The following is a 56,868-nucleotide window of genomic DNA, read 5'->3' as shown; positions in this document are numbered from 1 at the left end:
GAGCGCCATGGCCGCAAGCGCCAGCGCTACGCCAACACCCAGCGCATGCGGCCCATGCAGCCGCGCCGGCTGCGCGGTCCCGCCGCGGCGCTGGCGGCGGTGCTGGGCTGGATCCCGGTGATCGTCGGCTTCGTCGCGCCGGCGCTGTACCTGGTCGTCGAGACCTACAAGCGCCTGCATATGGTGGGCGGCGTCTCCAGCCAGCTGCTCAACGGGCTGGGCAACACGCTGATCGTGGCATTCAGCGCCACCATCGTGACGCTGGTCTGCGGCCTGATCGTGGCCTGGGCCGGCCGCACGCTGCGCGAAAGCGCCGGCTTCAATCCGGGCCGCGCCTGCGCCCGCGTCGCCAGCCTGGGCTACGCCGTGCCGGGTACCGTGCTGGCCATCGGCCTGCTGACGCCGTTCGTCTGGATCGACACCGCCGTGGCCAAGGTCTTCGGCGGCAGCGGCCTGTTCCTGATGGGTTCGATGGCGGCGCTGGTGTGCGCCTACGCCATCCGCTTCCTGGCCATCTCCACCGGCGCGCTCGAAGCCGGCCTGGCCCGCATCCCGCCGTCGCTGGAACAGGCCTCGCGCCTGCTGGGCGAGAGCTCGGCCGGCACCTTGCGCCGCGTCCACCTGCCGCTGCTGCGCCCCGCCCTGGCGGCCAGCGCGCTGCTGGTGTTCGTGGACGCCATGAAGGAACTGCCGGCCACGCTGCTGCTGCGGCCCATGAATTTCGACACGCTCGCCACCTGGCTCTATGCCGAAGCGGCCCGCGGCACCTACGAGGAAGGCGCGGTCGCCGCGCTCGCGATCGTGCTGGCCGGCCTGCTGCCCGTCATCCTGCTGGCCCGCACCAATCTGAAAATGGGACATTGAACATCGTGCCCGATCTGCTTGAACTCGATCACCTCTCGCTGGCGTACGACACGCCCAAGGGCCTGCGCCCCGTGGTGCAGGACCTGACGCTGGGCCTGCCGGCCGGCCATATCGGCTGCCTGCTGGGCGAATCCGGCTGCGGCAAGACCACCGTGCTGCGCGCCATCGCCGGCTTCGAGCCGGTGCGCGCCGGCCGCATCCTGCTGGACGGCACGGTCATCTCCTCGCCCGCCGAACAGGTCGCGCCGGAAAAGCGCCGCGTCGGCATGATGTTCCAGGACTACGCGCTGTTCCCGCACCTGTCGGTGGCGCAGAACGTGGCCTTCGGCCTGCGCCGGCTGGAACGCGCCGAGCGCGCCCGCCGGGTCGAGGAAATGCTGACGCTGGTCGGCCTGGCGCACGTCGCCAACAGCTATCCGCACGAGATCTCCGGCGGCCAGCAACAGCGCGTGGCCCTGGCCCGGGCCCTGGCGCCCTCGCCCGACCTGCTGCTGCTGGACGAGCCGTTTTCCAACCTGGACGTGGACACCCGCGAGCGCCTCGCCTTCGAGGTGCGGGAGATCCTGAAAACCACCGGCCACACGGCCATCCTGGTGACGCACAACCAGGCCGAGGCCTTCGCCATCGCCGACCGCATCGGCGTGATGGCGGCCGGGCGCATCGCGCAGTGGGACACGCCCTACAACCTGCACCACCACCCGGCCGACGACTTCGTGCGCGACTTCATCCGGCGCGAAGCGCTGGCCGAGCAGCGCGAACAGGTCTTCGCCCGCGGCCGCTAGGCGCCGCCCGTACTCAGTCCGCCGACAGCTTGACCTTTTGCGACAGCGCCTTGAACGACTCGTACTGGCTGCGGGTCAGGCGCTCGACTTCGGCGGGCGTCGAGCCATAGGGCATGAAACCGGCCTGTTCCAGCTTGTCCTTGACGTCCGGCATCGCCAGCGCCGCCTGGAAGGCTTCGCTCAACGCGGCCGTGATTTCTGGCGGCATCCTGGCCGGACCATAGACCGCGAACCACGGATCCACCACCGCCCCGCCATAACCCAGCTCGGCCAGCGTCGGCACGTCCGGCAGGGCCGGCGCGCGCTTGCTACCGGTGACCGCCAGCGCGTGGACCTTGCCCGACTTGATGTGCGGCAGCGAGGCCGGCAGGTTGTCGAACATGATCGGCAGATGGCCGCCCAGCAGGTCGTTCAGCGCCTGCGCGCTGCCCTTGTAGGGAATGTGCTGCATGCCGACGCCGGTGAGCTGGTCGAACATCACGCCGGCCAGGTGCATCGAGGTGCCGGTGCCCGGCGTGCCGAAGGCCGTGCCCGGGTGCTGCTTGGCGTAGGCCACCAGGTCCTTGACGCTGTCGACCTTGAGCGACGGGCCGGTCTCCAGCACCACCGAGGACGCGCCCAGCATGCTGATGCCGGTGAAGTCCTTGGTCGGGTCGAACGGCATCGACGGATAGACGAAGGGATTGAGCGCGTTGGTGGAAATGGCGCCGAAGCCGATGGTGTAGCCGTCCGGCGCGGCCTTGGCCACGGCATCCATGCCGATGTTGCCGCCGGCGCCCGGACGGTTCTCGACGATGACGGGCTGGCCCAGTTTCTCGGCGACCTTCGCACCGGCGGTGCGCGCCACCAGGTCGGTGGTGCCGCCCGCGGTGTAGGGCACGATGAACACGATGGGCTTGGCCGGATAGCCGGCGGCCTGCGCGGCGGCGGCGCCATGGACCAGCGCCAGCGCGGCCAGGCCGCGCAGCGCGTTCAGGGTAAAGCGTTGCATGATGTCTCCATCCCGATTGTTATCACGTTAGGGATGCGCATCATACTTTGTGGCGCAATTCAGACGCCATGACGAACGAAATCTCGGTTCTTCGCGTGCAACCCGATCAACCTGCCGCGATCGATGATAGAGTGCGGACTTCCCGGCAAGCGACGCCTTGATTGCGTCCCGGCTTCGCCGGCCCCGAGGCGCCGCGCCCGATGCGCGGCCCCGCCCACACCCCACCGTACTGCACAGGAGGAAAGCACCATGCAACAACAGACTTCTCCCGTTGCAGGCCGCGTCTAGCACGTTCGAATTTCCTTGCCGCATCCATAGCGGCAGACCATTCGCATTGCCTTGGCCCGGACCTGCCTGACAGGGTCTCTCATTCGTACCGCATCCACACGGCTGCGGCCGCTGTGAACGCCTCGCCATTGATCGCCTGCGCGCGCCGCGCTTTCGCGGCGGGCCTTGGCGCGACCCGGCGCGTGCGACCGCACTGAGAGCCAGCCCTCCTCATGACCTGATCTGGAATTTCCATGGGCAATTGCATTCAAGCATTGTCCGAGCGCGTGACATTGATCGCCTCGGACGACACCTGGATCGAAGGCAACGCGATCCAACAACTACACACCACCGCCAGGCTCGCCGGCATGCGCCGCGTCGCGGGCATGCCGGACCTGCATCCCGGACGCGGCTACCCGGTGGGCGCCGCATTCTTCTCTTGCGCACGCCTGTATCCGGCCCTGATCGGCGGCGACATCGGCTGCGGCATGGCGCTCTGGTCGACCAATCTGAAAAGCCGCAGAGTCGCGCCGGACAAACTCGACAAGCGGCTGCGCAACATCGACGAACCGCTGGACGACACGTGGCAGGCGCTGGTATCGGAGCTGGCGCCCGCCGGCGTGGGCCATCGGCAGGCGCTGGGCACCATCGGTGGCGGCAACCACTTCGCCGAGCTGCAGTGCATCGATGAAATCCACGATCCGCAGGCATTGATGGCCTTGCGCATCGACGAGAAAAAACTGCTGCTGCTGGTTCACAGCGGTTCGCGCGGCCTGGGCCGCTCAATACTGGAGGAACATGTCCGTCGCCATGGCCATGACGGCCTCGAGCAGGACAGCCCCGCATGCCGGGACTACCTGGCGCAACACGGCGGCGCGTTGCAATTCGCGCGGGCCAACCGCCACCTCATTGCGCGCCGCATGCTGGCACGGTGGGGCGTGGAAGGCGAACAGGTACTGGACGTCGACCACAACCTGGTGACCCCCGCCACCATCGCCGGAGAAGCGGGCTGGCTGCATCGCAAGGGCGCGACCCCGTCCGACGGCGGGCCGGTCATCATCCCCGGTTCGCGCGGTGACTTCAGCTATCTGGTGGCGCCGATCGCCAGCGAGGCCAGCCTGTTCTCGCTGGCGCACGGCGCGGGTCGCAAATGGATGCGCAGCGAATGCAAGGATCGGCTGTTCAAACGCTACAGCGCCGCGCAACTGAGCAAGACCCGGCTGGGCAGCCACGTGATATGCCAGGACAAGCATCTGATCTACGAGGAGGCGCCGGAAGCCTACAAGCCCGTGGACAGCATCATCGCCAGCCTGCAACAAGCGGGCCTGCTGACGGTGCTGGCCCGGCTGCGACCAGTGTTGACCTACAAGACCCGGGGGGACTGCTGCTGATGATGCTGCTACAGTTATCCGCGGCCCAGGGGCCCGACGAGTGCTGCCTGGCGGTCGCCAAGGCCCTCGCCTACCTGTTGCGCGAGGCCGAGGCCCGCGGCGTTGGCGTCGATATCCTCGAACGGGAGACCGGCGACAAGGCCGGCACGTACCGTTCGGTGCTGCTGGCCCTCGACGGCCCCGGCGCAGCCGACCTGGCCGCGTGCTGGGAGGGATCGATCCAGTGGATCTGCCCCAGCCCCTATCGCCCTGGCCATCAACGCAAGAACTGGTTCATCGGCGCCTTGCGTTGCGACCCGCCCGCCATCCGTCTCGACGCGGAAATACGCTTCGAAACGACGCGCTCATCCGGGCCGGGCGGCCAGCACGTCAACAAGACGGAATCCGCGGTGCGCGCGACGCACGTGGCGACGGGCATCAGCGTGAAGGTACAGTCCGAACGCAGCCAGCATGCCAACAAGCGCATCGCCGCGCTGCTGATCGCGCATCGGCTGGCCCAACATGAGCAGGCCGCGCACGCCACGGAACGCGCCAGGCGGCGCCAATTCCACCACGAGGTGGCACGGGGCGGCCCCGCGCGCGTGTTCAAGGGCGAGGCGTTCGAGCTGCTGAACGCCCGATAGACGACGAATCGACCGGAGCCGCCGGGCGCATGCCGCCCCGACGCTCCGGCCGGCGCCGGTTCAGGCGCGCGGCGGCGGCAGCGGGATGAACTCGGTCTCGTCGCCCGGCACGGTCTGGCCGAAGCGGTTGCGCTGCCAGTCTTCCTTGGCCTGCTCGATGCGGTCCTTGCTGCTGGAGACGAAGTTCCACCAGATGAAGCGCGGGCCTTCCAGCGGCTCGCCGCCGAGCACCGCGAAACGCGCGTCGGTACAGGCGCGGATCTGCACCGGGCGGCCGGGCGCGAACACGATCAGGCGGCCGCTCTCGAACACCTGGCCGTCGATCTCGACGGAGCCGATCGCCAGGTAGGCGGCGCGCTCTTCGTGTTCGGCGGGCAGCACGGTGACGGCGCCGGCGCGCAACTGCATGTCGCCGTAGAACAACGACGAATGGGTCTTGACGGCCGAGGTCTTGCCGAACAGCGATCCGGCCACGACCTGCGCGCGCACGCCCTCGCCTTCGACCACGGGCTGCGCATCCAGGCCGTAGTGGGTGAAGCCGGGATCGGTTTCCTCGTGCGCCTTGGGCAGGCCGACCCAGATCTGCAGGCCGGCCAGGCGTTGCGCGGCCTGGCGGCTTTCTGGCGACGAGCGTTCGGAGTGGACGATGCCGCGGCCGGCCGTCATCCAGTTCACCTCGCCGGGCAGGATGGTCTGGGTGTTGCCGGCGCCATCGCGGTGCACCATCGAGCCTTCGTACAGATAGGTCACGGTGGACAGGCCGATGTGCGGATGCGGGCGCACGTCGATGCCCGAGCCCGCCGAGAACTCGACCGGACCCATGTGGTCCAGGAACACGAACGGGCCGACGGTGCGGCGCTGCGCCGAGGGCAGCGCGCGGCGGACTTCGAAGCCGCCCAGGTCGCTGCTGCGCGGGACCACCACGGTTTCGATCTGACTGTCGCCGGGTTGGGACAAGGTGGACATGGGAATGCTCCTGTAGGTTGGCCTGCTTGGGGCCATGTTAAGGCCGGGCGGATCGGCGATCCACCCGGCTGCCGGCGTCAGGCCAGATCGAACACCAGCACTTCGGCGTTGTCGCCGCCGGACAGCGCCACCCGCGTTTCATCGCTGATGGCGACCGCGTCGCCGGCCGCCAGCGCGACGCCGTTGACCGTCAGGCTGCCGCGGGCCACGTGCACCCAGGCGCGGCGGCCGGGGGCCAGTTCCAGCGTGGCCGACTCGTCGCCATCGAACAGGCCGGCGTAGAGCCGCACGTCCTGATGGATCGTCATCGAGCCATCGACGCCGTCGCCCGAGACCACGGCTTGCAGGCGGCCGCGCTTTTGCGCATCGCTGAAGGCCTTTTCTTCATACTCCGGCGCGATGCCGGTGACGTTCGGCTCGATCCAGATCTGCAGCATGTGCGTTTCCTTGTCGGCGCGCGGGTTGAACTCGGAGTGCATCACGCCGCGGCCGGCGCTCATCCGTTGCACGTTGCCGGGCTGGATGGTGGAGCCGCTGCCCATGCTGTCCTTGTGCGCGATGGCGCCGTCCAGCACGTAGGTGATGATCTCCATGTCGCGGTGGCCGTGGGTGCCGAAGCCGCGGCCGGCGGCGATACGGTCGTCATTGATGACGCGCAGCGCGCCAAAGCCCATGTGGGTGGGATCGTAGTAGTTGGCGAACGAGAAGGTGTGGAACGAATCGAGCCACCCGTGGTTGGCGTGACCGCGTTCGGCGCTACGGCGAAGGGTAAGCATAGTGGACTCCCTGTTTCAAATAAGTGAATGATTTCGCGGTGGCTGGCTTCCTTGCCTTGTGGCTGGAAGCCGCGCCGCTCAACCGGCATGAATGACATTGTGCGCGCACTCGCAAGTCGGTTTGACGCTATGATTTGAAGAAACCATTCAAATTATTTGAACGATATTTGCCGGAGCCGCCCCATGCAGCCGATCACCCCCGAATTGCTCGTCCTGGTGGACGCGATCGCGCGCCACGGCAGCTTCGCCAAGGCGGCGCGCGAGCTGGACAAGGTGCCCTCCGCCGTGACCTACGCGATCCGCAAGCTCGAGGACGGGCTGGACGTGCTGCTGTTCGACCGCTCGGGCCACCGGGCCGTGCTGACGCCGGCCGGCGAGGCCTTGCTCAAGGACGGCCGCCACGTGCTGCAGTCGCTCGACGACCTGGCCTGCCGGGTCAAGCGCATCGCGACGGGCTGGGAGGTGGAGCTGCGCATCGCGGTAAGCGCGGTGCTGCCGTGGCGGCCGCTGTACGACCTGGTCGAGGAATTCCAGGCGCTGGGCAGCGCGACCACGCTGCGTTTTTCGACCGAGGTGCTCAGCGGCAACTGGGATGCGCTGACCTCGAACCGCGCCGACCTGGTGATCGGCGCGGGCGCGGCGGGCGAGCCGACCGGGCCCTACCGGTCGCAGACCATGGGACAGGCGCAGTTCGGCTTCTGCGTGGCGGCGCACCACCCGCTGGCGTCGCTGCCGCAACCGTTGAGCCGGGCCGACATCACGCGCTATTGCGCGGTGGTGGTGGCGGATACGTCGCGCAACCTGCCGCCGCAGTCACGCGGCATCCTGGCGGAGCAGCCGACGCTGGTGATGCCGACGATGCAGGCCAAGATCGAGGCGCAGATCCGCGGGTTGGGATGCGGCTATCTGCCGTTGACCCTGGCGGCGCCCTATCTGGCGCAGGGCGTGCTGGTGATCTGCGAGACCGACGAGGGGATGTCGCTGACCGAGCATGTGGCGTATGCGTGGCGGGCGGAGGCGCCGGGGGAGGCGCTCAAGTGGTGGCTGCAGAAGTTGAAGTCGCCTCGGCTTTGTGAGGGGTTGCTGGGGATGGCTTGATGGAGGTTGCTCGCTGCCGGAGGGGGGCTTGGCTGGGGCGTGCAGGCGGGTTTGCTGCGCTGCTGGAGCTGTGTATTCGCGGAGAGCTTGCATTGCCCGTCAGGTAGGGCCGCGCGGGCGGCCGCTACCTGACTTACGCGGTGGTGGATGGTGGCGCAGTGGGCGCTGCGCGCGGGGGGAGACTGAGGTTTACTCGTCTTCGATGCCTAGTTCCCGCAGTTTGCGGGTGATGGTGTTGCGGCCGATGCCTAGTCTTGAGGCGGCTTCGACGCGGCGGCCGCGGCTGGCGTCCAGGGCGCTTTGGAGCAGGATCTTCTCGAACTGGCGCGTCAGGGTGGCCATGACGGCGGGTTCGCCGCGTTCGAGGCGGTACTGGGCGTCGCGCAGCAGGGAGTCCTGCCAGTTGCGGGGGGTGGCTTCGTCGGCGACGGCGGGCGCGGCGTGCTGGACCACGGTGCCGATGGCGGCGACGCTGGCGCCGGCTGGCGGGCGCGGCGATACCGTGCCGGCGGCCGGCGCGTGCTCCATGGCGCGGATTTCGGGCGGCAGGTCGGCGCGTTCGACGGTCTGGCCGGGGGCCATGACGGTGAGCCAGTGGCAGAAGTTCTCCAACTGGCGCACGTTGCCGGGGAAGTCGAACTTGGTCAGGACGGCCAGCGCTTCCGGGGTCAGGCGCTTGACCGGCACGCCGAGCGCGCGGGCGCTGGCGGTGAGGAAGTGGTTGGCGAGCGCGGGGATGTCCTCGACCCGTTCGCGCAGCGGCGGCAGGCGCAGGCGGATGACGTTCAGGCGGTGGAACAGGTCTTCGCGGAACAGGCCCTGCTCGACGCGCTGTTCCAGCGGCTGGTGGGTGGCGGCGACGATGCGCACGTCGACCCGCACCGGCTGGGCGCCGCCGACGCGGTAGAAGCTGCCTTCGGCCAGCACGCGCAGCAGGCGGGTCTGCAATTCGATCGGCATGTCGCCGATTTCGTCCAGGAACAGCGTGCCGCCGTGGGCTTCCTCGAAGCGGCCGCGGCGCAGCGTGTTGGCGCCGGTGAAAGCGCCGCGTTCATGGCCGAACAGTTCCGCTTCGAGCAAGTCGCGCGGGATGGCGGCGGCGTTCAGCGCCACGAACGGGCCGCCGGCGCGCATGCCGTGGCCGTGCAGCGCGCGCGCCACCAGTTCCTTGCCGGTGCCGGACTCGCCGGTGATCAGCACGGTGACCTTGGACTGCGCCAGCCGGCCGATGGCGCGGAACACTTCCTGCATGGCGGTGGACGACGACTGCGTCATCATCCAGCGCTCGTTGTTCTGGGCCTCGCCCTGCCCTTCGGGGGTTTCGGGCTGGGTCGATTCCTGCATGGCGCGCTGGATCAGCGCCACCGCTTCGTTGACGTCGAAGGGCTTGGCCAGGTAGTCGAAGGCGCCGCCCTGGAAGGCCGACACCGTGCTATCCAGATCCGCGAAGGCGGTCATGACGATGACCGGCAGGCCGGGATGGCGTTCCTTGAGCTGGCGCAGCAGCTCGAGGCCGTTGCCGCCAGGCATGCGGATATCGGACACCAGGGCGACGGGCGTGTCGTGCGCCAGCGCGTCGAGCACGTCGGCCGCCTGGGAGAAACTGCGGGTGGGGACGCCGGCGCGGGCCAGGGCCTTTTCGAGGACCCAGCGGATGGCCTGGTCGTCATCGACGATCCATACGGGTTTCATCAGAGTGCGGGCTCCATCGGTAGGACCAGGCGGAACTCGGTGCGCCCGGGTCGGGATTCAAATTCGATGATGCCTCCGTGCTGCTGCACGAAATCCTGGGCCAGGCTCAGGCCCAGGCCGGTCCCGCCCGCGCGGGCGGTGACCAGGGGATGGAAGATGCGGTCGCGGATGTGGTCCGGCACGCCGGGGCCGTTGTCGATGATGGACAGCTCCAGCGCCAGGCGGTGCTGGCGGTGCGCCAGCATGACCTGCCGCGCGACGCGGGTGCGCAGCGTGACGACGCCGGGCTCGAGCCCGGGCGCCTGCGGCCGCGCCACCAGTTCCTGCGCGGCGTTGCGGGCCACGTTCAGCACCGCCTGCATCAGGCGGGCGGCGTCGCCCTTCAGGTCGGGCATGGAGGCGTCGTAGTCGCGCACCAGCGTGACGTCGTTGCGGAATTCGGCCTGGATCAGGGCGCAGACGCGCTCGCAGATCTCGTGGATGTTCACCGGCCGCGCGTTCAGCGGCACACGTTGCGGGCCGCTCAGGCGGTCCACCAGCGCCTGCAGGCGGTCGGCTTCGGAAATGATGACCTGGGTGTACTCGGCCAGCGCCGCGCTCGGCAGCTCGGCTTCCAGCAGTTGCGCCGCGCCGCGCAAGCCGCCCAGGGGATTCTTGACTTCATGCGCCAGGTTGCGCAGCAATTCGCGATGCGCCTCGATCTCGTCGACCAGGCGATGGTTGCGGTCGGCCAGCACGCGCTGCTCGATCTCGCGGGTCTCGATCAGGACCGGCCAGGCCTGGCCGCTCAATCCTACCGTGGTCACGGCCACTTCCACCGATTCGGCGGCGCGGCGCAATGAGGCCAGTTGCCTGACGTCGGCATACCTGCCGGCCGCGGCGCGGTCGATGGACGATTGGATGTTTTCCGGATTGTCGAACAGCGTGGCGGCGGAGTGGCCGCACAGCTGCTTGCGGGAACGGCCGAACAGATCCTCGGCGGCCGCATTGGCGTATTCGATATGCCCGCGTGCGTTGACCAGGAAAACGGACGTGGCAAGCAGATCGAGAGCTTCTACATTCATTTTTCAACGTACCCGAATGACTACAGGGGGAAATCGGAACACCGGCCCGGCGGCGCCCGGGTGGGGCGCCCTGCCCGCCGGCACGGGGCCGGACGGGCGGGTCTTGGGTCGGCGACCTGGCGGTGCGCGTGGTGTCGGCCCTGGTTTCTGCCTACATCATCGCGCTCCCCCAGCCACAGCCTCTGGAAATCAGAGGCTGTAGTACATGTCGAATTCGACCGGGTGCGTGGTCATGCGCAGACGATTCACATCGGCCATCTTCAGGTCGATGTAGGCGTTGAGCATGTCGTTGCTGAACACGCCGCCGCGGGTCAGGAACTCGCGGTCGTTGTCCAGCGCTTCCAGCGCCTGTTCCAGCGAGGAGCACACGGTCGGGATCTTCGCGTCTTCTTCCGGCGGCAGGTCATACAGGTTCTTGTCGGCCGGATCGCCGGGGTGGATCTTGTTCTGCACCCCGTCCAGGCCGGCCATCATCAGGGCCGAGAACGCCAGGTACGGGTTGGCCAGAGGGTCCGGGAAGCGCGCTTCGACGCGGCGGCCCTTCGGGTTGCCGACGTACGGAATGCGGATCGAGGCCGAACGGTTGCGGGCCGAGTAGGCCAGCTTGACCGGGGCTTCGTAGTGCGGAACCAGGCGCTTGTACGAGTTGGTGCCGGGGTTGGTGATGGCGTTCAGCGCGCGGGCGTGCTTGATGATGCCGCCGATGTAGTACAGCGCGAATTCCGACAGGCCGGCGTAGCCGTTGCCCGCGAACAGGTTCTGGCCATCCTTCCAGATGGATTGGTGCACGTGCATGCCGGAACCGTTGTCGCCAACGATGGGCTTGGGCATGAAGGTGGCGGTCTTGCCGTAGGCATGGGCCACGTTGTGCACGATGTACTTGACGATCTGGGTCCAGTCGGCGCGTTGCACCAGGGTGCTGAACTTGGTGCCGATTTCCAGCTGGCCGGCGCCGGCGACTTCATGGTGGTGCACTTCGACCGGCACGCCCATTTGTTCCATCAGCAGGCACATTTCCGAACGCATGTCCAGGAACGAATCGACCGGGGGAACGGGGAAGTAGCCGCCCTTGACCGCGGGACGATGGCCGGTGTTGCCGCCGTCGAAATCCAGGCCGGTGGACCAGGAGGCCTCTTCCGACTTGATCTTGACGAAGGTGCCCGACATGTCGGTGTTCCAGGTCACGCCGTCGAACACGAAGAATTCGGGTTCCGGACCGAAGTAGGCGGTGTCGCCCAGGCCCGAGGCCTTCAGGTAGGCTTCGGCGCGCTTGGCCAGCGAGCGCGGGTCGCGGTCGTAGCCCTTCAGGTCGGACGGCTCAACCACGTCGCACGACAGGATCATGGTCGGCTCTTCGCGGAACGGATCCAGGTTGGCGGTCGACAGGTCGGGGATGAGCAGCATGTCGGAGGCTTCGATGCCCTTCCAGCCCGGGATCGACGAACCGTCGAAGGCCTGCCCGCTTTCCAGCTTGTCTTCATCGATCGCGGTCGTGGGCACCGACACGTGGTGCTCGCGGCCGACCGTATCGGTAAAGCGGAAATCCACGAATTTGACTTCGTTGTCGGCGATCTGTTTCAGGACGTCTTTCGGGCTTGCCATGTCATCTCCATTAGATAAAAGGGTCGAGGGCTGTGCCGCTCGACTGGCATAAAAGAGGGAAGCAATAAGCGTGCCAGGTCTTACCCCCGGGATTGCCCGGGGAAGGCTGCCAGTTCATGGGGCAATGTAGCACCATAATGGTGCAAAGAATGGGGCATGATTGCCCCATCTTGGTGCCTGATTACTACAGGAACATTTCCTGCAGGTCATTCAGGAAGCGCCAACCCAGGGGCGTGGCCCGCAGGCGGGTGGGATCGGCGTCCAGCAGGCCCTTGCTGGAGGCTGCCTCCAATTGGTGCGCGATGGCGGCCAGCGACAGGCCGGTGCGCTCATTGAACAGGGTGGCGGCCACCCCATCCTTCAGGCGCAGCGCGTTCAGCATGAACTCGAACGGCAGCTCGTCGGGACCGACCTGGCGGCTTTCGGCCAGGTGGCTGCCGTCGCGGGCGGCGGCGGCCTGCATCCAGGATTCCGGGCTGCGCAGGCGCGCCTCGCGCACGATGCGGTCGTGGAACGACAGCTTGCCGTGCGCGCCCGGCCCCAGGCCCAGGTAGTCGCCGAATTCCCAGTAATTCAGGTTGTGGCGGCAGCGGGCGCCGGGCCTGGCATAGGCCGAGACCTCGTAGCGCGCCAGGCCGGCCGCGGCCAGCTCGGCCTCGACGGCGTCCTGCATGGCGGCGCTGGTGTCGTCGTCCGGCAGGTCCTCGGGCGGGAACTTGGCGAACACCGTGTTCGGCTCCATCGTCAGGTGATAGAGCGACAGATGCTCGGTGCCGAAGCCGATGGCCTGGCGCAGGTCGCCCACGCAGGCCTCCAGGGTCTGACCCGGCAGCGCGAACATCATGTCCAGGTTGACGCGCGGCGCGGCGCGCTGGGCCATCTCGATGGCGGCGCGGGCCTGCGCCGAATCATGGATGCGGCCCAGCTTCTTCAGCTGGGCGTCGTCGAAGCTCTGGATGCCGAGCGAGAAACGGGTCACGCCGCTGGCGGCGTAGTCGCGGAAACGGTCGGCCTCGGCGGTGCCGGGGTTGGCCTCCATGGTGATTTCCGCATCGGGCCACACGTTCAGACAGGCGCGCAGCATGGCCAGCAGCTCGTCCAGGCCGGCGGCCGACAGCAGGCTGGGCGTGCCGCCGCCGATGAACACCGAGACCACCTGGCGGCCCCAGATCGACGGCAGCGCCTGTTCCAGGTCGCTGCGCAGCGCGTCCAGGTAGGCGCGTTCGGGAATCCCGCCGCCCGGCGCGGCGTGCGAATTGAAATCACAGTACGGGCACTTGCGCACGCACCAGGGCACGTGCACGTAGACCGACAGCGGCGGCAGGCTGGTCAGGGTGGCGCCGGCCGGGGTGACCAGGCGCGAGCGGGCCGCGCCCATTTCGGAGCGGATGGGGATGGTGATGGACATTCGTATTCCTGGCGGCGGCGCGCACGCGCCGCCGGGGTCAAGCCTGGTTCAGCTTGCTCAGCAGTTCGCGCAGGGCGCGGGCGCGATGGCTGATGCGGTTCTTTTCCTCGGGATCGAGCGCGGCGGCGGTCAGGCCCTGGTCGGGCAGGTAGAAGTGCGGATCGTAGCCGAAGCCGTTCTCGCCTTCCGGCTGGTCGATGATCTCGCCCTGCCACAGGCCTTCGCCGATCAGCGGGCGCGGGTCGTTTTCACCGCGCACCAGCGCCAGCACCGCCACGTAGCAGGCGCTGCGGTCGGTCGCCGACGCCAGCTTGCTGACCAGCAGCGCATTGTTGGCCTGGTCGGATTTCTCGCCGCCGTGCATCTTGGCATAGCGCGCCGAATACACGCCCGGGGCGCCGTCCAGCGCGGCCACGCACAGGCCGGAATCATCCGCCAGCGCCGGCAGCCCGGTCAGGCGGCTGGCATGGCGCGCCTTGGTCAGCGCGTTCTCGACGAAGGTGACGTGCGGCTCTTCGGCCTCGGGCACGCCCAGGTCACCCTGGGGCACCAGCTCGATGCCGAGCGGCGCGAACAAGGCGGAGAACTCACGCAGCTTGCCGGGGTTGTTGGACGCCAGCACGACGCGGCGCAGGGATTCGGGAATCTTGGGGGATGTCATGGGGTAAATTGTATAGGGCGCCGTCACGGCCCCGGCCTGCAAGTTACGTGTCAGCGCAACAACACAGACATATTTCATTGTCAATATGGACAATCTTGTCACTGATCGTATCTGAACGCCCCGGCGATGAACCCACTTCACGCTTTGCCACGGCCGGTTGCGGCCAGCGCGCCCACCCTTTCTGCCGGCGCCGCTGCGCCAGCCCCCGTCAGCCTGGCGGGCATCCTGCGCGAACGGCTGCTGCGCCCCCGCTTCCAGCCGGTGATCGACCTCTCGCACAGCCGCATCTATGGCCATGAAAGCCTGATCCGCGGCCCGGTCGACACCACCCTGCACTTTCCCGACGCCCTGTTCGCCGAAGCCCGCCGCCAGGGCCTGCATCCGCAACTGGAGCTGGCCAGCTTCCGCGCCGGCGCCCAGGGCTTCGACCAGAACCCGGCCGCCGGCAAGCTGTTCCTGAACCTGTCCGGCTCGGCCCTGATCCACTACTGGACGCTGTGGGGCGACGAAATGCCGCTGCGCCTGCTCAAGGATTGCACGCTGGCGCCGTCCAACATCATCGTCGAGCTGACCGAGCAGGATCCGCTGTCCGAGCACATGTCGACGCTCGGCAGCGCCTTCGCCTGCCTGCGCGAATACGGCATGCGCATCGCGCTGGACGACTACGGTGTCGGCAATTCGAACCTGCAGCTGTGGGCCGAGATGCAGCCCGACCTGGTCAAGATCGACCGCTATTTCTTCAACGGCATCGGCCACGACGACCGCAAGCAGAACATGGTGCGCGCCATCCTCAAGGTGGCGCAGTACCTGGGCACCGCCATCGTGGCCGAGGGCATCGAGACCGCCGAGGACCTGGCGGTGGTGCGCGACCTGGAGATCCGCTACGCCCAGGGCTGGCTGCTGGGCCGCCCCGACGAAGCCCTGCTGACCGAACTGACCCCGCCCCTGCGCGATTCGCTGCGGGTGCGCGCGCCCGCCCCGCTGTCGCAGCGCTCGGCCGGCGGCACCGCCGCCAGCCTGCGGGTCGAGGCCCCGGCGGCGCTACTGAACAAGCACACCAACGACGACGTGCACCGCCTCTTCATCGAGCACAAAAGCCTGCACGCGGTGGCCGTGGTCGATGGCGACAACCGGCCGGTGGGCATCATCAACCGCCGCGACTTCTCCGAACACTACGCGCAGCGCTACACCCGCGAGCTGTTCGGCCGCGACGCCTGCTCGACCTTCATGAACGGCGAACCGGTGCTGGTCGACCTGGACGTGTCGATCGACCAGCTCAGCCACGTGCTGATCTCGGAAGACCAGCGCTACCTGATGGACGGCCTCATCATCACCCGCGACGGCCGCTACGACGGCCTGGCCACCGGCGAGACGCTGGTGCGGTCGGTGACCGAAATGCGCATCGAGGCCGCGCGCTACGCCAATCCGCTGACCTCGCTGCCGGGCAACATCCCCATCAGCCGGCACATCGCCACGCTGCTGGAGGACGCCGCCGATTTCACCATCTGCTATGGCGACCTGAACAACTTCAAGCCGTTCAACGACGTCTATGGCTATTGGCGTGGCGACGACATGATCATGCTGACCGCCGACGTCATCAAGCGCCACTGTGATCCGCTGCGCGATTTCGTCGGCCATGTCGGCGGCGACGACTTCGTGGTGCTGCTGCGCAGCCCCGACTGGAACGAGCGCATCCAGCGCGTCATCGCCGAGTTCAACGAGCGCGCCATGGACCTGTATGACGACGAAGGCCGCCGTAACGGCGGCATCGAGGCCGAAGACCGCTACGGCGTGCCGCGCTTCTTCCCGTTCGTGACGCTGGGTGTCGGCGCGCTGACCGTCACCCCCTCCCTATGCGAGCGCATCCGCCCGGAGGACATCGCGTCGGCCGCTGCCCATGTCAAGCACAAGGTCAAGCATGGGAACCTGTCGCTGGTGGCCGAGCGCTACAGCGGCGGCGCCCTGCCGCAGCTCGTGCCCTGACCCCTGCCCGGCGGCCTGCGCCGCCTGGGCGATCTGGAAGACCGACACCGCCCGCTGCAGGCCCTGGGCCTGCAGTTCCAGCGCGGCGGCCGCGGCGGCGGTCTGTTCGACCATCGCCGCGTTTTCCTGGGTCGAGCGTTCGATATCGGCCACGGCGTCATTGACCGAGGCGATGCCGGCGGCCTGCTCGGCCGTGGCGCTGGAGATTTCCGCCACGATCTGGGTCACGCGGTCGACCGAGGTCAGCATGTCGCGCATGGTGTCGCCGGCCAGGTTGACCTGGCGCACGCCGACTTCGACGCGCGAGGTCGAATCCTCGATCAAGCCCTTGATTTCCTTGGCCGCCTGCGCGCTGCGCTGGGCCAGCGAGCGCACTTCGCCCGCCACCACGGCGAAGCCCTTGCCCTGCTCGCCGGCGCGCGCGGCTTCCACCGCCGCGTTCAGCGCCAGGATATTGGTCTGGAAGGCGATGCTGTCCACCACCCCGACGATCTCGCCGATGCGGCGCGCGCTGTCGGCGATGCCCTGCATGCTGGTCACGACTTCCTGCACCGCCTGCCCGCCGCGCTGGGCCAGCTGGGTGGCGCTGAGCGCCTGGCGGCTGGCCAGGTCGGCGTTGCCGGCGGTCGTCTGCACCGTGTGGGCCAGCTGGGTCATGTTGGCCGCGGCCTCCTGCAGCGAACCGGCCTGGCGCGCGGTGCGGTCGGACATGTCGGCCCCGCCCGCGGCGATCTCGCCCGAGCCGGTGTGGATCTCTTCCACGCCATGGCGCACCGACGCCACCGCCGCCGACAGGCCGGTCTGCATGCGGCGCATGGCCGAATACAGCACGCCGATCTCGTTGTCGCCGTGGACCGCGATGTTGCCGGTCAGGTCGCCGTCGGCGATGCGGTCGAAGTGCGCGCCGGCCTCGTTCAGCGGGCGCAGAATGCGGCGGCGGAACGCCAGCCGGATCAACACCGCCAGCACCAGCACGAAGCCCAGCACCGCCGCGGCCACCACCGTCACGCGCTGCATGGTCTGGCTGGCGCCGGCCACCGCGGCCTGGCCCTGCTGGCGGGCGTAGGCCTGGTAGGCGTCGGCCTGCTTGACGTAGGTGGAGCCGGACACCGGCAGCACCTTGTCCACCAGCCGGTTGACCTCGATGCCGTTCCAGCCCTTGATGGCCTTGAACATGGGCGCCAGCGTCTGGTCGGCGAAGGCCGCATAGGCCGCCAGCGCCTGGTCGAACAAGGGCGCGCCCTGGGCGCTGGTATCCGCATTGGCGCGCAGCCGCGCCAGGCTGGCCGCGGCCTGCTTGAGCAGCTTGTCGGCCTGGTTGAGCGACTGGTCGCGGGCCTCTTCCAGGCCGCCTTCCATGGCGGTCTTGGCGTCCGTCAGCGCGGCGCGGGCCTGGAACAGGCTGCTGGTCATGTCCGACAGGTCGCTGGCGCGCTCGATGCTGCCCCGGCCCAGCGCCTCGATGTCGGCGCGGTTCTCGCGCAGCACGAAGATCCCGGCCGCCGCCGCCAGCGCGAACAGCACCACAAACACCGCGAGAATGGCCGAAACCGCCGTGGTCACCCTGAGATTTTTCCGCATATCCATCCGTCTGTTGCATCGCCACAAAGGCGTATCGGCGCGATTATGGGGATGCAGTTTGGCAATTTCTTGACACAACCCGCCCTCTCGCATGACGAACGGCCGTCACATAAGTGCGCTTTTGCGAACAGGAACCCGGTATTAATGAATTGTGAATTGGCAGGCGTGGCGCGTTACGGCACATTCGATCCTGTACCGAACCCCTTTACGACACCAATATTGCAGCCCACCCCATGCATCAAGCCTCCCACGCCTACCAGGACATCCGCGAAGCCGTGCGCGATCTGTGCGCGCAATTTCCCGCCGAATACTTCCGCAAAGTGGATGAAGAACGCGGCTACCCCGACGCATTCGTGCGCGCCCTCACCGAGGCCGGCTGGCTGGCGGCGCTGATCCCGCAGGAGTACGGCGGCTCGGGCCTCGGCCTGACCGAGGCCTCGGTCATCATGGAAGAGATCAACCGCAGCGGCGGCAATTCCGGCGCCTGCCACGGCCAGATGTACAACATGGGCACCCTGCTGCGGCACGGCTCCGAGACCCAGAAGCGCGAGTACCTGCCGCGTATCGCCGCCGGCGAGCTGCGCCTGCAGTCGATGGGCGTGACCGAGCCCACCACCGGCACCGACACCACCAAGATCAAGACCACCGCCGTGCGGCGCGGCGACCGCTACGTCATCAACGGCCAGAAGGTCTGGATCTCGCGGGTGCAGCATTCCGACCTGATGATCCTGCTGGCGCGCACCACGCCGCTGGACCAGGTCACGCGCAAGTCCGAGGGCATGTCGATCTTCCTGGTGGACCTGCACGAGGCGGTCAAGCACGGCATGTCGATCCGCCCGATTCCCAACATGGTCAATCACGAGACCAACGAGCTGTTCTTCGACAACCTCGAGATCCCCGCCGACAACCTGATCGGCGAGGAAGGCAAGGGCTTCAAGTACATCCTGGACGGCCTGAACGCCGAGCGCACCCTGATCGCCGCCGAATGCATCGGCGACGGCTACTGGTTCGTCGACAAGGTCACCGCCTACGCCAAGGAACGCATGGTGTTCGGCCGCCCCATCGGCCAGAACCAGGGCGTGCAGTTCCCCATCGCCCGCGCCCACATCAACGTCGAGGCCGCCAGCCTGATGCGCTACGAGGCCTGCCGCCTGTTCGACGCCCACGAGCCCTGCGGCGCGCAGGCCAACATGGCCAAGCTGCTGGCCGCCGACGCCTCCTGGGAAGCGGCCAACGCCTGCCTGCAGTTCCATGGCGGCTTCGGCTTCGCCACCGAATACGACGTCGAGCGCAAGTTCCGCGAGACCCGCCTGTACCAGGTCGCGCCGATCTCGACCAACCTGATCCTCTCCTACGTCGCCGAACACATCCTGGGCCTGCCGCGCTCCTTCTGACCATGACCTCCGACACCTCCCACCCGAGCGCCACCCTCGCCGCCTTCGCCGCCAACCTGCGCTTCGAGGACATCCCCGCCCCGGTGCTGCGCCGCGCCGAAGACCTGCTGCTGGACTGCCTGGCCTCGATCCTGGCGGGCGCCTCGGCGCGCCCGGTGCTGGCCATCGACCGCTACGCCGCCGCCATGGGGCCGGCCGACGGCCCCAGCGAGATCCTGATCAACCGGCGCCGTACCTCGCCGGTGTTCGCCGCCATGGTCAACGCCGCCGCCGCCCACGTGGTCGAGCAGGACGACGTGCACAATGGTTCGGTGTTCCACCCCGCGGCCGTGGTGTTCCCGCCGGTGCTGGCGGTGGCCCAGGCACTGGGCCGCAGCGGCCGCGACCTGCTGGTGGCGGCCGTGGCCGGCTACGAGGTCGGCATCCGGGTGGGTGAATTCCTCGGCCGCTCGCACTACAAGATCTTCCACACTACGGGCACCGCCGGCACGCTGGCCGCCGCCGCGGCCACCGGCCGCCTGCTGGGCCTGTCGACCGCGGCCATGCTGGACGCCTTCGGCTCGGCCGGCACGCAGGCCGCCGGACTGTGGGAATTCCTGCGCGACGCCGCCGATTCCAAGCAGCTGCATACCGCCCGCGCCGCCGCCAACGGCATCGCCGCAGCCTATCTGGCGCAGGAAGGCTTCACCGGCGCGCGCCACATCCTCGAAGGCCCGCAGGGCATGGCCGCCGGCATGTCGAGCGACGCCGATCCGGCGCGCCTGACCGACCGCCTCGGCACGCGCTGGGCGCTGGCCGAGACCTCGTTCAAGTTCCATGCCTCGTGCCGCCACACCCATCCCGCGGCGGATGCGCTGCAGCAGGTGCTGCGCGAGCACAAGCTGGCCGAAGGCGATATCGAACGGGTGGTGGCGCACGTGCACCAGGGCGCTATCGACGTGCTCGGGCCGGTGGTCGATCCGCGCACCGTGCACCAATCCAAGTTCTCGATGGGCACGGTGCTGGGCCTGATCGCGCGCCAGGGCCGCGCCGGCCTGCCGGAATTCGACGCCGCGCTGGACGATCCGGCGGTGGCCGACTTCCGCGGGCGGGTCACGATGGAACTGGATCCGGAGGTCGACGGCGCCTATCCGCAGCGCTGGATCGGCAAGGTCACGGTGCACACCCACGACGGCCGCGTGCTGCATGGCCGCGTCGACGAACCCAAGGGCGACCCCGGCAATACGCTGTCGCGCGGCGAGATCGAGGCCAAGACGTTGAGCCTGGGCCGCTATGCCGACGCCGCCACCGAAGCCGAGCTGCGCGGCCTGATCGGCGCGATCTGGAACCTGGAGCGGGCCGACAAGGTGGGCGCCCTGCTGCCCTGACGCCCAGGCCCGCGCCGGCCGCTTACGCCAGCGCCGCGCGCTGCGCCCGCACCAGGCCGGCGATGCCGCCTTCGGCCAGGCCCAGCATCGCATCCAGCTCGGCGCGCGTGAAGGTCGCGCCCTCGCCCGTGCCCTGCACTTCCACGAAGGCGCCGCCGCCCGTCATGATGACGTTGACGTCGGCGTCGCAGGCCGAGTCTTCCTCGTAGTCCAGGTCCAGCACCGCACGGCCCTGCACCAGCCCGACCGACACCGCCGCGACCGCGTCGCGGATCGGGTTCACGGCCAGGTCGCCGCGCTGCATCAGCAGCGCGATCGCGTCGGAGGCCGCCACCCAGGCGCCGGTGATGCTGGCGCAACGCGTGCCGCCATCGGCCTGCAGCACGTCGCAATCCAGGTGCAGGGTTCGTTCGCCCAGCGCCCGCATGTCGAACACGGCGCGCAGGCTGCGGCCGATCAGGCGCTGGATTTCCTGCGTGCGGCCGCTCTGCTTGCCGCGCGCGGCCTCGCGGTCGCCACGGGTGTGGGTGGCGCGCGGCAGCATGCCGTATTCGGCCGTGACCCAGCCCTCGCCCTTGCCCTTGAGGAACGGCGGCACCTTTTCCAGCACGCTGGCGGTGCACAGCACGTGGGTATTGCCGGCCTTCACCAGCACCGACCCTTCGGCGTAGCGCGTGAAGCCGCGCTCCAGGCTGAACGGGCGCAGTTCGTCGACGGCGCGGCCCGACGGGCGGGCAATGGCGTTGGCAGAGGTCATGGCAAGGCTCCAATCAGATTCGGTTGGCGGCATTGTACGGGCTGCCGGTCGCTGCCCCGCCCGGGTTTGGAGTATCCTGCCGCGATACACGGGTCGCATATACCCGCCCTCGTCCGCGCCCGACGGACCGGCGGAACCGGCGCGGCCCGATCCAAGACAAGCAACAGGATACCGACACCATGATTCGCAGCATGACCGCCTTCGGCAACGCCCGGGCAGACCTGGAACAAGGCACGCTGGCGCTGGAACTGCGCAGCGTCAACAGCCGCTTCCTCGACCTCTACTTCCGCCTGCCCGACGAGCTGCGCCACGTCGAGACGCCGCTGCGCGAACTGCTGACGGCGCAACTGGCGCGCGGCAAGGTCGAGATCCGCGTGTCCTACACCCGCAACGTCAGCACCGACCTGTCCAAGCTGGAACCGGCCTGGCTCGAAACCCTGGCCGAGCAGTTGCAGGCCGCGCGCCGCATCCTGCCCGACATCGCCGCGCCGCGCCTGGTGGAATTGTTCAACTGGCCCGGCCAGCGCGCCAACGACGCGCTCGACCCGCAAGTCTGGGGCGCCGCCTGCCTGCAGGCCGCCCAGGAAGCCCTGACGCAGCTGCAGGATGGCCGCGCCCGCGAAGGCGAGCGCCTGGCCGGCATGATGCGTGACTGCGCGGACGGCGTGGCCGGCATCGTCGAGCTGGTGCAGAACCACCTGCCGCAACTGCTGGCCGACCACCGCGACAAGCTCGCCTCCAAGCTGCGTGAAAGCGTGGAATCGGCCTTCCCCGGCGGCTTCACCCACATCTCCGGCGCCGAGCTGTCCGAGCGCCTGTCGCAGGAAGCCAACCTGTTCGCGCTGCGCATCGACGTCGCCGAGGAACTGTCGCGCCTGCGCTCGCACCTGGAAGAACTGCGCCATCTGCTGACCGACGGCGGCGGCAAGGCCGCGGGCAAGAAGAACGCCGGCAGCGCCGGCAAGCGCCTGGACTTCCTGTTCCAGGAAATGAACCGCGAGGCCAACACCCTCGGCTCCAAGGCCGGCAGCATGGAAGTCACGCGCGCCGCCATGGACCTGAAGCTGCTGATCGAACAGATGCGCGAACAGGCGCAGAACATCGAGTGAGGCGTTGATAAGGCTCACGCATCCGCGTTGCCGATCGCGGAGCATGCACTGAAGCCTAGAGGCGCACCGTGGGCCTTACAGCCAGTATGGCCCCCTCCGCAACATAGAACCTGCTTGTCGCTTGAGCGAACGGCCCGCATGCGCCGGGCATGGATCGACATTGCCCGCTCGTCCAGGAATAGATGACGAATCGGTCCCTCGCCCGCCAATCGACCCGCGGCCTCTCCATACAATGGCACTTGCTTCTTGTATAAGCTAATCCATTGGATTAGGATAGGATCCACGCGAAGTCATGCACGGCCTTGTCGAACTGCCCTCTTATATCCGCCTGGCCGACAAGCTTCTGACTGCGCGGGAACGCCAAGACCTTATCGACTATCTGGCCGGGAATCCAAAAGCCGGGGACATCATGGAAGGCACGGGCGGCGTACGCAAGCTGCGCTGGCGCCGGGGCGACCACGGCAAGAGCGCGGGCGTGCGCGTTGTCTATTATTACCATGATGACCTCATGCCCTTGTATCTGCTGACGCTCTTCGCCAAAGGCGACAAAGGCAATCTGACCAAGGCCGAGCGCAATGATCTGGTCAGCCTGGTCGACGTCTTGACGAACATCTGGAAGAGGCGAGCGCAATCATGAGCAGCACATTCAACAACATCAAGCAGGGCTTGCACGAAGCGATCGCCCATGCCGAGGGCGATACTCGGGGCGTGCGCGTGCACCGCCCCCGTCAAGTCGACGTAAAAGCGGTACGAGCCAAAGTGGGCATGACCCAGGAGCAATTCGCCGCCCGATTCGGCTTTTCCACTGCGACGTTGCGGCACTGGGAACGCGGCGACCGTTCTCCGCGAGGGCCAGCGCTAGTATTGCTTAACGTGATTGAACGGAACCCCGAAGCGGTGATGGAAGCACTGACGTAAGCTGAAGACTTGTAGGACAACGGGGCAACCCACCTTTCATCGCCCGCCAGTACTTGGCGCAGGCGCCGTCTCCGGCCCCACCGTGGCCGGTTCGCCGCGCAGGGCCGAATCCAGGTAGGCGCTGCGCGCCCGGGCGTCCGGGAAGGTCATGTCCTTGTAGCTGACGAAGCGCGAGCCCTTGGCCAGGCGGTAGCCCAGCCAGATCAGCAGGAACAGCGGAATGCCGACATAGGTGGCCGCGACGCCGCCCCAGTCGATGCGATGCTCCAGGAAGGCCTGGTAGTTCTGGCCCAGCGTGATGATCAGGCAGAGCACGAAGGCGAAGATCGGACCGAACGGGAAGAACGGCGACACATAGGGCAGATCGGCCAGGTTGCGGCCCTGCTTGACGTAGCCGCGGCGGAACCGGTAGTGGCTGATGGCGATACCCAGCCAGGCGATGAAGCCGGTCATGCCCGAGGTGTTCAGCAGCCAGATGTAGACCGCCTTGGGGCTGAAGATGAACGAGAAGAAGCACAGCGCCGCCACCACGGTGGTGGCCAGCAGCGCCCACAGCGGCACGCCGTTGCGCGAGACCCGGCCGAAGATGCGCGGCGCCTTGCCGTCGCGCGCCAGGCTGTAGAGCATGCGCGTGGCCGCGTACATGCCGGAGTTGCCGGCGGACAGCACCGAGGTCAGCACCACCGCGTTCATGACCGAGGCCGCCGCCAGCAGCCCGGCGCGCTCGAAGATCAGCGCGAACGGGCTGACGCTGACGTCGGTGACGTCGTTGCGCAGCAGGTGCGGGTCGGTATAGGGAATCAGCAGGCCGATCACCAGGATCGCCATCACGTAGAACAGCAGGATGCGCCAGAACACCTGGCGCACGGCGCGCGGCAGGTTGCGCGCGGGGTCCTTGGACTCGCCCGCGGCGATGCCGATGAGTTCGGTGCCCTGGAACGAAAAGCCCACCACCATCGCCACCCCGATCAGGGCGGCGAACCCGCCGGCGAAAGGCGCGTCGCCCACCGTCCAGTTGGCCACGCCGCCGCCCTCGCCGCCGCGGATGATGCCCAGCAGCATCATCACGCCCATGGCGACGAACGCCAGCACCGCGACCACCTTGATCAGCGCGAACCAGAACTCGGCCTCGCCGAAGCCGCGCGCCGACAGCGCGTTCAGCCCGAAGGTGATGGCCAGGAACAGCGCGCTCCAGTACACGCCCGGCACGTCCGGGAACCAGTACGCCATCACCAGCTGCGCGGCCACCAGGTCCACCGCCACGGTGACGGCCCAGTTGTACCAATAGTTCCAGCCCAGCGCGAAGCCGAAGCCGTCTTCGACGTAGCGCGCGCCGTAGGTCGAGAACGACCCGGACACCGGCATGGCGGCGGCCAGCTCGCCCAGGCTGGTCATCAGGAAGTAGACCATCACCCCGATCAGCACGTAGCCCAGCAGCGCGCCGCCGGGGCCGGCCTGGGCGATGGTGGCGCCGGAAGCCACGAACAGGCCGGTCCCGATGGAGCCGCCCACCGCGATCATGGTCAGGTGGCGCGCCGACAGGGCGCGGCGCAATTCGGACGGTTCTGTCGTCCCCTTCTTGCCGCCGTCGCGGTGCTGGTCCTGTTCCGTCAATGCCAAAGTCGTGTTCCTTCAGAGCAAAAAAGCCCCCGCGGATTGTGCCCCCGGGCGCCGTGGGATTTCCACGCAACGCGCGAGCATAGCGCAACTGCCCCCGGCCGTCGAAACGGCCGGGGGCAGGCGTGGATCCGTCCCCGCAGGGGGAATATTGGCTACGGGGCTATTGGAACGCCGTTTCCATGAAGGTGCGCAGCTTGCGCGAATGCAGCCGCTCGGGCGGCATGTCGCGCAGGCGCTCCAGCGCCCGGATACCGATTTCCAGGTGCTGGTTGACCTGGCGGCGGTAGAAGGCGCTGGCCATGCCCGGCAGCTTCAATTCGCCGTGCAGCGGCTTGTCGGACACGCACAGCAGCGTGCCGTAGGGCACGCGGAAGCGGAAGCCGTTGGCGGCGATGGTGGCCGACTCCATGTCCAGGGCGATGGCGCGCGACTGCGCGAACCGCTCGACCAGCTCGACGTGGTCGCGCAATTCCCAGTTGCGGTTGTCGATGGTGGCCACGGTGCCGGTGCGCATGATGCGCTTGAGGTCCCAGCCGGACAGCCCGGCGACCTCTTCGACCGCCTGCTCCAGCGCCACCTGCACCTCGGCCAGCGCCGGCACCGGCACCCAGGTGGGCAGGTCGGCGTCGAGCACGTGGTCCTCGCGCACGTAACCGTGGGCCAGCACGTAGTCGCCCAGCCGCTGCGAATCGCGCAGGCCGGCGCAGTGGCCCAGCATCAGCCAGGCGTGCGGGCGCAGCACCGCGATGTGGTCGGTGATGGTCTTGGCGTTGGACGGGCCCACGCCGATGTTCACCAGCGTGATGCCCGAATGGTCGCCGCGCACCAGGTGATAGGCCGGCATCTGCGGCAGGCGCTGCGCCTGGCCGTCGTCGGCCGGGCCGGATTCGCCGCGCCGCGTGATGCGGTTGCCCGGCTCCACCAGCATTTCGTAGTCCTCGTTGCCGCTGGCCATCAGCGCGCGGGCGCGGGCGCAGAACTCGTCGACGTAGAACTGGTAATTGGTGAACAGCACGAAATTCTGGAAATGCGCCGGCGCCGTCGCGGTGTAGTGCTGCAGCCGGTGCAGCGAATAGTCGACCCGCTGCGCGGTGAAGGGCGCCAGCGGCTTGGGCTCGCCGTCCTTGCCGCGCCACGAACCGTTGACGATGGCGTCGTCGGTCACCGCCAGGTCGGGCACGTCGAACAGGTCGCGCAGCGGGCGCTTGAGCGCCTCGAGATGCTCGCCTTCGACATAGGCGCCCTCGGGGAAGGCGAAATGCAGCGGGATAGGGGAATCTGATTCGCCGACCTCGACCGCCACGCGGTGGTTCTGCAGCAGCTGGCCGACCTGCTCGATCAGGTAATCGCGGAACAGCGCCGGCTGGGTGATGGTGGTCTGGTAGATGCCGGGTTCGGCCACGTGGCCGTACGACAGGCGGGTGTCGATGGGATCGTAGGTTTCCACCAGGATGCGGATGGCCGGGTAATACGCCCGGGCCCGTTCGCGGCCATTGGACGAGCCCTTCAGGACTTCGCGGAACGCCGCCCGCAGGAATGCCGTGTTGCGGGCGTAGATTTCCGCCAGCCGGTCGACCGCCGCCACCGCGTCTTGGTAGGGCTCGAAAGGAATGGCCTCGGGCCGGTTCATCGAGGACAAAGGATGTACTGCGTTCATCATGCGCTGGACTCCGCTTTCTTATGGTCTTGTTCTCAGCGGCCGCGGTCGGCGATCAAGCCGGAAAGGGCCGATGGCACCGATTATGCCCGACCCGGTCGTCAGATGAAGTGTCATATTGGCCCGCCTCACGGCGCACGATCCAGCGCGCCCGCTCCCCTGTCGCGGTCGTCATTGAGATAGAAACAATATATCATTCCGTTTTTCCTTTTTTCACGCTCCAACCATGCCGCCGGCCAACGGCCCTCGCCCGCCCTCGACTCAGCGCCTTGCCCGATGGGCGACGCTGGCGTGGCTGTGCGCCTGCCTGCTGCTGGCGCCGCTGGGCGGCGTCCGGCATGCGCTGTCGCACCTGTATGGCGAACCGGAGTCCAGCCAGGACGCCGCGCATACCCCCGACAAGCTCGGCCACTGCGATCTCTGCCACATCTGGGATCTGCTGGACGCGACGCTGCCGGCCTCGTTTCCCGTCATCGACGGCAGCCCGCCCCGGCTGACGCCGCCGCCGCCCTCGCCGCGCGGCACCACCCTCGTCACCAGTCCCTGGTTCCAATCGCGCGCCCCGCCCGCCGCGGCCTGATCCCCTCGCGCCCGATTTCAACCGCCGCCGTCCATCGGCCGGCATCCAGGACTGCCACCATGTCTTTTGCTTCTTCCTTCGCGGGGACGCGTTCGTCCCTGCGCGCCTTCACCCTGAGCCCGCTCGCCCTCGCCTGCCTGCTGGCCCTGCCGCAGGCCGCCCGCGCCCAGGCCGCCGCCGACGCCACCACGCTGTCGCCCGTCGTCATCACCGCCAATCCGCTGGGCAGCGAAGCGCTCGCCTCGCCGTCGACGGTGGTGCAAGGCACCGACCTCGACCTGCGCCGCGGCTCGAACCTGGGCGAAACGCTCAACGGCCTGCCCGGCGTCTCCACCACCACCTACGGCCCGATGGTGGGCCGGCCCATCATCCGCGGCATGGACGGCGACCGCATCCGCCTGCTGAACAACGGCGTCGGCTCGCTCGACGCCTCGTCGCTGTCGTTCGACCACGCGGTGCCGCAGGACCCGCTGTCCACCAACCGCGTCGAGATCCTGCGTGGCCCGGCGGCCCTGCTGTATGGCGGCAGCGCCATCGGCGGCGTGGTCAACACCATCGACAACCGCATTCCCACCGAACCCATCGACGGCGTCCACGGCGACGTCGCCGGCAGCTACGGCGGCGCCAACAATGACCGCAACGGCGCGATCCAGCTCGAAGGCGGCGACGGCAACTTCGCCATCCACGCCGACGCCTTCAGCCGCAAGACCGGCGACCTGCGCATTCCCGGCTACGCCCGCACCTCGCAACAGCGCGCGGTCGACGGCCCCGACCAGGCCCAGCCGCGCGGCACCCTGCCCAACAGCGACGGCCAGGCCAGCGGCGGCGCGCTCGGCATGTCCTGGACCGGCGACCGCGGCTACGCCGGCCTGTCCTACAGCGGCTATGACTCGAACTACGGCTCGGTGGCCGAGCCGGACGTGCGCATCAAGATGCGCCAGGAACGCTTCGGCTTCGCCAGCGAGCTGCGCGACCTGGAAGGCCTGTTCACCAGCGTCAAGGTGAACTTCGCGTACACCGACTACCAGCACAAGGAAATCGAGGACGGCGAAACCGGCACCATCTTCAAGAACCGCGGCTACGAGGCGCGCATCGAGGCGCGCCACGCCGACATCGGCCCGCTGCACGGCGTGGTCGGCCTGCAACTGGGCCAGACGCGCTTCTCGGCGCTGGGCGAGGAAGCGCTGGTGCCCACCACCGACACCGACTCGGCCGCCCTGTTCGCGCTGGAGGAATGGAAGATCAACGACCGCCTGACGCTGAGCGCCGGCGCGCGCGCCGACCATACCCGCCTGAGCCCGGGCGGCGGCGGCAACGAACGCTTCGACGGCTCCAACCGCCGCACCTTCACCGCCGGCAGCTTCTCGCTGGGCGGCATCTACAAGCTGGACAGCGCCTGGTCGGTGGCCGCCAACACCGCCTACACCGAACGCGCGCCCACCTTCTACGAGCTGTACGCCAACGGCCCGCACGCCGCCACCGGCCAATACCTGGTGGGCGACCAGGGCCTGGCCAAGGAACGCGCCTGGTCCGGCGACCTGTCGCTGCGCTACAAGAAGGACGCCGACAGCGCCAGCGTCGGCGTGTTCTACAGCCGCTTCTCCAACTACCTGGCCGAAATGAACACCGGCCGCTTCCGCAACGACGACGGCGACCTGGTCGAGGCCGGCGACGATGGCGCCCTGCCCGAGGCCCGCTATCAGGGTGTGTCCGCGCGCCTGTACGGCGTCGAAGCGGAAAGCAGCACGCGCGTGCTGCAATCGGGCGGCCACAAGCTGGACCTGGGCCTGTCGGGCGACTACACCGTGGCCCGCAACAGCGACACCGGCCGCTCGCTGCCGCGCATCCCGCCGCTGCGCCTGCGCGTGGCGCTGGACTACGGCTACGGGCCCTATAGCGCCGGCATCAGCGTCTCCAAGGCCTTCGCCCAGCACAGCCGCCCGGACAACGACACCGCCACGCCCGGCTACTACAGCCTGGACGCCAACGCCGGCTACCGCTTCAAGGTCGCCGCGGTGCAATGGCAGGCCTACGTGCGCGGCATCAACCTGACCAACCAGGACATCCGCTACGCCACCTCGGTGCTGCGCGACGTCGCCCCCGAGGGCGGCCGCGCCGTGATGGTCGGCCTGCGCGGCAGTTTCTAGGCGCCAGGCGCGAGGCCCGTTACCTTTTCCCCACCGGCAGAGGTAACGGGCGCGCCGCCAGGATGCTGCATTGCACTACAAATGTAATGAAACTTTATTCCATTACAATGCGAAGGCAGTTTGTGAAGCTCAAGCCTCCCCTGCGCCCCTTTCCGCCGGCTTGTCCGACCCGACAAAGCCATGCCGCCCACTCCGATTCCTGAAGTGACGTAATGACGCCGCCTACGCGAAAAGCACGATCCGCCCTGTTCCGCCTTCCCGTTTTCCTGTCCGCCCCCCTGCTGGCCCTGACGTTCTCCTGGCTGCCCGGCGCCGCCCAGGCCTCCATCCCCTCCGAACAAGCCCGCGCGACGCTGTCCGGCCTGAGCCTGGCCCAGGAACCGACCGTGCCCACCCTGCGCGAACGCGTGGTGCAAGCCGGCCTGTCCGCCATCGGCACGCCCTACAGCTGGGGCGGCGACGACGCCGCCGAAGGCTTCGACTGCAGCGGCCTGGTGCTGTACGTCTTCCGCGAGATCGCCGGCCTGGAACTGCCGCGCACGGCGCGCCAGCAGCGCACCCAGGGCGACACGGTGTCAAACAAGAAACTGCTCAAGCCCGGCGACCTGGTGTTCTTCGCTACGCGCGGCCGCGGCATCACCTCGCACGTGGGCATCTACATCGGCCAGGACAAGTTCGTGCACGCCCCGCGCCGCGGCGCCAAGGTGCGCGTGGACGAGATGAAGAATCCCTACTGGTCCAAGCGCTATCTCGGCGCGCGCAGCTACATCGACACGGCCAAGGGCCAGATGCTGGCGGCGCGCTGATCCGCGCTTCGCGACAACGGCCTCCGCCCGGGGGGCTGCCCCGCCCTGGGGCGGCTCCCTCTGCGCTCGCCTTCAAGAAAAAAGCGCCCTCGGGCGCTTTTTTCTTGCCGGCGGAACGCCGCGTCAGCCGCGGCCGACGAACGGCATGGTGGTCGCCATGATCGTCATGAACTGCACGTTGGTGTCCAGCGGCAGGCGGGCCATGGCGGCGACGGCCTGGGCGACGTGGGCGACGTCCATGCGCGGCTCGACCTTGGTGCTGCCGTCGGCCTGCAGGATGCCGGCGGCCATGCGCTCGGTCATGTCGGTGGCGGCGTTGCCGATGTCGATCTGGCCGCAGGCGATGTGGTACGGCCGGCAGTCCAGCGAAATCGACTTGGTCAGGCCGGTCACCGCGTGCTTGGTGGCGGTGTAGGCGATCGAGAAAGGACGCGGCGCGTGCGCCGAGATCGAGCCATTGTTGATGATGCGGCCGCCCTGCGGCGTCTGCGCCTTCATGACCCGGATCGCGGCCTGCGCGCACAGGAACATGCCGGTCAGGTTGGTATCGACCACCTCGCGCCAGAGCGCCACCGGCAATTCCTCGATCGGCATGGCGGGCGCGCCGCGGCCGGCGTTGTTGAACAGCACGTCCAGGCGGCCATATTCACGCTGGGTGGTGTCGAACAGCTCGCGCACCGCCTGCTCATCCGACACGTCGGTCGGCACCACCAGCGCCCGCACCCCGTCTTCACCCGCCGCCGTGCGCGTGGCCTCGAGCGGTTCGCGCCGGCGGCCGGCCAGCACCACGCGATAGCCCTGCGCCAGGAATTCCAGCGCCACCGCCCGGCCGATGCCGGTGCCGGCGCCGGTGACCAGCGCAACGCGGGGAGGTTCGATCTCGTTCGTGTGCATCGGATGCTCCTTGTTATCTGTCGGCGAAATGCTACCCGAATCATTCTGGGGATGCTGCAAGCGAACGTTCCATGGGCCGCCGGCGATTCGCGGCCTCGGCTTGGCGCTATTTGCCCCTGCGTCGCCCGCTCCGCGCATGGTGCCGCGCGCCATGTCGTCCCAGCCCGATCCATTTTCCTTCACAAGATTCGAGCGCGATCAATTCCTCCGTCTTGCATTGATGCATCACAATTTTCCTTATAATTTTGAGCAATTAACTTATTACCAAAAATCCAATACCCCCTGACGGAGACACCTCCATGCCCCCACGGCACCTTTCCGCCGCCCGCTGGGCGGGCGCGCTGGCCATCGGCGCCGGCGCGTTGCTCGGCCTGCCCGGCCCCGCCGACGCCGCCCCCGACGGCCGCCAGATCAGCACCCAAGGCGCCAACGGCGCGCCCGCCTGTATGACCTGTCACGGCGCCCAGGGGGAAGGCAACCCCGTCGCCGGCTTCCCGCACCTGGCCGGCATGGGCGCCGCCTACCTGGCCGAGCAGCTCGAGGCGATGGCCAACGGCTCGCGCGTCAGCCCGGTCATGGCGGCGACCGCCAAGGCGCTGGATCCGGCGCAGCGCCAGGCCGTGGCCCAGTACTACGCCGCCCTGCCCGCGCCGCTGAACATCGACCGGCTGGCCGCCACCGCGCGGCAGCTGGCCAAGCCGGACGACACCGGCGCCTGGCTCGCCACGCGCGGCGCCTGGGACAAGAACGTCCCCGCCTGTAACCAGTGCCACGGTCCCGGCGGCATTGGCGTCGGCGCCAATTTCCCCAGCCTGGCGGGCCAGCCCGCGGCCTACATCGCCGGCCAGTTGCGCGCCTGGCGCCAGGGCCAGCGCCCGCCTGGCCCGCTGGGCCTGATGCCGGCCGTCGCCACCCGCCTCACAGACGCCGAGATCGACGCCGTGTCCGCCTACTACGCCGGCCTGCCCAAGGCCGCTGACCTGCTTGCCGCGCAAGCCAACACCGCCGCGGGAGCCAAGCCATGAATCCGATCCGCCAACGATTCGCCCGCCTGCTGCTGCTGGCCAGCGTGGGCGCCAGCGCGCTCGTGTCGGCCGCGGCGGCCGTCGCCGCCGACGCGCGCCCCGAATTCACGCCGCCCAGCGCCGCGTCGTTGCCCGACACCGAATTCGGCAAGATCGTGCGCCAGGGCGAGCAGATTTTCCTGCACACGCCGCAGAACGCCAGCAAGTTCGTCGGCAACGACCTGAACTGCGCCAGCTGCCACCTGGATGCCGGCCGCCGGCCCGACTCCGCGCCGATGTGGGCGGCCTATGTGCTGTATCCGGCCTACCGGGCCAAGAACGGCCACGTCAACACGCTGGCCGAGCGCCTGCAGGGCTGTTTCCGCTTCAGCATGAACGGCAAGCCGCCGGCCGCCGACGATCCGGTGCTGACCGCGCTGCAGACCTACATGTTCTGGCTCGCCAGCAAGGCGCCCACCGGCGTGGCGCTCAAGGGCCAGGGCTACCTCAAGCTGCCAGCGCCGGCGCAGAAGGCCGACTACGTGCGTGGCAGCGAGGTCTATGCCCAGTACTGCGCCGTCTGCCACGGCGCGGAGGGCAAGGGCCAGAAGAACGGCGAGCACTGGGTGTTCCCGGCGCTGTGGGGCCCGGATTCCTTCAACTGGGGCGCCGGCATGCACCAGATCGGCAACGCCGCCGGCTTCATCAAGGCCAACATGCCGCTGGGCCAGGCCGGCATGCTCAGCGACCAGGAGGCCTGGGACGTGGCGTATTTCATGAATGCGCATGAACGGCCGCAGGATCCGCGCTACACCGAATCGGTCGCCAAGACCCGCGCCAAGTACCACGACTCCGACGATTCGCTGTACGGCATCGAGGTCAACGGCCACCTGCTCGGCAGCGATTCGCCCGCGCCGGGCGGCAAGCTGACGCAGGCCGCGGCGCGCTGACGGCGCGGCGCGGCGGGTTTTCCCCCTGCCGCGCCGCGCGATTTGCTATCCTTCGGGTCTCGGCATCACACGCTCGTCACATTCATGCACGCCACTTCCGGCAATGTTTTCATGGTCGTCGCCCCCAGCGGCGCCGGCAAATCCAGCCTGGTCAAGGCCTTGCTGCAGCAAGACCCGTCCATTCTCCTGTCCGTCTCCTGCACCACCCGTGCGCCCCGCCCCGGCGAGGAAGACGGCCGCGAATACCGCTTCATCGGCATCGACGAATTCAAGCAACTGCGCGACGAGCAGCGCCTGCTGGAATGGGCCGAGGTTCATGGCAATTTCTACGGCACGCCGCGCGACCGCATCGACGAAGCCACCCGCGAAGGCCGCGACGTGCTGCTGGAGATCGACTGGCAAGGCGCGCGCCAGGTGCGCCAGCGTTTTCCCGGCGCGATCGGCATCTTCGTGCTGCCGCCGTCCATCGAGGAACTCGAGAGCCGGCTCAAGGCGCGCGGCCAGGATGCGCCGCAAGTGATCGCGCGCCGGCTGATGGCCGCGGGCGGCGAAATCGCGCACGCGCCTGAATGCGAATATGTTATTATTAATCAAGAATTTAGCGTGGCCCTGTCGGAACTGACTCAAATCGTCAGCGCCGCTCGGCTGCGTTTTTCGTCTCAGGCCGCCCGCCACGCCGAACTGTTCGCGCAGTTGGGCATCCCGGCGGCACACTGAAACGAATCCGCATTCTCCCTATCCACCATCAGCACCAGGTGTCCTAATGGCTCGCATTACCGTCGAAGACTGTCTGAATCAGATCCCCAACCGTTTCAAGCTCACGCTGGCCGCCACCTACCGCGCCCGCGAGCTGGCGCAAGGCCATGCCCCGCGCCTGGACAGCAAAGACAAGCCCACCGTCACGGCCCTGCGCGAAATCGCGGGCGGCCTCACCGGCGCGGAAATGCTGCGTAAAGTTCCCACCTGATCTTTTCCGGGGGGCGGCAAGCATGGCTTTTCCCGGGCTGAAGTACGCTTCATCAGGTCTGCTTGCCGCGCTCCGTGCCGGCTCCCGTCTCGGGCGCCGCACCGGCAAGAAAGACAAGAACTCCCCCACGCCAGCCTCCGTCGCCGCGCAAGAAGCGGCGGATGCGACCGCATCTCCGGTCGCCTCGCTGGCGCCGCTGACCGAAATCATCGGCAGCTATCTCGACAAGAAAGATGTAGAACGCGTGCGCGAAGCCTACCGCTTCGCCGACCAGGCGCACCTGGGCCAGTTCCGCGCCAGCGGCTCGCCCTACATCTCGCACCCCATCGCCGTCACGGAAATCTGCGCGGGCTGGAAGCTCGACGCGAACGCGTTGTCCGCCGCCCTGCTGCACGACGTGATGGAAGACCAGGGGATCGCCAAGCACGAGCTGGCCGAGAAATTCGGCCCTGAGGTCGCCGAGCTGGTCGATGGCCTGTCCAAATTGGACCGGCTCGACTTCGCCACCAAGGCCGAGCAGCAGGCCGAGAGTTTCCGCAAGATGCTGCTGGCGATGGCGCGCGACGTGCGCGTCATCCTCATCAAGCTGGCCGACCGCCTGCACAACATGCGCACGCTGGACGCGGTCAACCCCGAGAAGCGCCGCCGCATCGCCCGCGAGACCCTCGACATCTACGCGCCCATCGCCCACCGGCTGGGCCTGAACCTGCTGTTCCGCGAACTGCAGGACCTGTGTTTCGCGGCCATGTACCCGAACCGCTACCAGGTGCTGTACAAGGCCGTGCTGGCCGCGCGCGGCAACCGCCGCGAGGTGATCGGCAAGATCGCCGACTCGGTGCGCGCCGCCCTGCCGGCCGCCGGCATCGAGGCCGAGGTCACCGGCCGCGAGAAGACGCTGTTCGGCATCTACCGCAAGATGGTCGACCAGAAGAAGTCGTTCTCCGACGTGCTCGACATCTATGGCTTTCGCGTCATCGTCCACACGCTGCCCGAGTGCTACCTGGCGCTGGGCACGCTGCACCAGCTGTACCGGCCGGTGCCCGGCAAGTTCAAGGACTACATCGCGATCCCCAAGGTCAACGGCTACCAGTCGCTGCACACGACGCTGGTGGGCCCCTACGGCACGCCGGTGGAATTCCAGTTCCGCACCCGCGACATGCATCACGTGGCCGAGGAAGGCGTGGCCTCGCACTGGCTGTACAAGGGCGCCGACCTGACGCTCAACGACCTGCAGAAACGCACCCACCAGTGGCTGCAATCGCTGCTGGACATCCAGAGCCAGACCGGCGATTCGGGCGAGTTCCTTGAGCACGTCAAGGTCGACCTGTTCCCGGACGCCGTCTACGTCTTCACCCCGCGCGGCAAGATCATCTCGCTACCGCGTGGCGCGACGCCGGTGGACTTCGCCTACGCCATCCACACCGACATCGGCAACCAGGCCGTGGCGGCCAAGGTCAACGGCGAGTTCGTGCCACTGCGCACCGAGCTCAACAGCGGCGACACGGTGGAAATCGTCACCTCGCCCGCCTCGCGCCCGAACGCGCAGTGGCTCAACTACGTGCGCACCGGCCGCGCCCGCTCGGAAATCCGCCACTACCTGCGCACCGTCAAGTACGAGGAATCGGTGGCCTTTGGCGAGCGCCTGCTGGGCCAGGCCCTGCAGGAACTGCACATGCCGCTGCCGGCCACCGACGATCCAGCCTGGCAGAAGCTGGCGCGCAGCACCGGCGCCAGCTCGCGCGAGGAAATCCTGGCCGACATCGGCCTGGGCAAGCGCCTGGCCGCCGTCGTGGCGCGCCGCTTCGCGCCCGAACACCAACTCGTGGCCACCACCGCCGCGGCGGTGGACGAGCTGACCTCGGCGCGCAGCGCGCCGATCCTGATCCAGGGCAACGAAGGCCAGGCGGTGCAACTGGCGCCGTGCTGCGGCCCGCTGCCGGGCGACCCGATCATCGCCGGCATGCGCATGGGCCATGGCCTGGTGGTGCATACCGCCGATTGCCCGGTGGCCATGCGCCAGCGCCTGCGCGAACCGGAACGCTGGATCAACGTCGCCTGGGACGCCCACACCGCCAAGCACCTGGCCACGCGCCTGGACATCGTCACCCGCAACGAGCGTGGCGTGCTGGGCCGGCTGGCCGCCGAAGTCACGGCGGCCGACGCCAACATCATGCATGTGACGATGCACGATGACGCGGTCTCGACGGTGTCGCTGCACCTGACCATCCAGGTCGACAGCCGCAAGCACCTGGCGCAGGTGATCCGCGCCATCCGCCACGTGCCGCAGGTGCAGAAGATCGTGCGCGTGAAGGGCTGAGCACGGTTGCGGCAAACCGCGATCAAAGGGGCGCTGCGGCGCCCCTTTTTCTTTGCCATGCCGCCGGACCTGGCCCTGGCGCGCCGTTCGCGTCAAACGCGCGGCGCCGGCGTGGCCCGCCGCGGCGCCGGCGCCTGGTCGGGCGCCTGCCGGAACTGGCGCCGGTAGGCAACCGGGGATACCGAGAACGCCGCGGCGAAGTGCTGGCGCAGCGACGCCGCCGAGCCGAACCCCACCAGGCCGGCGATGCGGTCGATGCCGTGGTCGCTGGTCTCGAGCAGGCGCTGGGTCGAGGCCAGCCGATGGTTCAGCAACCACTGCGAGACGGTGGCGCCGGTCTGCGCCTTGAAGTGGCGCGTGAAATTGCGCCGGCTCATGCTGGCGCGCGCCGCCAGCTGATCCAGGCACAGCGGCTGGTCCAGGTGCTCGATGGCCCAGTCCAGCGTGGCGCGCAGCCGGTCGCCGCCCTCGCCCTTGGGCAGGGGATGTTCGATGTATTGCGCCTGCCCGCCATCGCGCTGCGGCGCCACCACCATGCGGCGCGCGATGCGGTTGGCGATCTCGGCGCCATGATCGCTGCGCAGCAGATGCAGGCAGCAGTCGATCGCGGCAGCGGTACCGGCGGACGTCAGGATGTCGCCGTCATCCACGTACAGCACCTCCTGGTCCAGCCGCACCCGCGGATAGCGCACGCGAAAATCCTCGGCCCAGACCCAATGGGTGGCGGCGCGGCGGCCGTCCAGCAGGCCGGCTTCGGCCAGCACGAAGGTGCCCAGGCACAGGCCCACCACCCGCGCGCCGCGCGCATGGGTGGCGCGCAGGGCATCGAGCAGCGCCGGCGGCGGCGGTTCGTCCGGATCGCGCCAGGCCGGCACGATGACGGTGTCGGCCCGCGCCAGGGCGGACAGGTCGTGCGGCACCTCGATATTGAAGCCCGACATGGTCGGGATCAGGCCGCGACGCTCGCCACACACCAGCAACTCGTAGCGCGGCGCGCCCAGTCGCGCCAGGTCGTCGCCGAACACCATGCAGGGCACGGACAGGTGAAAGGGACTGATGCCTTCGAAGGCCAGCACGGCGACGGTGTGCATGGGCGCGCTCGCAACGGAAACCGGAATGGCCCGATCCTAACGCATATTGGCTTTCGGGCCACTTATCCCGGGCAAGCCGGAGCCGGATACTGGACGCCTTCTCCCCCACCCTGTCGAGGTATCCATGAACCACCCCACGATCCGCACGATGGCCGGCGCGACCACGCCGCAAGCCCTGAACCCCGCCGCCACGGCGCTGCTGGTGATCGATTTCCAGGAAGAGTATTTCAGCGGCCGCATGCCGATTCCCGACGGCTTGCGCGCCCTGCGCAACGCCCGGCGGCTGGTGGAGCACGCCGACCAGGCCGGCATCGCGGTGATCCACGTGCAGCACGTGCTGCCGGCGGGCAGCCCGCTGTTCCCCGAGGATGGCCCCGGCTCGCGCTTCCATCCCGAGCTGCAACCCGCCGCGGGCCATGGCGTGGTACGCAAGACCCACGTCAGCGCGTTTCCCGGCACCGACCTGCATGAACGGCTGCAGTCCGCCGGCGTCGGCACCGTGATCGTGGCCGGCCTGATGACGCATGCCTGCGTGGCGGGCGCCGCGCGCGACGCGGTGCCGCTGGGCTACCAGGTGATCGTGGCGGAGGATGCGTGCGCCACGCGCGACATCGACGGCCGCGACGGCGTGGTGCCGCACGCCGCGCTGCACCGGGCGACGCTGGCGGCGCTGGACGACACCTTCGCCGACATCCTGACGACGGAACAGGTGCTGGCCCTGCCCGCCAAGCCTGCCGCCCGCTAGCGGCTCCGCTGATCGGGGCGGCACGCGCCCAAACGCCCCCTGGGCGCCGGCGCGGAGTGGCCGGCATGTCGCCCGCCAGCCGGCCGCCGCGAACGCGGCGACACGGCGGGGACGGGGCTGCTCCGCGCTCAGGCCACGTGCTGCAGGAAGTCCTTCAGGCGCTGGCTGGGCGGGTTGTCCAGCAGCTCGGCCGGCGGGCCGTCGTGGGCGATCTTGCCGGCGTCGATGAAGATCAGGCGGCTGCCGACCTTGCGCGCGAATTCCATTTCGTGCGTGACCACCACCATGGTCATGCCCTCCTCGGCCAGGTCGCGCATCACCTTCAGCACTTCGTGACGCAGTTCCGGGTCGAGCGCCGAGGTCGGCTCGTCGAACAGCATCAGCTTGGGCTTGATCGCCAGCGCGCGGGCAATCGCCACGCGCTGCTGCTGGCCGCCGGACAGCTCCGACGGATAGTGGTTCATGCGCTCGGCCAGCCCGACCTTGCGCAGCAGCTGCTCGGCCAGCTCGCGCGCCTCGTCGCGGCTCTGGCCGCGCGTATGCACCGGGCCGAACATGACGTTCTGCAGCGCGGTCATCTGCGGGAACAGATTGAATTGCTGGAACACCATGCCGGCCTCGCGCCGGATCTCGCGCACCTGGGCGGCGCCGCCGTGCACGCTCAGGCCGTCGACCAGCAGGTCGCCGCCGTTGATCGTCTCGAGCACGTTGATGCAACGCAGGAAGGTGGACTTGCCGGAGCCGGACGGCCCCACCACCACGACCACTTCGCCCGCGTCGATATTGAGCGAGATGCCGTTCAGTACCGTGGACTCGCCGAACGTCTTGGTGACGTCGTGAAATTCAACCATGCTCATAGTATGCGCATCCTTTTTTCCACCAGGTGCAGGATCAGCGCCATCGTGCCCGTCAGGATCAGGTAGACGATGGCGATCGCCGACCAGATCTCGACCGCGCGGAAGTTGCTGGCCATGATCTCCTGGCCCTGGCGGGTCAGTTCCGCGACGCCGATCACGATGAACAGCGACGAATCCTTCAGGCTGATGATGCACTGGTTGCCCAGCGGCGGAATCATGCGGCGGAACGCCACCGGCCCGATGATGTGGAACAGGATCTTGTGAAACGGCAGGCCCATCGCCTGCCCGGCTTCCTTCAGGCCCTTGTGGACCGATAGCAGCGAACCGCGCACGATCTCGGAGATATAGGCGCCCGAGTTGATGATGAGCGTGACGATGGCCGCCCACTCGGCGTCCACCCGGATGTTCGCCAGCAGCGGCAAGGCGAAATAAATGAACATCACCTGCACCACGATCGGCGTGCCGCGGATCACCGCGACGTACACCTGGGCGATGCCCGACAGGATCGGATGCCCGTAGGCCCGCGTCACGCCGGAGAGCGCGCCCAGCAGGAATCCGCCGAACAGGCCCCAGAAAGTGATCTTGATGGTCATCTGCGTGCCCACCCACAGGTTGGGCAGCGCATCCATCACTACATTCCAGTCAAAATCCACGATTACCCCTCAATGGCGCGCCTGCGCGCCGCATCCTGGCGGGAACGCCCGGCGACGCAAGCGACTCGGGGCCGCCCCGTCCCGGGCCCGGCGTCGCCGGAGCGAAGCGCCGGGGCCCCAGACTGCCGGGCGGCCCCGAAATGCAACATCAATCCGACGCAGAAGCTCAGGGCTTCTTGCCGAACCACTTCTCGTAGATGGCGTCGTACTGGCCGTTGGACTTGAGCGTGGCCAGGGCCTTGTTGACCTGCGGCACCAGTTCGCTGCCCTTGGGGAAGGCGATGCCGTAGAAGTCGCCGCTCTTGACCGAGCCGACCACCTTGACGCGGCCCTTGCCGGCCGTGTTGGCGTAGTACTGGACGTTGGGCGTGTCGTGCACGGCGGCGTCGACCCGGCCGGTGGCCAGTTCCAGGTAGGCGTTGTCGATGTTGGGGAACAGCTTGAGCTTGGCGTCCGGCACCTGGGCCTTGAGGAAGTCCACGGTGGCCGTGCCGGTCTTGACCGCGACGGTCTTGCCGGCCAGCGACTTGGCGTCCTTGATGTCGGTGTTCTTGTCGCCGACCAGGATGGCCAGGCCGCTTTCGTAATAGGGATCGGAGAAGTCGATCACCTTCTTGCGGTCATCGCGGATGGTGATGCCGGCCAGCGCGACGTCGATGTTCTTGGTCTGCAGGCCGGGGATGATGCCGTTGAAGTCCATCGGCTGCAGCTTGTACTTGACGTTCAGTTCCTTGGCGATGGCGGCCCACAGGTCCACGTCGAAACCGGTGTAGGTATTGCCCTGCTTGAACTCGAACGGCACGAATGCCGTGTCGGTGGCCACCACCAATTCCTTGCCTTGGGCGTAGGCGCCGGAGGCGGCGCCGAACATGGCCATGGACAGGCCGACCAAGGCGGCGGCGACTTTACGTTTAATCATGAAACTCTCCTCTTGGGGCCGATAGCACCCGGGGTTGTAGTTGGAACATGATGCGCGGGCCACGCCGGGATCGCCGGAGCAACTTACGGGGCATGTTAACGCATCCGTCCCCACCGGAGAGAGCTTAGAAAAATTACAATCCGCATGACACCCCGGAGAATCCCCATGCCCTACAAGTATGTACGCATCGCCGGCAACCGACGCCAGGTCGGCGTGGCGCTAGGCAAGCTGGCCCGTCCCCTGATGGCGACCTACCTGGACCAGAGCGCCACCTGGAAGGCGCTGCGCCCCTGGCGCGGCCATCCTTATCTGGACGAACTGGGGGAACAGGCCCGCGCCGCCCTGCCCGCGGTCTGGGAGGAACTGGCCGGGCTGGCCGAGGGGCTGGACATGCCGCTGGCGGACGTGCTGCTGTGGAATTGCCGCGGCGACCTGCTGCACAGCAGCGGCAGCGGCGACGGCTGCACCTCGGTGGCGCTGAAGGCGGCGGACGGCACCCGCTGGATCGGCCACAACGAGGACGGCGATCCGTTCCTGTATGGCCGCTGCCACCTGGTGGACGTGGCCCTGGACGACGCGCCGGGCTATCTGAGCTTCTATTACCCCGGTTCGCTGCCGGGCCATACTTTCGGCGCCAACCGCAGCGGCCTGGTGCAGACCATCAACAACCTGCGCACCAAGCAACGCCAGCCGGGCGTGCCGCGCATGCTGCTGGCGCGCGCGGTGCTCGACTGCGCCACGCTGGACGAGGCGGTGGCGCTGCTGGCGGACGCGCCGCGCGCCGGCGGTTTCCACCACACGCTGGGCTCGGCCGCGGACGCCCGCATCTTCAGCGTCGAAGCGGCGCCGGGCAATGCCTCCGTGCTGGAGATCGGCACCCGCTACGGCCATGCCAATCACATGGTGCACCAGGACAGCCGCGGCCAGGCGCAGGTCATCACCGACTCGTCGCGCGACCGCCAGCGCCGCATCGAGGGCATCATCGACACCTGGTCGCCCGCCACCACCGGCGCCGACCTGCTGACGGCGCTGCATGATACCGACGGCGATTTACCGATCCTGCGCACAGACCGCGACGATCCGGACGGCGAAAACACGCTCGCCACCGCGATCTTCGAGATCGGCGATGGCGAGGTGACGCTGCGGGTCTATGACCGCAAGCCGAAGGCGGACATCGTGCTGGATGTGATGAACGATCCGGAGTGATGGGGCGAAAATATCGGATCGAACCCAATCGAACGATCCGGTGAAGCCACCTACGATGGCGGGACGCATCCGTGTCCCACAGTTTTTCGCGCCATCCATGATTTCCTCCGCCGTCTCGCTCTTCCTGCTGCGCGGGCTACCCCTCTCGCGCTTCGATTACCCCCGCTGGCATTCCGTATTGGCCATGACGCTACTCGGCGTGCTGACCGGCCTGGACCCCAGGCTTTTTAACGAGCCGGGCGTCATCGTCCTGCCGATGTGGTTCGGCGTGACCGTATCGGTGCTCTCCGAATGGGCCTGCTTTCTGGTCATCTTTGTCATCCTGCATTGGTGGATGAAGCGTGGCGGCCGCTGGGATGGCCAGGGCGACCTGTTCAACCTGGTGGCCGCCTCCTGGCTGGTCTGCGACATGCTCTGCGGCGGCCTGGTCGCGTTGGGGGTACCCGTGTCGTTTACCGTTCCACTGTGGCCATATTCACTGTGGGTGGGCGCCGTGGCGTTGTCGGGCGGCATCCCGAAAGCCAGCCGGGGTTACTGCCTCGGGGGCATCGCCCTCGGGCTGATCCCAGCCGGATTGGCCATGATCGCCGTACTCTTCGCGTTCGGGATCTTCCTGGCCATGCTGGGCGTGGCGCCGCCCGGGTCGCCCGCCGCGTGAAGCCGCGCAGGGGCGAAGCGCCATGCAAACGGGGCGACCCGTGATGACCATCCCGGATCGCCCCGCCCTTGCCGCCTGTATCAGCGGACGCCGTAGCCTCCGCCTCCCGGCGTTTCCACCACGAACACATCGCCCGGATGCAGCTGGGCACTGTCCTGCGGACCGAGTTCCTGCACCGAGCCGTCGATCCGCTCGACGTAGTTGCGGCCCATCGCGCCCGGCTCGCCGCCAGCCAGGCCGAACGGCGCGTGCAGGCGGTTGTTGGACAGGATCGCGGCGGTCATGTCTTCCAGGAAGCGGATGCGGCGCACGCCGCCGTTGCCGCCCGGATAGCGCCCCGCCCCGCCTGAACCGTGGCGGATCTCGTACGACTCCAGCCGCACCGGGAAGCGGAACTCCAGCACTTCGGGATCCGTCAGGCGCGAGTTGGTCATGTGCGCCTGCACCACCGACGTGCCCGCGAAGCCCTCGTCGTGCGGGCCCGCGGCGTCGATGCGCACGGGGCCGGCGCCGGTGCCGCCCGAGATGGTCTCGTAGTACTGGTGGCGCGCGTTGCCGAACGTGAAGTTGTTCATGGTGCCCTGGCTGGAGGCCAGCACGCCGAGCGCGCCGTACAGCGCGTTGACGATGCACATGGACGTTTCGACGTTGCCCGCCACCACCGAGGCCGGCGGATTCGGGCGCAGCATCGAGCCTTCCGGCAGGATGATCGACAGCGGCACCAGGCAACCGTCGTTGAGCGGGATGTCGTCGTTGACCAGGGTGCGGAACACGTACAACACCGCGGCCACGGCGATCGCGCCCGGGGCGTTGAAGTTGTTGTCCAGCTGGTCCGAGGTGCCGGTGAAGTCGACCACGGCGCTGCGCGCCTGGTTGTCGACCCGCACCGCGACGCGGATGACCGCGCCGTTGTCCAGCGGGTACTCGTAGCGGCCGTCCTTGAGCACCGAGATCACGCGGCGCACCGCCTCTTCGGCGTTGTCCTGTACGTGGCCCATGTAGGCGCGCACGACGTCCAGGCCGAAGTGGTCGCACATGCGCAGCAGTTCCTGCACGCCCTTTTCGTTGGCGGCGATCTGCGCGTGCATGTCGGCGATGTTCTGGTCAGGATTGCGCGCCGGCCAGCGGCCGGAGCCGAGGATGTCGCGCGCGGCCTGTTCACGGAACTCGCCGCCCTTGACCAGCTGGAAGTTGGTGAACAGCACGCCTTCGTCTTCGACCGTCTTCGAATCCGGCGGCATCGAGCCCGGCGTGGTGCCGCCGATATCGGCGTGATGGCCGCGCGAGCCGACGTAGAACAGGATCTCGCCGCCCTTGCGGTCGAACACCGGCGTGATCACCGTGACGTCCGGCAGGTGGGTGCCGCCGTGGTACGGGTCGTTGACCACATAGGCGTCGCCCGGCTGCATGCGGCCGGCGTTGGCGTTCATGACGGTGCGCACCGACTCGCCCATGGAGCCCAGGTGCACCGGCATGTGCGGCGCGTTGGCGATCAGGCGGGCCTGGGCGTCGAAGATTGCGCAGGAGAAGTCCAGGCGTTCCTTGATGTTGACCGAGTACGCCGTGTTCTGCAGGCGGTAGCCCATCTGTTCGGCGATCGACATGAACAGGTTGTTGAACACCTCCAGCATCACCGGGTCGGCCTGCGTGCCGACGGCGCGGCGCTGCGGACGGGCCTCGACGCGGCGGATCACGAAGTGGTCCTGCTGCGTCAGCTCGGCCTGCCAGCCGGGTTCGACCACGGTGGTCTGGTTCGGCTCGGAGATGATGGCGGGGCCCGCCACCACGTCGCCTCCGGCCATGTCCTCGCGCACGTACAGGGGCGTGTCGCGCCAGGCGCCGCCGCTGTACATCCGCACCGTGCGGCGCGGCGCCAGCGCGCCGTCGCGGCTGCGCGAGGCGGGCGTCTCGGTGACGCGCTCGCCGCCGCCGGTGGCTTCCACCGAGATGGTTTCCACCACCAGCTCGCGGTTGGGCATGAGGAAGGAATAGCGCTGGCGGTAGGCCGCCTCGAAATCCGCGCGCGCCTGCTCCAGCGTGCCGTAGGCCACGTCCAGCGCCGTGTCGGTGCCGCGGTATTTCAGGTGCAGGCGGCGCTGCACGCCGATGTCGCTGTCGGCCACGTGCTGGCGGCGCAGTTCGCCCACGGCCTGCTCGGCCAGCACGTCCAGCTCGCCCTGCAGTTCGGCCATCAACGCGGCGTCGAGGACCTTCTCGACGGTTTTCTGGCGCATGTCGGTCTGGTCCGCCAGGCCCATGCCGTAGGCGGACAGGACGCCGCCCAGCGGGTGCGCGAACACGGTGGTCATGCCGAGCGCGTCGGCCACCAGGCAGGCGTGCTGGCCGCCGGCGCCGCCGAACACGGTCAGCGCGTACTCGGTGACGTCGTGGCCGCGTTGCACGGAAATGCGCTTGATCGCTTCGGCCATGTTGCCGACGGCGATTTCCAGGAAGCCCTCGGCCAATTGCTCCGGCGTCATGTCGCGGCCGGTGGCGGCGCGGACTTCGTCGGCCATGGCCTGGAAGCGCTGCACGACCGCATCGCGGTCCAGCGCTTCGGTGGCGTCCGGGCCGAACACCTTGGGGAAGAAGTCGGGCTGGATCTTGCCAAGCAGCACGTTGCAGTCGGTCACGGCCAGCGGACCGCCGCGGCGGTAGCAGGCCGGGCCGGGATTGGCGCCCGCCGAATCCGGGCCGACGCGCAGGCGCGCGCCGTCGAAATGCAGGATCGAGCCGCCGCCGGCCGCGACCGTGTGGATGCTCATCATCGGCGCGCGCATGCGCACGCCGGCCACCAGGGTCTCGAATTCGCGCTCGAATTCACCGGCGTAGTGCGACACGTCGGTGGAGGTGCCGCCCATGTCGAAGCCGATGATCTTGTCGAAGCCCGCCTGTTCGCTGGTGCGCACCATGCCGACGATGCCGCCGGCCGGGCCGGACAGGATGGCGTCCTTGCCGCGGAAGCGGTGCGCGTCGGTCAGGCCGCCGCTCGATTGCATGAACATCAGGCGGATGCCGGGCAGTTCGCCGGCCACCTGGTCGACGTAGCGCTTGAGGATGGGCGACAGGTAGGCGTCGACCACCGTGGTGTCGCCGCGCGAGACGTACTTGATCAGCGGGCTGACCTCGTGCGAGGCCGACACCTGCGTGAAGCCGATCTCGCGCGCGATGCGGGCGGCGCGCTGCTCGTGGCCCGTGGCGTGCCAGGCGTGCATGAAGACGATGGCCACGGTACGGATGCCGCTGTCGTAGGCGGCCTGCATGTCGCGGCGCAGCGCGGCTTCGTCCAGGTCGCGGATCACTTCGCCGTCGGCCGCCACGCGCTCGTCGGCCTCGACCACGGCCTCGTAGAGCATTTCCGGCAGCATCACGTTGCGGTCGAACAGGCGCGGACGGTTCTGGTAGGCGATGCGCAGGCCATCGCGGAAACCGCGGGTGGTCACCAGCAGCGTACGTTCGCCCTTGCGCTCGAGCAGCGCGTTGGTGGCGACCGTGGTGCCCATTTTGACGCACTCGACCTGCTCGGCCGGCACCGGCTGGCCGGGCGCGATGCCCAGCAGCTTGCGGATGCCCGCCACCGCCGCGTCGCGATACTGCTCGGGGTTCTCCGACAGCATCTTGGCGGTGGTGGTGGTGCCGTCGGGGCGGCGCGCCACGATGTCGGTGAAGGTGCCCCCACGATCAATCCAGAATTGCCACTTCATATTCATCCTCGGGTACAAGAAGCCGCCACGGCGCTGCCGGCCGCGGCGTGCGGGTGGTGGTACGGGGCGCTGCCCCGCGTATCGGTTTACAGGGAGGTCGCGGCGCGCGCGGCCTGGTCGTACAGGCCGGACAGGGCGCGCAGCGTGTGCGCCAGCTGGCGGCTGAATTCCAGGCCGCCCCCGCCCGGCGCGTCGAGGCCGGCGGTCAGGCATTGCTCGCGGATTTCGCCGTAGCGCTTGATGATGGCCGCGCCCTCGGGCGTGACGCTGTAGAACACTTCCTTGCTGGCGCGCTCGCCCTTGACCACGCCAAGGCGGTCGAGCTTTTTCAGCGCGTAGTTGACGATGTGGGTGTCCTCGACATTGAGCGTGAAGCAGATGTCGGCCAGCTTCTTGGGACGCTGGCGGTGGAACACGTGGTGGAACACCATGACGTCGGTGGGCGTCAGGTCGGGCAGGCCCGCGGCGGCCATGCAGCGCACGGTCCAGCGGTCAAAGGCGTGGCTGGCGATCATCAGGCCGAATTCGACTTCGGACAGGTCGGGCGCGCTGCCTCCGGCCAGATGGGCCGACGAGGCGATCAACGTGGGGGTCATAAGGGCCGCGCAACAAGTTTATCTGCGCGAAATACTAATAATTTATCTATATTTCATCAATAAAAAATAATTCAGGGACACAAAAAAACCCTCGTTTCGAGGGAATACCCTAGGCTCAATCGTCCAGCCGGGCCACGCAAATGCCCGTGGGCGGCAGGCGCCGGCGCGCGGCCGCCGCCTGGCCGCCAAGGCATCAAGGCGCGTCCCAGCCCGCCGGCAGGTGCGCGCGGATCAGCGAACCGGCGATGGAGATGCGCGCCGCGATCTCGGGCATCGGGTCGCCCGGACCGAACCAGCGCGCGTCGGCGATCTCGTCTTCCTGCACGCGGATGTCGCCCGACACGTACTCGGCCGTATAGGCCACCATCAGCGAATGCGGGAACGGCCAGGACTGGCTGCCGAAGTACTTCAGGTTGCCGACCTTCAGGCCGACCTCTTCCAGCACCTCGCGATGCACCGTCTGCTCGATGCTCTCGCCCGGCTCGACGAAGCCGGCCAGCGCCGTGTAGCGCCCGGTGGCATTGGCGGTGTGACGGGCCAGCAGGATGCTGTCGCCCTTGCGGATCAGCACCATCATGGCCGGCGAAATGCGCGGATAGGCCGAGAAGCCGCAGGCCGGGCAGCGCTGGCAGAACTCGCCGCTGACGCGGGTGGTGGGCGTGCCGCAGGCGCCGCAGAAACGGTGGGTGCGAGCCCATTCGGCGATCTGGTAGGCGCGGCCCGTGAGGGCCATGCGTTCCTCGTCCAGCACCCCGAACAACGACCGCAGCTTCTTGAAGGCGTAGCCATGCGGCGCCTCGATGCCCGGCTCGACATGCGCGGCGCGGGCCGGCGATTCGGGCGCGGCCCACACCGGCTGCAAGGCCTCGGCCCCGAGCCCGGCGCGCACACAGGCGTCCAGGTCGGGCAACACGCTGGTCGCTTCCTCGACCAGCAACTCATCACGACGAAACACGAAATTCACACGACCCTCTGCGACACGACTGCGATGACAAGATCTTAGAAGAAAACGACGTTGCCGCAAGGCATCGTCCGGCCCGTGGGCACACTATTTCAATCTTCAATCATTCTGCCCACGCCAGCCTAGGAATTACCCGTAAACACGCGGTTACAGGCACTTTGTGACCGAGAGGCAACATAGAATGGCACGGCTTTTCAGCGACGCGTCATGCCACGCCACGCGCTTTTTTCGCAATGCCTACCGGGCCAGTCCCGCACTCATCATTCGCAAAGAAGGACCATCATGTTCAAGAAGCTCTCGCTGTTGACCGGCAGCCTCATCGTGGCGTTCAGCGCCGGCGCCCAGGCCCAGACCAAGTGGGACCTGCCCAGCGCCTACCCCGCCAGCAACTTCCACGTCGAAAACCTGACCACCTTCATCAAGGACGTCGACACGCTGTCGGAAGGCAAGCTCAAGATCACGCTGCACAACAACGCCTCGCTCTACAAGGCGCCTGAAATCAAGCGCGCGGTGCAAGGCAACCAGGCCCAGATCGGCGAGATCCTGCTGACCAACTTCGCCAACGAAGACCCGATCTACGAACTGGACGGCCTGCCCTTCCTGGCGACCGGCTACGACGCGTCGTTCAAGCTGTACCAGGCGCAGAAGCCGTTCCTGGAAAAGAAGCTGAATTCGCAGGGCATGACGCTGCTGTACGCGGTGGCCTGGCCGCCCCAGGGCGTGTTCGCCAACAAGGACATCAAGCAGATCAGCGACATGAAGGGCTTGAAGTGGCGCGCCTACAGCCCGGTGACGGCCAAGATCGCCGAACTGGTCGGCGCCCAGCCGGTGACGGTGCAGCAGGCCGAACTGGCGCAGGCCCTGGCCACCGGCGTGATCGACTCGTACATGTCGTCAGCCTCGACCGGCTACGACACCAAGACCTACGAGTACATCAAGAAGTTCTACGACACCCAGGCCTGGCTGCCCAAGAACGCCGTGATCGTCAACAAGAAGGCCTTCGAGGCGCTCGACCCGGCCACCCAGGAAGCCTTGAAGAAGGCTGGCGCGCAGGCCGAAGAACGCGGCTGGAAGCTGTCGCAGGAAAAGAACAAGTGGTACCAGGAAGAGCTGGCCAAGAACGGCATGGAGACGATCAAGCCCACGGTCGAGCTCAAGGAAGGCCTGTCGGTGATCGGCAAGCGCATGCTGGATGACTGGCTCAAGAAGGCCGGCGCCGATGGCCAGGCCATGATCGACGCCTACCGGAAGCAGTGATACGACCATGCGCCGCTTTCTGGATGGACTTTACGGCGCGGCCGGCCTGCTGGCCGGCCTGTGCACGATCGGCGTGCTGGTGGCGGTGCTGGCCGCCATCATCGCCCGCCAACTCGGCCTGAACATTCCCGGCACCGACGCCTATGCCGGGTATTTCATGGCCGCGGCGGGCTTCCTGGCGCTGGCCAGCACCTTCAAGCACGGCGAACACATCCGCGTGACGTTGCTGCTGAACTCGCTGTCGCCCGCTCGCAGTCGCCGCCTGGATATTTTCGCGCTGACGATGGGTTGCCTGCTGGCGGCCGCGTTCGCGTTCTTCAGCGTCAAGCTGGCCTACGACTCCTGGCAGTTCAACGACATCTCCACGTCCAACGACGCCACGCCGCTGTGGATACCCCAGCTCAGCATGGCCGTGGGCACGGTCCTGTTCCTGGTCGCCCTGCTCGATGAGCTGGTACGCCGTTCACGCGGCCTGGCCGCCGCCTCCTCGCAGCAAACCCATGAATGAACTTCTCGTCATTACCCTGCTGGTCGTCTCGATCTTCGCGTTGCTCGGATGCGGCGTCTGGGTCGGCCTGACGCTGGCGGGCACCGCCTGGATCGGCATGGAGATCTTCTCCAGCCGGCCCGCCGGCGACGCCATGGCCGTCACGATCTGGGGCGCCTCGTCCAGCTGGACGCTGACCGCCCTGCCCCTGTTCCTGTGGATGGGCGAGATCCTGTTCCGCACGCGTCTGTCCGAGGACCTGTTCAAGGGCCTGGCGCCGTGGCTCAACCGGCTGCCTGGCCGGCTGCTGCACACCAACGTGATCGGCTGCGCCATCTTCGCGGCGGTGTCGGGCTCGTCGGCGGCCACCTGCGCCACCGTCGGCAAGATGACCATTCCCGAACTGACGCGCCGCGGCTACCCCGAATCGAAGATCCTGGGCACGCTTTCGGGCGCCGGCACCTTGGGGCTGCTGATCCCGCCGTCGATCATCATGATCGTCTACGGCGTGGCGGCGGACGTGTCGATCGCCAAGCTGTTCATCGCGGGCATCGTGCCGGGCATCCTGCTGGCGCTGCTGTTCATGGGCTACATCGCCTGGTGGGCGATCCGCAACCCCGATGAAGTGCCGGCGGCCGACCCCGGCCTGACGCTGCGCGAGAAGCTGTCGCGCTCGCGCCACCTGATCCCGGTGATGCTGCTGATCGGCGCCGTGCTGGGCTCGATCTACACCGGCATTGCCACGGCCACCGAGGCCGCCGCGGTGGGGGTGGTCGGCGCGCTGATCCTGTCGGCGCTGCAGGGGTCGCTGAACCGCGGCGCCTTCATGCAGTCGCTGCTGGGCGCCACCCGGCTGTACTGCATGATCGCGCTGATCCTGGCGGGTGCGCAGTTCCTGACGCTGGCGATGGGCTACATCGGCCTGCCGCGGGCGCTGGCCGAGTGGATCGGCGGGCTGGGCCTGTCGCAGTTCGGCCTGATCATGGCGCTGATGGTGTTCTTCATCGTGCTGGGCTGCTTCCTGGACGGCATCTCCATCGTGGTGCTGACCATGGGCGTGCTGCTGCCAACGGTCCAGGCCGCCGGCATCGACCTGATCTGGTTCGGCATCTTCATCGTTTTCGTTGTGGAAATGGCACAGATCACGCCGCCGGTGGGCTTCAATCTGTTCGTGCTGTCCGGCATGAGCGGGCGCGAACTGCCCTACATCGCGCGCGCGTCGCTGCCGATGTTCTTCCTGATGATCCTGGCCGTGCTGCTGCTGTACCTGGTGCCCGGCATCGCCACGTGGCTGCCGCTGCACATGACGCTGTGATGTCATCACCGCGCCCCGGAAACCCCGTTCTCGCAACGGGGTTTTTTTTGGAACAATCTTTTGATTGTTCCAACAATCGCCTTTTTTGCCATTCTGTAAACCCAGGGAAAACGCGAAAAAGATAAACGCACTACACAAGCCGTAACTTTTTTAGAATCCCCGTGGCGTTCCAGTGCGCACCAAGATGGCGCATGAACGCACCCAGGGCCAACGCTCCGGACCCGCGCCAACCCCTGGCGTCGGTGCAGCGGCCCCGCTCCGGGCGAACCGCCAGGCGCATCCCGTCGAGTCACAAGCCCGGCGTACGCAAAGAACAGAAACATTAGGAGAAGCCTTCGTGAAACGCATCACCCTCTCGCTCGCTGTCGCAGGTCTCGGCCTGGCCGGCGCCGCTTCGGCGGAAACCAGCGTCACCCTGTACGGCATCGCCGACGTCAGCATGCGCTACGTCAACACCAGCTCCGGCTCGACGGGGCAGGACGGCAGCCGCATCTCGATGGAAAACGGCGCCATCTCCAACAGCCGCTGGGGCCTGCGCGGCTCGGAAGACCTGGGCGACGGCAACCGCGCCTTCTTCCGCCTGGAGCAAGGCTTCAACGTGCAGAACGGCAACTCGTCCAGCTCGGGCAAGACGTTCAACCGCCTGGCCTACGTCGGCCTGGACGGCGGCAAGATCGGCGCGCTGACCCTGGGTCTGCAGAACACGGTGATCCAGGACCTGATGGCCGACTACTTCGACCCGCTGACGGTCGGTAACTACAACGAAAACTCGTGGCTGCCCGCCGCCATGGGCCGCGTGCGCAACAACAACGGCGTCCGCTACTCGAACACGCTGGGCGACCTGAACGTGATCGCCCAATGGTCCAACGGTGAAAAGTGGTCCGACCGCAAGGCCGGCCAGCAAATGGGCGTGAGCCTGCGCTACACCGTCGGCCAGCTGGGCCTGGGCGCCGCGTACCAGAACACCTACGAAGGCAACGATTCCGATCTGCGCCAGCGCGTCTGGAACTTCAGCGCCTCGTACCAGTTCGAAAGCGCCAAGGTCTTCGCCGGCTACTTCAATGGCCGCGACCAGACCGGTTGGGTCAACGCCGTCATGGGTGGCACCACCACCGCCCAGCTCGACCGCAAGGACAACGGCTACTTCGCCGGCGTGACCTGGCAGGCCACCCCGCGCTGGGCCCTGACCGGCGCCGCCTATTTCGACCAGAGCAAGAACGTGGTCGAAGACGGCGACAAGGGCAAGCGCTACGCCCTGGTGGCCGTGGCCGAGTACGCGCTGTCCAAGCGCACCCAGGTGTACGGCACCGTGGACTACAACAAGGTCCGTGACGCCGCCACCGGTGAAATCGCCGGCCGCACCAGCCAGCTGGGCGCAGGCGTGGGCATCCGCCACATCTTCTAAGTCCTTCGCGACTTACGGCCCGCCCCCGGCCGCATATCAAAAAGCCCGTCGCTCGCGCGACGGGCTTTTTTTCGTCCGGCGAGGACACCGGTCGGCGGGCTACATCCCCAGATACGCCTTGCGCACCTCGTCCGACGCCGCCAGCTCGGCCGCATCACCCGACAGCGCGATGCGGGCGCTCTGCATCACGTAGGCGCGCGACGCCACTTCCAGCGCCTGCGTCATGTTCTGCTCGACCAGCAGCACCGACAGGCCGTCGTCGCGGTTCAGCGCGGCCAGGGCGTCGAACACCTGCTCGACCAGCAGCGGCGACAGGCCCAGGCTGGGCTCGTCGATCAGCAGCAGCCGCGGCCCGCTCATCAGGGCGCGGCCGATCGCCAGCATCTGCCGTTCGCCGCCGGACATGGTGCCGGCGAGCTGCTCCCGGCGCTCTTTCAGGCGCGGAAACAGCGCGTAGACCTTGTCCAGCCGCTCTTGGTAGACGCGTTCGTCGCGCACGGTGTACGCCCCCAGCCGCAGGTTCTGCTCGACCGGCTGGCGCGCGAACACCCGCGCGCCCTCCGGAATCATGGCGATGCCCTGCTTGACCAGCTGGTCCGGCGGTGTTCCCGTGATGTCGCGTCCTTCGAAGACGACGCGGCCTTCCTTGGGCTTGACCGAGCCGATGATGGCCAGCAGCGTGCTGGACTTGCCGGCGCCGTTGGCGCCCAGCAGCGCGGCGATTTCCCCCTGGCGCACTTCCAGCGACACGTCGCGCACGGCCTGCACGCCGCCATAGGCCACGCTCAGGTTGTCGACCTTCAACATCACGTCAGGCACGGTGCTTCCTCCCCAGATAAGCCTCGATCACGGCGGGATGGCGCACGATGTCCTGGGGCGCCCCTTCCGCGATCATCTGGCCAAAGTTCAACACCAGCACCCGTTGCGCCAGCCGCATCACCACCTCCAGCACGTGCTCGACGATGATCAGCGTGACCCCGGCGGCGTGGATGCCGCGCAGGATCTCCGCCAGCGCGATGGCCTCGGCCGGATTGAGGCCGCCGGCCACTTCGTCCAGCAGCAGCATGCGCGGTTCGGTCGCCAGCGCGCGCGCCAGCTCGACCCGCTTCTGCCCCGCCACGTTCAATTCGGCCGCCAGCGTGTCGGCGCGATCGGCCAGCCCCACCAGCTCCAGCACCCGCGCCGAGGCGCGGCGCGCGTCCGGCAGGCGCGGATGGCGCAGCAGCGCGCCAACCATGGCGTTCTCCAGCACCGTCATCTGGCCGAAGCTGCGCGGGATCTGGTAGGTGCGCACCAGGCCCATCGCCGCGACCTGCTCCGGCCGCCGGCCGATCATGGACTCGCCGGCGAACGCCACCGTGCCCGAGGTCGGCTCGTGATGGCCCACCAGGCCGTTGAACAGCGTGCTCTTGCCCGCGCCGTTGGGGCCGATGATGGCGACGATCTCGCCCGCCTCGACCGACAGCGAAATGTCCTTGTTGGCGACCAGGCCGCCGAAGCGCTTGGTCAGGTTCTTAACGTCGAGCAGAGCCACGGCGCCTCCTCAATGTCACCAGACCGCCTGGCAGGAACAAGGTGACGAGCAGGATCGCCAACCCGAAAATCAGCAGGTCCAGGCCCAGGCCCGAACTGCCCCACAGCACCCGCGTGCCTTCCGACAGCGGCAGCAGCACCGCCGCGCCCAGCCACGGGCCGACCAGCGTGCCGACGCCGCCCAGGATGGCCACCAGCACCACCTGCACCGACATCGTCAGGCTGAACATCGATTCGGGATCGATGAAACCCACGTACATGGCGAAGAAGCCGCCCCACACCCCGGTCATGCCGGCCGACATCACGAACGCCAGCATCTTGTAGCGGTCCGCCGGCACGCCCAGGCTGCGCGAAGCCGCCTCGTCGCCGTTGATGGCGCGCCAGTAGAAGCCGGTCTTGGAATGCACCAGGAAGTACGTGGCGCAGAAGGTCAGGAACGCCAGCCCCACCGCGATCCAGTAGTACGGCACCTTGCTGCGGAACAGCAGCATCCAGGCGGCGTCGCCGATCGGCGCCTCCAGCCCGACGGCGCCGCCGGCCCAATCCCAGTTGATCATCAGCAGCAGCCCGATCTGCAGCAGCGCGATGGTGGCCATGGCGAAATAGTGGCCGGACAGGCGCAGCGTCGGCCCGCCCACCAGCCAGGCCAGCGCCGCGCTGATCAGGCCGCCCAGCGGAATGCCGAGCAGCGGCGTCAGCTTCAGGTGATGCAGCAGCAGCAGCGTGGTGTAGCCGCCGACGCCCACGAACACCGCGTGGCCGAACGAGATGCGCCCGAGAAAACCGCCCACCAGGTTCCAGCACGCGCCCAGCGCGCCGAACATGATGGCCAGCAGCAGCACCTGCAGCGTGAACGAGTCGGTCACCACCAGCGGCACCAGCGCAAGCAGCACCGCCGCCGCCAGCGCCACGGCCACCGGCCACTTCGGCACGCCCGAGGCCGCGCCGTCCTTTTTCTGTGTCGTCGTCATGTCACCACCGCCCGAACAGGCCGCGTGGCCGATACCAGAGAACCAGGATGAAGAGGATGAAGACGCTGACCGTCTTCAGCGCGGGCGCCACGAAGTAGCCCGTCATGGCCTCGATGATCCCGATCAGGATGCCGGCGATGAAGGCGCCCGGCAGCGAGCCGAAGCCGCCCATGCAGACCGCCACGAAGGCCAGCAGGCCGAACACCGTGCCCACCGAGGGAAACACGTAGAAGAACGTGGTCAGCAGCGCGCCGGCCAGGCCGACCGCGGCGCTGCCCAGCATCCAGACCTGGGCGTTGACGCGGTCCGGCGAAATGCCGACCAGCGCCGCCACCTGGCGGTCTTCGGCCACCGCCTGCAGCGCATGGCCCCAGCGCGTGCGGTACACCAGCACGAACAGCGCGGCCACCACCACCAGCGCGATCAGGCCGGTCACCACCTGCGGACGGCCCAGCGAGATGCCGGCCACCGTGACGCTGCCGGACACCAAGGTGTCGGGCAGGCTGCGGTAGTCCGGGCTGAAGGCGATGAACGCCAGTTGCCGCAGCACCAGGCCCAGGCCGAACGTGGCCAGGATCACCGCCATGGCGGGACCTTTCTGCAGGCGCCTGATGATCAGCGCATAAGTGAGGAAACCGACGAAGGCGAGCACGATGGCGACCAGGGGCGCCGATAGCGTGGGGTCGATGTGGCCCAGGGTGTAGAGCCAATAGGCGGCATACATGCCGAGCATCAGGAATTCGCCATGGGCGAAGTTGATGACGTCGGTGATGCCCCATATCAGCGCCAGCCCCACAGCCACCGCGGCATAGATCAGGCCGTTGAACAGGCCTGCCGAGAGAGCTTCAAACATGGAGTGCTCCTGTGGCGGGCCCCCGCGGCCCGCCACGGCTGATGATTACTTCCAGGAGAACGGCAGCGTGGGCAGCGTCTTGTCGGTGCGGTACTTTTCCGGCCACACCGTCTGGTAGGACGAGCCCTTCAGTTCCAGGATCAGGCCCGAACCCTTGGTGTTCTGGCCCTTGTCATCGAACTTCACGCCGGCCCAGGGCATGGCCACTTGCGACTCGCCCAGGTCGGTGGCCGCCAGCGCCTTGCGGATCGCTTCCGGATCGGTGGAGCCGGCGCGGTTGATGGCGTCGGCCAGCACCAGCACGCCTTGCATCGAACGGGCGTTGTTGCCGTTCAGGTCCTTGCCGGTCTTGGCCTTGTACATGTCGTTGATCTTCTACAGGCCGGCCTTGGCGGCGGCCACGTCGTTGCCCCAGACGTCGCGCGTCAGCACGCCCTGCACCTGCGGGCCCACTTCCTGCACGAAGCGCGAGTCGATGAAGCCGGCGTCGTTGGCCAGCAGCACCGGCGGCGCGTACTTGCTTTCGCGCATGGTGCGCACGAACAGCATGGCGTCCGAGGTGTAGCTGGCGAAGATCGCCACGTCGGGCTTGGCCGCGGCCAGCTTCTGCACTTCGGCGGTGACCGAGGCCGAGCCGGCGCTGTAGGCGATGTTGGCCACCACTTCGCGCTTGTACTGCTTGGCGAACTTCTCGACCGCCTTGTAGGTGTTGACGCCGAAGTCCGTGTTCTCGTACACCACCGCGATCTTGGCGGTGGGCGTGCCCTTCACGCCGTCCAGGAACTGCATCATGTTCTCGACGAAGGTATCGTCGTTGGGCGAGGTGCGGAAGAACCACTTGTAGCCGCGCTCGGTCAGGTCCGGGCTGCTGGACTCGCCGTTCAGGTAGGGAATGCCGCGCTGCTCGGCGATGCGGCTGGCGGTCTTGGTGACGGCCGACTGGTAGGCGCCGGTCAGGGCCACCACTTTTTCCTGGTCGATCAGGCGCTGCGCGTCGGCCAGGCCGACTTCGGGCTTGCCCTGCGAATCGCCGAACACGACCTCGATCTTGGCGCCGCCCAGCGCCGGCAACCCGGCGCCCGCGGCCAGCGGGATCCCTTCGAGTTCGGGATGCGGGTTATTGACGATATCCACGGCCAGTTCGACCGCGGCCTTGATTTCGGCGCCGGTGGACGCCAGCGCGCCGGACAGGGGATAGATCGCGCCGATTTTCACGGTCTTGACCTGCGCCTGCGTCGGCGCGGCGGCCAACAGCGCCAGACTCGCGGCGACACCCGCAATGAGCTTCATCTTCATTACCAGACTCCTGGAGAAATTCCACTGTGAAAGCAATGCAAAATGCGGGGCGTGCGGCCCCGGGCCCGGAAAATCCGGGCCTGCGGCGACCCGCCACCCGTCGCTAGTCCGGCGGGCGGTGGATC

Annotated in this window: 49 protein-coding genes and 2 pseudogenes (1 of these 51 cut by a window edge); 26 read left to right on the top strand and 25 right to left on the bottom strand. The window is 67.9% G+C overall.

What is annotated here, in order from left to right:
* Both AC1HFW_RS07325 and AC1HFW_RS07320 read left to right on the top strand, forming a co-directional pair.
* Positions 1–864 carry the 3' portion of an ABC transporter permease gene (locus tag AC1HFW_RS07325; RefSeq protein WP_061071360.1) on the top strand. Its footprint begins 807 nt before the window's first position, so 864 of the gene's 1,671 nt are visible here — the last part of the coding sequence; its start codon lies off the left edge, out of view; it ends in the stop codon at positions 862–864.
* A 5-nt stretch (positions 865–869) separates the two neighbouring features.
* The gene (locus AC1HFW_RS07320) at positions 870–1,646 is read left to right on the top strand and encodes an ABC transporter ATP-binding protein (protein WP_241073281.1); all 777 of its coding nucleotides are present in this window, start codon (positions 870–872) and stop codon (positions 1,644–1,646) included.
* A gap of 13 nt (positions 1,647–1,659) precedes the next feature.
* Here the strand turns inward: AC1HFW_RS07320 and AC1HFW_RS07315 are convergent, their stop codons facing one another.
* Positions 1,660–2,637 carry a Bug family tripartite tricarboxylate transporter substrate binding protein gene (locus AC1HFW_RS07315; protein ID WP_061071361.1) on the bottom strand — a complete coding sequence of 326 codons (978 nt, stop codon included), beginning with the start codon at positions 2,635–2,637 and terminating at the stop codon, positions 1,660–1,662.
* Positions 2,638–3,158: 521 nt separating this feature from the next.
* Here AC1HFW_RS07315 and AC1HFW_RS07310 point away from each other — a divergent pair.
* Positions 3,159–4,295: an RNA ligase RtcB family protein gene (locus AC1HFW_RS07310; RefSeq protein ID WP_479282472.1), complete on the top strand. Its 1,137-nt coding sequence runs from the start codon at positions 3,159–3,161 to the stop codon at positions 4,293–4,295.
* Positions 4,295–4,918, top strand: coding sequence for a peptide chain release factor H (gene prfH / locus AC1HFW_RS07305; RefSeq protein ID WP_479282470.1), 624 nt, complete (start codon positions 4,295–4,297; stop codon positions 4,916–4,918). Before AC1HFW_RS07310 ends, prfH begins: the two co-directional genes overlap by 1 nt.
* Before the next feature lie 60 nt (positions 4,919–4,978).
* Here the strand turns inward: prfH and AC1HFW_RS07300 are convergent, their stop codons facing one another.
* Positions 4,979–5,884, bottom strand: a complete 906-nt coding sequence (locus tag AC1HFW_RS07300) for a pirin family protein (RefSeq protein ID WP_479282468.1) — start codon at positions 5,882–5,884, stop codon at positions 4,979–4,981.
* A 77-nt stretch (positions 5,885–5,961) separates the two neighbouring features.
* Positions 5,962–6,660, bottom strand: coding sequence for a pirin family protein (locus AC1HFW_RS07295; protein ID WP_479282466.1), 699 nt, complete (start codon positions 6,658–6,660; stop codon positions 5,962–5,964).
* Between the two features lie 183 nt (positions 6,661–6,843).
* Here AC1HFW_RS07295 and AC1HFW_RS07290 point away from each other — a divergent pair, with 183 nt between their 5' ends.
* The gene (locus AC1HFW_RS07290; protein ID WP_198484139.1) at positions 6,844–7,758 is read left to right on the top strand and encodes a LysR family transcriptional regulator; all 915 of its coding nucleotides are present in this window, start codon (positions 6,844–6,846) and stop codon (positions 7,756–7,758) included.
* Between the two features lie 189 nt (positions 7,759–7,947).
* On the opposite strand, the gene ntrC is transcribed toward AC1HFW_RS07290, so the two are convergent.
* The 5 genes from ntrC to rdgB form a co-directional block, all read right to left on the bottom strand.
* Positions 7,948–9,450 (bottom strand): nitrogen regulation protein NR(I), encoded by a 1,503-nt coding sequence (gene ntrC / locus AC1HFW_RS07285; protein WP_104021505.1) that lies wholly within the window; start codon positions 9,448–9,450, stop codon positions 7,948–7,950.
* Positions 9,450–10,514 (bottom strand): nitrogen regulation protein NR(II), encoded by a 1,065-nt coding sequence (glnL, locus tag AC1HFW_RS07280; RefSeq protein ID WP_006394781.1) that lies wholly within the window; start codon positions 10,512–10,514, stop codon positions 9,450–9,452. Before glnL ends, ntrC begins: the two co-directional genes overlap by 1 nt.
* A gap of 189 nt (positions 10,515–10,703) precedes the next feature.
* On the bottom strand, positions 10,704–12,116 hold the full coding sequence (glnA, locus tag AC1HFW_RS07275) for a type I glutamate--ammonia ligase (protein ID WP_479282464.1): 1,413 nt from the start codon (positions 12,114–12,116) through the stop codon (positions 10,704–10,706).
* Between the two features lie 184 nt (positions 12,117–12,300).
* On the bottom strand, positions 12,301–13,524 hold the full coding sequence (hemW, locus tag AC1HFW_RS07270; protein WP_479282462.1) for a radical SAM family heme chaperone HemW: 1,224 nt from the start codon (positions 13,522–13,524) through the stop codon (positions 12,301–12,303).
* A gap of 37 nt (positions 13,525–13,561) precedes the next feature.
* Positions 13,562–14,185, bottom strand: a complete 624-nt coding sequence (gene rdgB / locus AC1HFW_RS07265) for an RdgB/HAM1 family non-canonical purine NTP pyrophosphatase (protein WP_061074337.1) — start codon at positions 14,183–14,185, stop codon at positions 13,562–13,564.
* A 126-nt stretch (positions 14,186–14,311) separates the two neighbouring features.
* Here rdgB and AC1HFW_RS07260 point away from each other — a divergent pair, with 126 nt between their 5' ends.
* A complete protein-coding gene (locus AC1HFW_RS07260; protein ID WP_225856653.1) occupies positions 14,312–16,168 on the top strand; it encodes an EAL domain-containing protein in 1,857 nt (618 codons plus the stop codon).
* Between the two features lie 147 nt (positions 16,169–16,315).
* Here the strand turns inward: AC1HFW_RS07260 and AC1HFW_RS07255 are convergent.
* Positions 16,316–17,749, bottom strand: a pseudogene (locus AC1HFW_RS07255) (methyl-accepting chemotaxis protein); the annotation flags it as partial.
* A gap of 233 nt (positions 17,750–17,982) precedes the next feature.
* On the opposite strand from AC1HFW_RS07255, the gene AC1HFW_RS07250 reads away from it, so the two are divergent.
* The gene (locus AC1HFW_RS07250; protein ID WP_479282459.1) at positions 17,983–19,143 is read left to right on the top strand and encodes an acyl-CoA dehydrogenase family protein; all 1,161 of its coding nucleotides are present in this window, start codon (positions 17,983–17,985) and stop codon (positions 19,141–19,143) included.
* A 2-nt stretch (positions 19,144–19,145) separates the two neighbouring features.
* Complete coding sequence (locus AC1HFW_RS07245; protein ID WP_479282457.1) at positions 19,146–20,510, top strand: MmgE/PrpD family protein; 1,365 nt, start codon at positions 19,146–19,148, stop codon at positions 20,508–20,510.
* 22 nt (positions 20,511–20,532) lie between these two features.
* Here AC1HFW_RS07245 and rph read toward each other — a convergent pair whose 3' ends face one another.
* Positions 20,533–21,267, bottom strand: a complete 735-nt coding sequence (gene rph / locus AC1HFW_RS07240) for a ribonuclease PH (protein WP_061071368.1) — start codon at positions 21,265–21,267, stop codon at positions 20,533–20,535.
* A gap of 179 nt (positions 21,268–21,446) precedes the next feature.
* Here rph and AC1HFW_RS07235 point away from each other — a divergent pair, with 179 nt between their 5' ends.
* The 3 genes from AC1HFW_RS07235 (at position 21,447) to AC1HFW_RS07225 (ending at position 23,294) form a co-directional block, all read left to right on the top strand.
* On the top strand, positions 21,447–22,376 hold the full coding sequence (locus AC1HFW_RS07235) for a YicC/YloC family endoribonuclease (RefSeq protein ID WP_006394772.1): 930 nt from the start codon (positions 21,447–21,449) through the stop codon (positions 22,374–22,376).
* Positions 22,377–22,668: 292 nt separating this feature from the next.
* A complete protein-coding gene (locus AC1HFW_RS07230; protein ID WP_479282455.1) occupies positions 22,669–23,013 on the top strand; it encodes a type II toxin-antitoxin system RelE/ParE family toxin in 345 nt (114 codons plus the stop codon).
* Positions 23,010–23,294, top strand: a complete 285-nt coding sequence (locus tag AC1HFW_RS07225) for a helix-turn-helix domain-containing protein (protein WP_081105005.1) — start codon at positions 23,010–23,012, stop codon at positions 23,292–23,294. Before AC1HFW_RS07230 ends, AC1HFW_RS07225 begins: the two co-directional genes overlap by 4 nt.
* Before the next feature lie 36 nt (positions 23,295–23,330).
* Here the strand turns inward: AC1HFW_RS07225 and AC1HFW_RS07220 are convergent, their stop codons facing one another.
* On the bottom strand, positions 23,331–24,908 hold the full coding sequence (locus AC1HFW_RS07220; protein ID WP_479286471.1) for an amino acid permease: 1,578 nt from the start codon (positions 24,906–24,908) through the stop codon (positions 23,331–23,333).
* Positions 24,909–25,074: 166 nt separating this feature from the next.
* A complete protein-coding gene (locus tag AC1HFW_RS07215) occupies positions 25,075–26,574 on the bottom strand; it encodes an AMP nucleosidase (protein WP_479282452.1) in 1,500 nt (499 codons plus the stop codon).
* Positions 26,575–26,797: 223 nt separating this feature from the next.
* Between AC1HFW_RS07215 and AC1HFW_RS07210 the strand changes: the two genes are divergently transcribed.
* The 3 genes from AC1HFW_RS07210 (at position 26,798) to AC1HFW_RS07200 (ending at position 30,104) form a co-directional block, all read left to right on the top strand.
* The gene (locus AC1HFW_RS07210) at positions 26,798–27,151 is read left to right on the top strand and encodes a hypothetical protein (protein ID WP_006394769.1); all 354 of its coding nucleotides are present in this window, start codon (positions 26,798–26,800) and stop codon (positions 27,149–27,151) included.
* A gap of 59 nt (positions 27,152–27,210) precedes the next feature.
* Positions 27,211–29,298, top strand: a complete 2,088-nt coding sequence (locus AC1HFW_RS07205) for a TonB-dependent receptor (protein WP_479282450.1) — start codon at positions 27,211–27,213, stop codon at positions 29,296–29,298.
* Positions 29,299–29,510: 212 nt separating this feature from the next.
* Positions 29,511–30,104 (top strand): C40 family peptidase, encoded by a 594-nt coding sequence (locus tag AC1HFW_RS07200; protein ID WP_006394767.1) that lies wholly within the window; start codon positions 29,511–29,513, stop codon positions 30,102–30,104.
* A gap of 123 nt (positions 30,105–30,227) precedes the next feature.
* On the opposite strand, the gene AC1HFW_RS07195 is transcribed toward AC1HFW_RS07200, so the two are convergent.
* The gene (locus AC1HFW_RS07195) at positions 30,228–30,998 is read right to left on the bottom strand and encodes an SDR family oxidoreductase (RefSeq protein WP_006394764.1); all 771 of its coding nucleotides are present in this window, start codon (positions 30,996–30,998) and stop codon (positions 30,228–30,230) included.
* Positions 30,999–31,297: 299 nt separating this feature from the next.
* On the opposite strand from AC1HFW_RS07195, the gene AC1HFW_RS07190 reads away from it, so the two are divergent.
* From AC1HFW_RS07190 to AC1HFW_RS07170, 5 genes are all read left to right on the top strand, one after another.
* Positions 31,298–32,023, top strand: coding sequence for a c-type cytochrome (locus AC1HFW_RS07190; RefSeq protein ID WP_479282447.1), 726 nt, complete (start codon positions 31,298–31,300; stop codon positions 32,021–32,023).
* Positions 32,020–32,952: a c-type cytochrome gene (locus tag AC1HFW_RS07185; RefSeq protein WP_479282445.1), complete on the top strand. Its 933-nt coding sequence runs from the start codon at positions 32,020–32,022 to the stop codon at positions 32,950–32,952. Before AC1HFW_RS07190 ends, AC1HFW_RS07185 begins: the two co-directional genes overlap by 4 nt.
* An 84-nt stretch (positions 32,953–33,036) precedes the next feature.
* Complete coding sequence (gene gmk / locus AC1HFW_RS07180; protein ID WP_076413045.1) at positions 33,037–33,669, top strand: guanylate kinase; 633 nt, start codon at positions 33,037–33,039, stop codon at positions 33,667–33,669.
* 46 nt (positions 33,670–33,715) lie between these two features.
* The gene (gene rpoZ / locus AC1HFW_RS07175; protein WP_006394760.1) at positions 33,716–33,919 is read left to right on the top strand and encodes a DNA-directed RNA polymerase subunit omega; all 204 of its coding nucleotides are present in this window, start codon (positions 33,716–33,718) and stop codon (positions 33,917–33,919) included.
* A 22-nt stretch (positions 33,920–33,941) separates the two neighbouring features.
* Positions 33,942–36,236, top strand: coding sequence for a RelA/SpoT family protein (locus AC1HFW_RS07170; protein WP_006394759.1), 2,295 nt, complete (start codon positions 33,942–33,944; stop codon positions 36,234–36,236).
* 92 nt (positions 36,237–36,328) lie between these two features.
* Here the strand turns inward: AC1HFW_RS07170 and AC1HFW_RS07165 are convergent, their stop codons facing one another.
* Positions 36,329–37,327 carry a GlxA family transcriptional regulator gene (locus AC1HFW_RS07165; RefSeq protein ID WP_241073950.1) on the bottom strand — a complete coding sequence of 333 codons (999 nt, stop codon included), beginning with the start codon at positions 37,325–37,327 and terminating at the stop codon, positions 36,329–36,331.
* A gap of 124 nt (positions 37,328–37,451) precedes the next feature.
* Between AC1HFW_RS07165 and AC1HFW_RS07160 the strand changes: the two genes are divergently transcribed.
* The gene (locus AC1HFW_RS07160) at positions 37,452–38,072 is read left to right on the top strand and encodes a cysteine hydrolase family protein (RefSeq protein ID WP_479282443.1); all 621 of its coding nucleotides are present in this window, start codon (positions 37,452–37,454) and stop codon (positions 38,070–38,072) included.
* Positions 38,073–38,200: 128 nt separating this feature from the next.
* On the opposite strand, the gene glnQ is transcribed toward AC1HFW_RS07160, so the two are convergent.
* The 3 genes from glnQ to glnH form a co-directional block, all read right to left on the bottom strand.
* Positions 38,201–38,929: a glutamine ABC transporter ATP-binding protein GlnQ gene (gene glnQ / locus AC1HFW_RS07155; protein ID WP_061071375.1), complete on the bottom strand. Its 729-nt coding sequence runs from the start codon at positions 38,927–38,929 to the stop codon at positions 38,201–38,203.
* Positions 38,926–39,582 carry a glutamine ABC transporter permease GlnP gene (gene glnP, locus AC1HFW_RS07150; protein ID WP_035360348.1) on the bottom strand — a complete coding sequence of 219 codons (657 nt, stop codon included), beginning with the start codon at positions 39,580–39,582 and terminating at the stop codon, positions 38,926–38,928. Before glnP ends, glnQ begins: the two co-directional genes overlap by 4 nt.
* 166 nt (positions 39,583–39,748) lie before the next feature.
* Complete coding sequence (gene glnH / locus AC1HFW_RS07145) at positions 39,749–40,501, bottom strand: glutamine ABC transporter substrate-binding protein GlnH (RefSeq protein WP_006394754.1); 753 nt, start codon at positions 40,499–40,501, stop codon at positions 39,749–39,751.
* Positions 40,502–40,666: 165 nt separating this feature from the next.
* Between glnH and AC1HFW_RS07140 the strand changes: the two genes are divergently transcribed.
* Entirely contained in the window at positions 40,667–41,707 is a 1,041-nt protein-coding gene (locus tag AC1HFW_RS07140; RefSeq protein ID WP_479282440.1) for a C45 family autoproteolytic acyltransferase/hydolase, read from the top strand.
* 97 nt (positions 41,708–41,804) lie between these two features.
* The gene (locus tag AC1HFW_RS07135; protein WP_479282438.1) at positions 41,805–42,365 is read left to right on the top strand and encodes a hypothetical protein; all 561 of its coding nucleotides are present in this window, start codon (positions 41,805–41,807) and stop codon (positions 42,363–42,365) included.
* 80 nt (positions 42,366–42,445) lie between these two features.
* Here AC1HFW_RS07135 and AC1HFW_RS07130 read toward each other — a convergent pair whose 3' ends face one another.
* The 3 genes from AC1HFW_RS07130 to nudC form a co-directional block, all read right to left on the bottom strand.
* Positions 42,446–46,069, bottom strand: a complete 3,624-nt coding sequence (locus AC1HFW_RS07130) for a hydantoinase B/oxoprolinase family protein (protein WP_479282436.1) — start codon at positions 46,067–46,069, stop codon at positions 42,446–42,448.
* A gap of 86 nt (positions 46,070–46,155) precedes the next feature.
* A complete protein-coding gene (locus tag AC1HFW_RS07125) occupies positions 46,156–46,665 on the bottom strand; it encodes a winged helix DNA-binding protein (RefSeq protein ID WP_006394750.1) in 510 nt (169 codons plus the stop codon).
* 193 nt (positions 46,666–46,858) lie between these two features.
* Positions 46,859–47,629 carry an NAD(+) diphosphatase gene (gene nudC / locus AC1HFW_RS07120; protein ID WP_479282434.1) on the bottom strand — a complete coding sequence of 257 codons (771 nt, stop codon included), beginning with the start codon at positions 47,627–47,629 and terminating at the stop codon, positions 46,859–46,861.
* A gap of 279 nt (positions 47,630–47,908) precedes the next feature.
* Here nudC and AC1HFW_RS07115 point away from each other — a divergent pair, with 279 nt between their 5' ends.
* The 4 genes from AC1HFW_RS07115 (at position 47,909) to AC1HFW_RS07100 (ending at position 52,090) form a co-directional block, all read left to right on the top strand.
* Complete coding sequence (locus AC1HFW_RS07115; RefSeq protein ID WP_061071378.1) at positions 47,909–48,883, top strand: TRAP transporter substrate-binding protein; 975 nt, start codon at positions 47,909–47,911, stop codon at positions 48,881–48,883.
* Between the two features lie 7 nt (positions 48,884–48,890).
* Entirely contained in the window at positions 48,891–49,391 is a 501-nt protein-coding gene (locus tag AC1HFW_RS07110) for a TRAP transporter small permease (RefSeq protein WP_479282432.1), read from the top strand.
* Positions 49,384–50,685: a TRAP transporter large permease gene (locus AC1HFW_RS07105; protein WP_479282430.1), complete on the top strand. Its 1,302-nt coding sequence runs from the start codon at positions 49,384–49,386 to the stop codon at positions 50,683–50,685. The genes AC1HFW_RS07110 and AC1HFW_RS07105 overlap by 8 nt, the downstream gene beginning before the upstream one ends.
* Before the next feature lie 337 nt (positions 50,686–51,022).
* Positions 51,023–52,090 carry a porin gene (locus tag AC1HFW_RS07100; RefSeq protein WP_061071381.1) on the top strand — a complete coding sequence of 356 codons (1,068 nt, stop codon included), beginning with the start codon at positions 51,023–51,025 and terminating at the stop codon, positions 52,088–52,090.
* Between the two features lie 99 nt (positions 52,091–52,189).
* Here AC1HFW_RS07100 and AC1HFW_RS07095 read toward each other — a convergent pair whose 3' ends face one another.
* The 5 genes and pseudogenes from AC1HFW_RS07095 to AC1HFW_RS07075 form a co-directional block, all read right to left on the bottom strand.
* Positions 52,190–52,897, bottom strand: a complete 708-nt coding sequence (locus AC1HFW_RS07095) for an ABC transporter ATP-binding protein (protein WP_006394744.1) — start codon at positions 52,895–52,897, stop codon at positions 52,190–52,192.
* A 4-nt stretch (positions 52,898–52,901) separates the two neighbouring features.
* Positions 52,902–53,624, bottom strand: a complete 723-nt coding sequence (locus AC1HFW_RS07090; protein WP_054502654.1) for an ABC transporter ATP-binding protein — start codon at positions 53,622–53,624, stop codon at positions 52,902–52,904.
* A complete protein-coding gene (locus AC1HFW_RS07085) occupies positions 53,605–54,594 on the bottom strand; it encodes a branched-chain amino acid ABC transporter permease (RefSeq protein ID WP_054477404.1) in 990 nt (329 codons plus the stop codon). The genes AC1HFW_RS07090 and AC1HFW_RS07085 overlap by 20 nt, the downstream gene beginning before the upstream one ends.
* A gap of 1 nt (position 54,595) precedes the next feature.
* Positions 54,596–55,447 (bottom strand): branched-chain amino acid ABC transporter permease, encoded by an 852-nt coding sequence (locus tag AC1HFW_RS07080; protein ID WP_116521538.1) that lies wholly within the window; start codon positions 55,445–55,447, stop codon positions 54,596–54,598.
* Positions 55,448–55,492: 45 nt separating this feature from the next.
* Positions 55,493–56,743 (bottom strand): annotated as a pseudogene (locus AC1HFW_RS07075) (ABC transporter substrate-binding protein).
* Positions 56,744–56,868 lie beyond the last annotated feature (125 nt).

The organism is Achromobacter sp. ISS7, assembly GCF_056523125.1.
Note: the sequence above shows the minus strand (reverse complement) of the source record. Positions and strands in the feature narration are given on the sequence as shown.

Excerpts from the sequence above, each read along its gene's own strand:
- AC1HFW_RS07315 (WP_061071361.1), bottom strand. The coding sequence starts at position 2,637 with ATGCAACGCTTTACCCTGAACGCGCTGCGCGGCCTGGCCGCGCTGGCG.
- AC1HFW_RS07310 (WP_479282472.1), top strand. The coding sequence starts at position 3,159 with ATGGGCAATTGCATTCAAGCATTGTCCGAGCGCGTGACATTGATCGCC.
- prfH (WP_479282470.1), top strand. The coding sequence starts at position 4,295 with ATGATGCTGCTACAGTTATCCGCGGCCCAGGGGCCCGACGAGTGCTGC.
- AC1HFW_RS07300 (WP_479282468.1), bottom strand. The coding sequence starts at position 5,884 with ATGTCCACCTTGTCCCAACCCGGCGACAGTCAGATCGAAACCGTGGTG.
- AC1HFW_RS07295 (WP_479282466.1), bottom strand. The coding sequence starts at position 6,660 with ATGCTTACCCTTCGCCGTAGCGCCGAACGCGGTCACGCCAACCACGGG.
- AC1HFW_RS07290 (WP_198484139.1), top strand. The coding sequence starts at position 6,844 with ATGCAGCCGATCACCCCCGAATTGCTCGTCCTGGTGGACGCGATCGCG.
- ntrC (WP_104021505.1), bottom strand. The coding sequence starts at position 9,450 with ATGAAACCCGTATGGATCGTCGATGACGACCAGGCCATCCGCTGGGTC.
- glnL (WP_006394781.1), bottom strand. The coding sequence starts at position 10,514 with ATGAATGTAGAAGCTCTCGATCTGCTTGCCACGTCCGTTTTCCTGGTC.
- glnA (WP_479282464.1), bottom strand. The coding sequence starts at position 12,116 with ATGGCAAGCCCGAAAGACGTCCTGAAACAGATCGCCGACAACGAAGTC.
- hemW (WP_479282462.1), bottom strand. The coding sequence starts at position 13,524 with ATGTCCATCACCATCCCCATCCGCTCCGAAATGGGCGCGGCCCGCTCG.
- rdgB (WP_061074337.1), bottom strand. The coding sequence starts at position 14,185 with ATGACATCCCCCAAGATTCCCGAATCCCTGCGCCGCGTCGTGCTGGCG.
- AC1HFW_RS07260 (WP_225856653.1), top strand. The coding sequence starts at position 14,312 with ATGAACCCACTTCACGCTTTGCCACGGCCGGTTGCGGCCAGCGCGCCC.
- AC1HFW_RS07250 (WP_479282459.1), top strand. The coding sequence starts at position 17,983 with ATGCATCAAGCCTCCCACGCCTACCAGGACATCCGCGAAGCCGTGCGC.
- AC1HFW_RS07245 (WP_479282457.1), top strand. The coding sequence starts at position 19,146 with ATGACCTCCGACACCTCCCACCCGAGCGCCACCCTCGCCGCCTTCGCC.
- rph (WP_061071368.1), bottom strand. The coding sequence starts at position 21,267 with ATGACCTCTGCCAACGCCATTGCCCGCCCGTCGGGCCGCGCCGTCGAC.
- AC1HFW_RS07235 (WP_006394772.1), top strand. The coding sequence starts at position 21,447 with ATGATTCGCAGCATGACCGCCTTCGGCAACGCCCGGGCAGACCTGGAA.
- AC1HFW_RS07230 (WP_479282455.1), top strand. The coding sequence starts at position 22,669 with ATGCACGGCCTTGTCGAACTGCCCTCTTATATCCGCCTGGCCGACAAG.
- AC1HFW_RS07225 (WP_081105005.1), top strand. The coding sequence starts at position 23,010 with ATGAGCAGCACATTCAACAACATCAAGCAGGGCTTGCACGAAGCGATC.
- AC1HFW_RS07215 (WP_479282452.1), bottom strand. The coding sequence starts at position 26,574 with ATGATGAACGCAGTACATCCTTTGTCCTCGATGAACCGGCCCGAGGCC.
- AC1HFW_RS07210 (WP_006394769.1), top strand. The coding sequence starts at position 26,798 with ATGCCGCCGGCCAACGGCCCTCGCCCGCCCTCGACTCAGCGCCTTGCC.
- AC1HFW_RS07205 (WP_479282450.1), top strand. The coding sequence starts at position 27,211 with ATGTCTTTTGCTTCTTCCTTCGCGGGGACGCGTTCGTCCCTGCGCGCC.
- AC1HFW_RS07200 (WP_006394767.1), top strand. The coding sequence starts at position 29,511 with ATGACGCCGCCTACGCGAAAAGCACGATCCGCCCTGTTCCGCCTTCCC.
- AC1HFW_RS07195 (WP_006394764.1), bottom strand. The coding sequence starts at position 30,998 with ATGCACACGAACGAGATCGAACCTCCCCGCGTTGCGCTGGTCACCGGC.
- AC1HFW_RS07190 (WP_479282447.1), top strand. The coding sequence starts at position 31,298 with ATGCCCCCACGGCACCTTTCCGCCGCCCGCTGGGCGGGCGCGCTGGCC.
- AC1HFW_RS07185 (WP_479282445.1), top strand. The coding sequence starts at position 32,020 with ATGAATCCGATCCGCCAACGATTCGCCCGCCTGCTGCTGCTGGCCAGC.
- gmk (WP_076413045.1), top strand. The coding sequence starts at position 33,037 with ATGCACGCCACTTCCGGCAATGTTTTCATGGTCGTCGCCCCCAGCGGC.
- rpoZ (WP_006394760.1), top strand. The coding sequence starts at position 33,716 with ATGGCTCGCATTACCGTCGAAGACTGTCTGAATCAGATCCCCAACCGT.
- AC1HFW_RS07170 (WP_006394759.1), top strand. The coding sequence starts at position 33,942 with ATGGCTTTTCCCGGGCTGAAGTACGCTTCATCAGGTCTGCTTGCCGCG.
- AC1HFW_RS07165 (WP_241073950.1), bottom strand. The coding sequence starts at position 37,327 with ATGCACACCGTCGCCGTGCTGGCCTTCGAAGGCATCAGTCCCTTTCAC.
- AC1HFW_RS07160 (WP_479282443.1), top strand. The coding sequence starts at position 37,452 with ATGAACCACCCCACGATCCGCACGATGGCCGGCGCGACCACGCCGCAA.
- glnQ (WP_061071375.1), bottom strand. The coding sequence starts at position 38,929 with ATGAGCATGGTTGAATTTCACGACGTCACCAAGACGTTCGGCGAGTCC.
- glnH (WP_006394754.1), bottom strand. The coding sequence starts at position 40,501 with ATGATTAAACGTAAAGTCGCCGCCGCCTTGGTCGGCCTGTCCATGGCC.
- AC1HFW_RS07140 (WP_479282440.1), top strand. The coding sequence starts at position 40,667 with ATGCCCTACAAGTATGTACGCATCGCCGGCAACCGACGCCAGGTCGGC.
- AC1HFW_RS07135 (WP_479282438.1), top strand. The coding sequence starts at position 41,805 with ATGATTTCCTCCGCCGTCTCGCTCTTCCTGCTGCGCGGGCTACCCCTC.
- AC1HFW_RS07130 (WP_479282436.1), bottom strand. The coding sequence starts at position 46,069 with ATGAAGTGGCAATTCTGGATTGATCGTGGGGGCACCTTCACCGACATC.
- AC1HFW_RS07125 (WP_006394750.1), bottom strand. The coding sequence starts at position 46,665 with ATGACCCCCACGTTGATCGCCTCGTCGGCCCATCTGGCCGGAGGCAGC.
- AC1HFW_RS07115 (WP_061071378.1), top strand. The coding sequence starts at position 47,909 with ATGTTCAAGAAGCTCTCGCTGTTGACCGGCAGCCTCATCGTGGCGTTC.
- AC1HFW_RS07110 (WP_479282432.1), top strand. The coding sequence starts at position 48,891 with ATGCGCCGCTTTCTGGATGGACTTTACGGCGCGGCCGGCCTGCTGGCC.
- AC1HFW_RS07105 (WP_479282430.1), top strand. The coding sequence starts at position 49,384 with ATGAATGAACTTCTCGTCATTACCCTGCTGGTCGTCTCGATCTTCGCG.
- AC1HFW_RS07095 (WP_006394744.1), bottom strand. The coding sequence starts at position 52,897 with ATGTTGAAGGTCGACAACCTGAGCGTGGCCTATGGCGGCGTGCAGGCC.
- AC1HFW_RS07085 (WP_054477404.1), bottom strand. The coding sequence starts at position 54,594 with ATGACGACGACACAGAAAAAGGACGGCGCGGCCTCGGGCGTGCCGAAG.
- AC1HFW_RS07080 (WP_116521538.1), bottom strand. The coding sequence starts at position 55,447 with ATGTTTGAAGCTCTCTCGGCAGGCCTGTTCAACGGCCTGATCTATGCC.